At 58.3% G+C, this 57,671-nt stretch carries 48 protein-coding genes and 2 tRNA genes (1 of these 50 running past the window's edge); 34 read left to right on the plus strand and 16 right to left on the minus strand.

What is annotated here, in order from left to right; translation table 11 throughout:
* Positions 1-4: 4 nt before the first annotated feature.
* The 9 genes from AP059_RS04780 to pelG all read left to right on the plus strand — a co-directional run bounded on the left by AP059_RS04780 (position 5) and on the right by pelG (position 12,951).
* Positions 5-81, plus strand: a tRNA-Asp gene (locus tag AP059_RS04780).
* A 100-nt stretch (positions 82-181) separates the two neighbouring features.
* A tRNA-Asp gene (locus tag AP059_RS04785) sits at positions 182-258 on the plus strand.
* Positions 259-779: 521 nt separating this feature from the next.
* Positions 780-3,590, plus strand: coding sequence for a bifunctional glycoside hydrolase 114/ polysaccharide deacetylase family protein (locus AP059_RS04795; RefSeq protein WP_059762128.1), 2,811 nt, complete (start codon positions 780-782; stop codon positions 3,588-3,590).
* Entirely contained in the window at positions 3,568-7,179 is a 3,612-nt protein-coding gene (locus AP059_RS04800; protein ID WP_059762129.1) for a tetratricopeptide repeat protein, read from the plus strand. The genes AP059_RS04795 and AP059_RS04800 overlap by 23 nt, the downstream gene beginning before the upstream one ends.
* Before the next feature lie 34 nt (positions 7,180-7,213).
* Positions 7,214-7,732, plus strand: a complete 519-nt coding sequence (locus AP059_RS04805) for a hypothetical protein (RefSeq protein ID WP_059762130.1) — start codon at positions 7,214-7,216, stop codon at positions 7,730-7,732.
* Between the two features lie 5 nt (positions 7,733-7,737).
* Positions 7,738-9,102 (plus strand): PelD GGDEF domain-containing protein, encoded by a 1,365-nt coding sequence (locus AP059_RS04810; protein WP_059762131.1) that lies wholly within the window; start codon positions 7,738-7,740, stop codon positions 9,100-9,102.
* On the plus strand, positions 9,080-10,066 hold the full coding sequence (locus tag AP059_RS04815) for a HEAT repeat domain-containing protein (RefSeq protein ID WP_059762132.1): 987 nt from the start codon (positions 9,080-9,082) through the stop codon (positions 10,064-10,066). The genes AP059_RS04810 and AP059_RS04815 overlap by 23 nt, the downstream gene beginning before the upstream one ends.
* Complete coding sequence (gene pelF, locus AP059_RS04820; RefSeq protein WP_059762133.1) at positions 10,063-11,580, plus strand: GT4 family glycosyltransferase PelF; 1,518 nt, start codon at positions 10,063-10,065, stop codon at positions 11,578-11,580. The genes AP059_RS04815 and pelF overlap by 4 nt, the downstream gene beginning before the upstream one ends.
* Positions 11,581-12,951, plus strand: coding sequence for an exopolysaccharide Pel transporter PelG (gene pelG, locus AP059_RS04825; RefSeq protein ID WP_059762134.1), 1,371 nt, complete (start codon positions 11,581-11,583; stop codon positions 12,949-12,951).
* A gap of 24 nt (positions 12,952-12,975) precedes the next feature.
* On the opposite strand, the gene AP059_RS04830 is transcribed toward pelG, so the two are convergent.
* The 4 genes from AP059_RS04830 to AP059_RS04845 all read right to left on the minus strand — a co-directional run bounded on the left by AP059_RS04830 (position 12,976) and on the right by AP059_RS04845 (position 16,863).
* Positions 12,976-14,073: a GGDEF domain-containing protein gene (locus AP059_RS04830; protein ID WP_059762135.1), complete on the minus strand. Its 1,098-nt coding sequence runs from the start codon at positions 14,071-14,073 to the stop codon at positions 12,976-12,978.
* A 167-nt stretch (positions 14,074-14,240) separates the two neighbouring features.
* The gene (locus tag AP059_RS04835; RefSeq protein ID WP_059762136.1) at positions 14,241-14,960 is read right to left on the minus strand and encodes an HPP family protein; all 720 of its coding nucleotides are present in this window, start codon (positions 14,958-14,960) and stop codon (positions 14,241-14,243) included.
* A gap of 203 nt (positions 14,961-15,163) precedes the next feature.
* Entirely contained in the window at positions 15,164-15,460 is a 297-nt protein-coding gene (locus tag AP059_RS04840; RefSeq protein WP_053221307.1) for a type VI secretion system contractile sheath small subunit, read from the minus strand.
* Between the two features lie 482 nt (positions 15,461-15,942).
* Complete coding sequence (locus tag AP059_RS04845) at positions 15,943-16,863, minus strand: MurR/RpiR family transcriptional regulator (protein WP_059762137.1); 921 nt, start codon at positions 16,861-16,863, stop codon at positions 15,943-15,945.
* 289 nt (positions 16,864-17,152) lie between these two features.
* Between AP059_RS04845 and AP059_RS04850 the strand changes: the two genes are divergently transcribed.
* The 10 genes from AP059_RS04850 to AP059_RS04895 all read left to right on the plus strand — a co-directional run bounded on the left by AP059_RS04850 (position 17,153) and on the right by AP059_RS04895 (position 30,354).
* On the plus strand, positions 17,153-19,090 hold the full coding sequence (locus tag AP059_RS04850; protein ID WP_059762138.1) for a bifunctional 5-dehydro-2-deoxygluconokinase/5-dehydro-2-deoxyphosphogluconate aldolase: 1,938 nt from the start codon (positions 17,153-17,155) through the stop codon (positions 19,088-19,090).
* Positions 19,091-19,169: 79 nt separating this feature from the next.
* Positions 19,170-20,063, plus strand: a complete 894-nt coding sequence (gene iolE / locus AP059_RS04855; protein ID WP_059762139.1) for a myo-inosose-2 dehydratase — start codon at positions 19,170-19,172, stop codon at positions 20,061-20,063.
* Positions 20,060-20,869: a 5-deoxy-glucuronate isomerase gene (gene iolB, locus AP059_RS04860; protein WP_059762140.1), complete on the plus strand. Its 810-nt coding sequence runs from the start codon at positions 20,060-20,062 to the stop codon at positions 20,867-20,869. Before iolE ends, iolB begins: the two co-directional genes overlap by 4 nt.
* 21 nt (positions 20,870-20,890) lie before the next feature.
* Positions 20,891-22,393, plus strand: a complete 1,503-nt coding sequence (locus AP059_RS04865) for a CoA-acylating methylmalonate-semialdehyde dehydrogenase (protein WP_059762141.1) — start codon at positions 20,891-20,893, stop codon at positions 22,391-22,393.
* A gap of 48 nt (positions 22,394-22,441) precedes the next feature.
* A complete protein-coding gene (iolD, locus tag AP059_RS04870; RefSeq protein WP_059762142.1) occupies positions 22,442-24,379 on the plus strand; it encodes a 3D-(3,5/4)-trihydroxycyclohexane-1,2-dione acylhydrolase (decyclizing) in 1,938 nt (645 codons plus the stop codon).
* Positions 24,380-24,417: 38 nt separating this feature from the next.
* Entirely contained in the window at positions 24,418-25,443 is a 1,026-nt protein-coding gene (locus tag AP059_RS04875) for a Gfo/Idh/MocA family protein (protein WP_059762143.1), read from the plus strand.
* A gap of 81 nt (positions 25,444-25,524) precedes the next feature.
* A complete protein-coding gene (locus tag AP059_RS04880) occupies positions 25,525-26,553 on the plus strand; it encodes a Gfo/Idh/MocA family protein (protein WP_059762144.1) in 1,029 nt (342 codons plus the stop codon).
* Positions 26,554-26,684: 131 nt separating this feature from the next.
* Complete coding sequence (locus AP059_RS04885; protein ID WP_059762145.1) at positions 26,685-27,611, plus strand: sugar ABC transporter substrate-binding protein; 927 nt, start codon at positions 26,685-26,687, stop codon at positions 27,609-27,611.
* Between the two features lie 92 nt (positions 27,612-27,703).
* Complete coding sequence (locus AP059_RS04890; protein ID WP_059762146.1) at positions 27,704-29,269, plus strand: sugar ABC transporter ATP-binding protein; 1,566 nt, start codon at positions 27,704-27,706, stop codon at positions 29,267-29,269.
* Between the two features lie 62 nt (positions 29,270-29,331).
* Positions 29,332-30,354: an ABC transporter permease gene (locus tag AP059_RS04895; RefSeq protein ID WP_059762147.1), complete on the plus strand. Its 1,023-nt coding sequence runs from the start codon at positions 29,332-29,334 to the stop codon at positions 30,352-30,354.
* 54 nt (positions 30,355-30,408) lie between these two features.
* Here AP059_RS04895 and AP059_RS04900 read toward each other — a convergent pair whose 3' ends face one another.
* Positions 30,409-34,122 carry a hypothetical protein gene (locus AP059_RS04900; RefSeq protein WP_131811514.1) on the minus strand — a complete coding sequence of 1,238 codons (3,714 nt, stop codon included), beginning with the start codon at positions 34,120-34,122 and terminating at the stop codon, positions 30,409-30,411.
* A 544-nt stretch (positions 34,123-34,666) separates the two neighbouring features.
* On the opposite strand from AP059_RS04900, the gene AP059_RS04905 reads away from it, so the two are divergent.
* The 3 genes from AP059_RS04905 (at position 34,667) to AP059_RS04915 (ending at position 36,937) form a co-directional block, all read left to right on the plus strand.
* Positions 34,667-35,071, plus strand: coding sequence for a TraR/DksA family transcriptional regulator (locus tag AP059_RS04905; protein WP_047274833.1), 405 nt, complete (start codon positions 34,667-34,669; stop codon positions 35,069-35,071).
* A 183-nt stretch (positions 35,072-35,254) separates the two neighbouring features.
* Complete coding sequence (locus AP059_RS04910; protein WP_059762149.1) at positions 35,255-36,601, plus strand: phospholipase effector Tle1 domain-containing protein; 1,347 nt, start codon at positions 35,255-35,257, stop codon at positions 36,599-36,601.
* 126 nt (positions 36,602-36,727) lie between these two features.
* Positions 36,728-36,937 carry a hypothetical protein gene (locus AP059_RS04915; protein WP_059762150.1) on the plus strand — a complete coding sequence of 70 codons (210 nt, stop codon included), beginning with the start codon at positions 36,728-36,730 and terminating at the stop codon, positions 36,935-36,937.
* On the opposite strand, the gene AP059_RS04920 is transcribed toward AP059_RS04915, so the two are convergent.
* The 4 genes from AP059_RS04920 to AP059_RS22335 form a co-directional block, all read right to left on the minus strand.
* Positions 36,934-37,170, minus strand: coding sequence for a DUF2789 domain-containing protein (locus AP059_RS04920; protein ID WP_059762151.1), 237 nt, complete (start codon positions 37,168-37,170; stop codon positions 36,934-36,936). The two genes, AP059_RS04915 and AP059_RS04920, sit on opposite strands and share 4 nt — an antisense overlap.
* A 95-nt stretch (positions 37,171-37,265) precedes the next feature.
* Complete coding sequence (locus AP059_RS04925; protein WP_059762152.1) at positions 37,266-37,655, minus strand: hypothetical protein; 390 nt, start codon at positions 37,653-37,655, stop codon at positions 37,266-37,268.
* Positions 37,656-37,735: 80 nt separating this feature from the next.
* Complete coding sequence (locus AP059_RS04930; RefSeq protein WP_059762153.1) at positions 37,736-37,966, minus strand: hypothetical protein; 231 nt, start codon at positions 37,964-37,966, stop codon at positions 37,736-37,738.
* A gap of 133 nt (positions 37,967-38,099) precedes the next feature.
* Positions 38,100-38,375, minus strand: a complete 276-nt coding sequence (locus AP059_RS22335; RefSeq protein WP_131811515.1) for a hypothetical protein — start codon at positions 38,373-38,375, stop codon at positions 38,100-38,102.
* 397 nt (positions 38,376-38,772) lie between these two features.
* Here AP059_RS22335 and AP059_RS04940 point away from each other — a divergent pair, with 397 nt between their 5' ends.
* Positions 38,773-39,243: a hypothetical protein gene (locus tag AP059_RS04940; protein WP_059762201.1), complete on the plus strand. Its 471-nt coding sequence runs from the start codon at positions 38,773-38,775 to the stop codon at positions 39,241-39,243.
* Entirely contained in the window at positions 39,240-39,461 is a 222-nt protein-coding gene (locus AP059_RS04945) for a hypothetical protein (RefSeq protein ID WP_082706749.1), read from the plus strand. The genes AP059_RS04940 and AP059_RS04945 overlap by 4 nt, the downstream gene beginning before the upstream one ends.
* A gap of 30 nt (positions 39,462-39,491) precedes the next feature.
* Here the strand turns inward: AP059_RS04945 and AP059_RS04950 are convergent, their stop codons facing one another.
* From AP059_RS04950 to AP059_RS04980, 7 genes are all read right to left on the minus strand, one after another.
* Entirely contained in the window at positions 39,492-40,676 is a 1,185-nt protein-coding gene (locus AP059_RS04950; RefSeq protein ID WP_059762156.1) for an acyl-CoA dehydrogenase family protein, read from the minus strand.
* Positions 40,673-41,845 carry an acyl-CoA dehydrogenase family protein gene (locus AP059_RS04955; protein ID WP_059762157.1) on the minus strand — a complete coding sequence of 391 codons (1,173 nt, stop codon included), beginning with the start codon at positions 41,843-41,845 and terminating at the stop codon, positions 40,673-40,675. The genes AP059_RS04950 and AP059_RS04955 overlap by 4 nt, the downstream gene beginning before the upstream one ends.
* 101 nt (positions 41,846-41,946) lie before the next feature.
* Entirely contained in the window at positions 41,947-42,438 is a 492-nt protein-coding gene (locus AP059_RS04960; RefSeq protein ID WP_059762158.1) for a CS1 type fimbrial major subunit, read from the minus strand.
* Positions 42,438-43,178, minus strand: coding sequence for a hypothetical protein (locus AP059_RS04965; protein ID WP_059762159.1), 741 nt, complete (start codon positions 43,176-43,178; stop codon positions 42,438-42,440). The genes AP059_RS04960 and AP059_RS04965 overlap by 1 nt, the downstream gene beginning before the upstream one ends.
* Before the next feature lie 35 nt (positions 43,179-43,213).
* Positions 43,214-44,530 carry a hypothetical protein gene (locus tag AP059_RS04970; protein ID WP_256209716.1) on the minus strand — a complete coding sequence of 439 codons (1,317 nt, stop codon included), beginning with the start codon at positions 44,528-44,530 and terminating at the stop codon, positions 43,214-43,216.
* Between the two features lie 5 nt (positions 44,531-44,535).
* Positions 44,536-47,061, minus strand: coding sequence for a TcfC E-set like domain-containing protein (locus AP059_RS04975; protein WP_059762160.1), 2,526 nt, complete (start codon positions 47,059-47,061; stop codon positions 44,536-44,538).
* Between the two features lie 92 nt (positions 47,062-47,153).
* Positions 47,154-47,654: a CS1 type fimbrial major subunit gene (locus AP059_RS04980; protein WP_059762161.1), complete on the minus strand. Its 501-nt coding sequence runs from the start codon at positions 47,652-47,654 to the stop codon at positions 47,154-47,156.
* 555 nt (positions 47,655-48,209) lie between these two features.
* On the opposite strand from AP059_RS04980, the gene AP059_RS04985 reads away from it, so the two are divergent.
* The 10 genes from AP059_RS04985 to AP059_RS05030 form a co-directional block, all read left to right on the plus strand.
* Positions 48,210-48,743, plus strand: coding sequence for a PadR family transcriptional regulator (locus AP059_RS04985; protein WP_059762162.1), 534 nt, complete (start codon positions 48,210-48,212; stop codon positions 48,741-48,743).
* 201 nt (positions 48,744-48,944) lie between these two features.
* Positions 48,945-49,697 (plus strand): enoyl-CoA hydratase family protein, encoded by a 753-nt coding sequence (locus AP059_RS04990; RefSeq protein ID WP_120752321.1) that lies wholly within the window; start codon positions 48,945-48,947, stop codon positions 49,695-49,697.
* Between the two features lie 10 nt (positions 49,698-49,707).
* Entirely contained in the window at positions 49,708-50,862 is a 1,155-nt protein-coding gene (locus tag AP059_RS04995) for an acyl-CoA dehydrogenase family protein (protein ID WP_059762164.1), read from the plus strand.
* A gap of 8 nt (positions 50,863-50,870) precedes the next feature.
* The gene (locus tag AP059_RS05000) at positions 50,871-51,926 is read left to right on the plus strand and encodes an acyl-CoA dehydrogenase family protein (RefSeq protein ID WP_059762165.1); all 1,056 of its coding nucleotides are present in this window, start codon (positions 50,871-50,873) and stop codon (positions 51,924-51,926) included.
* A gap of 3 nt (positions 51,927-51,929) precedes the next feature.
* Entirely contained in the window at positions 51,930-53,081 is a 1,152-nt protein-coding gene (locus AP059_RS05005) for an acetyl-CoA C-acetyltransferase (protein ID WP_059762166.1), read from the plus strand.
* 10 nt (positions 53,082-53,091) lie between these two features.
* Entirely contained in the window at positions 53,092-53,970 is an 879-nt protein-coding gene (locus AP059_RS05010) for an SDR family oxidoreductase (RefSeq protein ID WP_059762167.1), read from the plus strand.
* 50 nt (positions 53,971-54,020) lie between these two features.
* Positions 54,021-54,806: an SDR family oxidoreductase gene (locus AP059_RS05015; protein ID WP_059762168.1), complete on the plus strand. Its 786-nt coding sequence runs from the start codon at positions 54,021-54,023 to the stop codon at positions 54,804-54,806.
* A 10-nt stretch (positions 54,807-54,816) separates the two neighbouring features.
* On the plus strand, positions 54,817-55,287 hold the full coding sequence (locus tag AP059_RS05020) for a MaoC family dehydratase (protein WP_059762169.1): 471 nt from the start codon (positions 54,817-54,819) through the stop codon (positions 55,285-55,287).
* An 8-nt stretch (positions 55,288-55,295) separates the two neighbouring features.
* Complete coding sequence (locus AP059_RS05025) at positions 55,296-56,504, plus strand: acetyl-CoA C-acyltransferase (protein WP_059762170.1); 1,209 nt, start codon at positions 55,296-55,298, stop codon at positions 56,502-56,504.
* A 101-nt stretch (positions 56,505-56,605) separates the two neighbouring features.
* A protein-coding gene (locus AP059_RS05030) for an MATE family efflux transporter (protein ID WP_059762171.1) crosses the window boundary here: on the plus strand, positions 56,606-57,671 show its 5' portion. It continues 290 nt past the right edge of the window; the window shows 1,066 of its 1,356 coding nt (coding positions 1-1,066); its start codon is at positions 56,606-56,608; the stop codon falls past the right edge of the window.

Raw genomic sequence — 57,671 nt, forward strand, 5'->3', positions numbered from 1 at the left:
ACGCGCAGCGGTAGTTCAGTCGGTTAGAATACCGGCCTGTCACGCCGGGGGTCGCGGGTTCGAGTCCCGTCCGCTGCGCCATATTTTTACAAATCAGGCTTGCCTGGTTTGCGATTGAAAAGCACCGAAGCTTTCAGTCAACGGTTTCAAAGTTTCAAACGGACGCAAGTCCGAGCGATACGCAGCGGTAGTTCAGTCGGTTAGAATACCGGCCTGTCACGCCGGGGGTCGCGGGTTCGAGTCCCGTCCGCTGCGCCATATTTGCTACAGAGCCCTTGAACTCTCTGTAGCTACAAAGAAAGCGACCTCAGGGTCGCTTTTTTTGTGCCTGCGATTTGACCCTGCCTCCCGCTCGGCTTTGGTCCACTCGCCAACCTCTGTTGTCGTCTGCATTCAGCGACGCGTGCAGCCAGATTGTTCAAGAAAAGCGTTCCGATGTCCTGCCGATGCTCTAAATCGCGCCTCTTAAAGGTGTGTCATTTTTCCAGCGCTACCGATTCTGTCTTGTAAGTCAGTGTTGAGTCGTCAAAAAACCGCCGCTTATTGCTTGCCGAGATAAAAAATCAAATTGGACGGTGCAGGATTGGATCCATAGGCTTGCCCGCAATTGGTGCGCAGTGCTGTGGCCGATTGAATTGAGCCGCAGGATCAACCAAGGCCACGTGAGGGTGGGTGGCCAGGTCGTTTAACGGCTGATCAAACGCATTCTGCAAGGACTCCAATCGTGTCAGCACTGCAATAACCGCTTTGTACTCGGTCATTAAGGTCAAACATTATTTATGGAGTTCAAGTTTCGCAGGAGGCGTGCGTTGACTGTCGCTTTGCGTCTGTTTGCCGCGTTGTCACTCTCGGTCGGGGCAACGGCCAGCCATGCTGCGCAAGCGGCGCCTGAGAGCGTTGCGTTCTGGTACGCCGATAATCCGCCTCTTCAGGAACTCGCTCAGTTTGATTGGGCGGTGGTTGAATCGGGCCATATGTCCACCGCCGATGTCGCCCGTATTCGACAACTGGGCAGTCAACCGTTTGCGTATCTCTCCGTCGGGGAGTTTGACGGCGACCGTGCCACGCTGATTGAGTTGGGGCTGGATCAAGGCGCCAGTTCAAAGCGCAACAAAGCCTGGAACAGCCAAGTCATGGATTTGACCTCGCCGCAATGGCGCGATCACCTGTTCAAGCGCGCCCATGCGTTACAAGCCCAAGGCTATGCCGGGTTGTTTCTCGACACGCTGGACAGTTTCCAACTGCTGCCGCCCTCCGAGTGGCCGAGCCAACAAACGGCCCTGGCCAGCTTTCTGCGCGAGCTTCACAACCGCGAGCCGAACCTGAAACTGTTTTTCAATCGCGGCTTTGAAGTGCTGCCGCAGTTGGACGGTGTTGCCGCGGCCGTGGCGGTCGAGTCGATCCATGCCGGTTGGGATGCAGGCGCCAAGCGTTATCGTCCGGTGCCCGAAGCTGACCGTGAATGGCTCGACATCCATTTAAAGCCCTTGCGTGAAAAGGGCATCCCGCTGGTCGCCATTGACTATCTACCGCCCAGCCAGCGAGAGCAGGCCAGGAAGCTGGCTCGGCAACTGCGTCAGGAAGGCTTCATCCCCTTTGTCACCACGCCGGACCTCGATTACCTGGGCGTCAGTACGGTCGAGGTGCAGCCGCGGCGCATCGCCCTGTTGTTTGATCCGCGTGAAGGGGACCTGACCACCAACGCCGGACACGTCATGCTCGGCGGTCTGCTCGAATACCTCGGCTACCGGATTGATTATTTTGCGGTGGATCAACCGCTGCCCATGCATTGCTTCAGCGGTTTGTACGCAGGCGTAGTGAGCTGGATGAACACCGGGCCGCCGCAGGATTCGCAGCACTTCAATGCCTGGATCAACCAACGCCTGGATGAGCAAGTGCCGCTGGTGTTTTTGGCCGGTATGCCGATTGAGAACACGGTGCTGCTCAAGCGTCTGGGCTTGCAGCAGGGCACGTTCAGTGGCCCGGGCGCCTTAAAACTGCTGAGCCATGACCCGCATTTGATTGGCAGTTTTGAAGCCCCGCTGGTGCTGCGCTCGCGTGAGCTCACCCCCCTGTCAGTTTTGCCGGACGGCCCTAAGCCTGGCTTGTTACTGGCGGACGAAAAAGGTAACTCATTCGCACCTGTCGCCATCGGCGCGTGGGGCGGTATCGCCCTGGCACCTTACTTGATTGAGACCAACGGTGAGGCCAGCCGCTGGATCATCGACCCGTTCACCTTCGTGCAGCGGGCCTTGCGCTTGCCGCTGCAACCGCACCCGGACACCACCACCGAGAACGGTCGGCGCATCGCCACGGTACACATTGACGGTGATGGTTTTCCGTCCCGGGCGGAGATTCGCGGCACGCCTTACGCGGGTCAGTCGGTGTTGGATCTGTTTATAAAACCGTATCCCTTCCTGACCTCAGTCTCGATCATCGAGGGCGAGATTTCGCCGCGCGGCATGTTCCCGTTTCTGGCCAAGGAGCTGGAGCCTATCGCACGCACGATCTTCGCCGACCCCAAGGTCGAAGTTGCCACTCATACGTTCAGCCACCCGTTCTTCATGCAGCCTGAAAAGTCCATGAAAGAAGAGGGCTTCGATCCGCAATACGGCCTGAACATGAAAATCCCCGGCTACAACACGATCGACTTTCGGCGTGAAGTGTTTGGGTCCCGCGATTACATCAACAATCACCTGACCACGCCGCAAAAGCCGGTAAAGATGATTTTCTGGCCGGGGGATGCGTTGCCAGACGAGGCAACTATTCAGTACGCCTATGACGCGGGTTTGCAGAACGTGAATGGCGGCACCACAGTCATCACGCATGCCAACCCTTCGCTGACGGGCCTGTCGCCGCTGCTGCGCCCCACCTCGGGCGGCTTGCAGATCTACGCGCCGATCATTAACGAAAACATGTACACCAACCTGTGGAAGGGGCCGTTCTATGGCTTTCGCGATGTCATCGACACTTTCGAACTGACCAACAGCCCGCGTCGTTTGCGCGGGCTGCACCTCTACTACCACTTTTATTCCGGCACCAAGCAGGCTTCGATCAAAGTCATGGACGACATCTATGCCTTCATGATCAAGCAGCAGCCAATCTCGTTGTGGATGAGTGATTACCTGCCACGGGTGCGCGGTTTATATGAGTCGAGCCTTGCACGCACGGCCAGCGGTGACTGGCAAGTGCGTGGCCTGAATGCATTGCGCACCTTGCGCATCGACCCGCAGATGGGCTGGCCTGATTTGACCCGCTCGCAAGGGGTGGCCGGTGTGCGCGATCTGCCCGAAGGGCGTTATGTGCATTTGAGCAGCGACCACGCGCTACTCGCCTTGCGCCCTGAGCGCGACCCGCGTCCGGCGCTGGAGGAGGCCAACGTGCCATTGCAACAGTGGCGTTATCTGGATGATCGGCGGGTGAGCTTTTCGTTTGCCGGTGAATTCGACATCCAGTTTTCAGTCCGCGCGGCAGGGCCATGCAGCGTTGATGTCAAAGGGCAGCGTTTTTCCGCTCGTGCGGATAACGGCCTGTGGGTGTTCCAATTGCCAATCAAGCAGGTGAGTGATGCCCAACTCCTCTGCCATTAAGAAAACCCGGCTGCTCAACCCGTGGGCGTTGGGTGTGGTCGCCACCGCCGTGGGTGGCTTGTTGTGGATGACCTTCCAACAGGAAAGCGTGTTCCGTCCCGATGAACGCCAGCCGGATGAGGTCTCGGCCAACTACGCTGAGCTGCTGCTCACCGCGCACCCGCAAGACGACGCGTTGCGCATCAAGCTGCTGGACTTGCTGATGACCCTGGGCGATTACCCCAGGGCACGCAAACACCTCAACCAGTGGCCGCACCCCAATACGACCGTCGCGCAGCTCTATGCATTGCACCTCGATGCGCTGGACTTGCCCCAAGGCGGTGATCAGGCCGCGCGCACGGCGTTGGTCGAGCGCTTGAGTCTGCTGGACCGCCGCCAATTGCCGGTGCCTGCACTGGAGCGCATGGCCGACTTGCTATTAGTGCTGCAAGCCCCGGCGTTGGCGGGCCAGTGTTATGCCGAGCTGGCCAGTCGCGACCCTGAACAACGCCTTAAGTGGCTCAGCGCTGCTGCGCAGTGGTCGATGGCAGGCGAGCAACCTGGGCGGGCGGCGGACCTGTACCTGCAACTGGCAGCGGCCAGCAGCGCGCCCGAGCAGCATAAGCGCTACGTGCGCCAAGCCTTTGATGCCCTGATTGCGGCGGATCGGGGCGGCGAAGCGGCGGTGTTGCTGAGCAAGGCCGTGGCGCTACTCAACGACCCGCAAAGCGACCCGCAATGGCTGGAGCAAGGCGTCGAAACGGCCATCGCCCACGACCAGCTGCACGAGGCAGAAACTCTGATCCAGCAGTGGCGCACCCTGCAACCGGGCAATCGTGAAGCGCTGCGCAAAGAGTTCAAATTACGCCTGGCCTTTGGTGATCAGGAGGGTGCTTGGGCGGTGGGCCAGGAGTTATTGCAGAGCGAAACCGGCGATGCGGCGTTTTTGGCGCAGATGGCCCGGCTGGGCGAGTGGAAGGGTGACACCTACCAGGCGCTGGACTATTGGATGGCCTATCTCGAACTGCAAGACGACCCCACGGCGTATGAGCATGCGTGGCGTTTGTCGATTCAGCTGTTTGATTTCGATCACGGCATTCCATTGCTCACCCGGCTGCTGGAGACGCGCAGCCTCAGCGATGGCGAACTGGATGCGCTGGTGTTCGCTCACGAGCAGCGCGGTACGCCGCAATTGGCCGAAGCGGTGTTGCGGGCGAGTTTGCAAAAATACCCCAAGCAACGTCTGGCCTGGATGCGTCTGAGTCAAAACCTGGAGAACACCGAACAATACCCGGCCAAGACGCGGGTCATGCAAGACATGGCGCGGCACTTTCCAATCACCGTCGCCGAGCGCGTGGACTGGGCCAGTACCCACTTGAGGTTCTTTGACAACCAAGGGGCATGGCAGGTGCTGGACATCGACAATCAACACATCGATGACGCCGAGTATTGGGACCTGCGCGCAGCCTTGGCCTGGGAGCTTGAGCGCGACGATGACTTGCAGCCCGCACTCGAAAGGCTGTTGGCGATCAAAGGCTCGTTGAGCTACGGCGAAGAAGAGCAATTGGCCAACCTGTACCGCAAGCGTGACCCGGTCAAGGCGCTGGCCTTGATGGTTGCCAGTTGGCACACCACCCACAACCCGCAACGACTGGTCGTGGCTTTGCAGGTGGCGCAAGAGCTACAGGATTGGGCGCAAGTCAGTGCGTTACTCGACAGCGCCAAGGCATGGCCCAAGGCTGATGCTCAAGAACAGGTGCTGGCCGCCCGGGCCGGGCTGGCCGTGCATGAAAAACGCTTCGCTGATGCCGAGCGCCTGCTCAAACAAGGGCTGGCGCGCTACAACGATGACAACCTGTTTCGTGAGCGCCTGTTGTGGCTGTACATCGATCAAGGGCGCACGGCTGATATGGCGCCGTTGCTGCAACAGTGGCGGGCCCGGGCGCGCAACGACAACCTGCTGTGGCTGCCGTTTGCCAGTGCCAGCCAGATGGTCGGGCGTACCCGCGAGTCGCTGGCCTGGTACCGCCTGTACCTCAAAGCCAACCCGCAGGACTGGCTGGTGCAGGCCGGGTATGCCGATGCGCTGGAGGCCGCAGGTTCACTGGAAGCGGCTCAGCGGTTGCGCCTGAAGCTGACGCGCACTGCCGACCTGCAACCGGGCGTGGAATCTTCCCAGCGTTATGCGATGTGGCTCCGGCTGTTGGCCAGCAGCTATTCATCACGGCTGGCGCAAAGCCAGGCTTTGCAGTGGCAAGACGGTTCGCCAGCCATGTTGCAGCTGTGGTTCGAACGCCTGCTGGCGCGCCTGGACGAAACCAATCAAGGCGCGCAGAAAAACGACTGGTTGGCCTGGGCCCGTCGCCAAGGTTTGAAGGTCGACCGTTTTGAGTTGATCCAACAAGCGCTGCGTGACCGCAATCGCGACATGCTCAAGCAACTGCTGGCCAGCGGCGAGCTGGACCCGGCGCAGCAGGTCGAAGCCCTCAGCCAATTGGGCCAGGGCGCTCGTGCCTTGGGCGTGAGCTTGTCGGCGCTGGGCGATCAACAACCCGCGATGATTGGCGAGCAGTTGCGCCGTCAGGCCGTTGAAATGCTCGACCGCACGCCGCAGGGCATTCAGTTGGCGTGGGAGGGCAAGGATTTCGGCGGGCTGGACGTGTCGGGCCCGCAACTGACGGTTGCGCGCCACCTCAATGACGACTGGTACGCCAGCCTGGTGCTCGGTCAGGGACGCTACAACAGCGATCAGTTGCGCGACGGTGAATTGGGTCAGGAACGTAATGCGCTGCTGACCTTGCAACGCCAACTCGACAATGGGCGCTACAGCCTGATTGCCGACATCAGCACCCGCAAGGACCACAACCGTAACGGGTTGGGCTTGAGCCGTGCCTGGCAGTTGAGTGCCACCGATGAGATCGAAACCGGCGTCGACTGGCATCGTCAGAGTGACGACACCGGGCTGATGCGCGCACTGGGTCAGCATGATGGCCTTTGGCTCAAAGGCCAGCACGGCTTTTCGGCCCGTGACCAATTGAGCTGGGCACTGTCGCACAACCGCTTCTCGACCCGTGCGGGCGATGCGCTGGGGTCGGGACAGGAAGCCAAGCTTGAGTTCGCCCACACCCTTGAGTTTGAAGGTCCGAACTGGGTAGTGCGCGCGGGCGCTGATTATCAACGTAACGCCCTTAAAAGCGGCGAGCTGAATGACCTCAATGCCTTCCTCAAACCGGTTTACGAGCAAGAGCCGGTCGAGGATGACGATGGCCGGGTGATCGGTGCTCAGGCTGTCGATGTGACAACGCCGCTGAGCGCCAGCGATTTGCTCCAGGCGCGCTACGGCCAGGTGTATGTGGGCAGTTCGTGGCGGCGTGGCATGCCGGGCGCACTGAACCGCACCCAACCGCAATACACCTGGCTGGTGGACGTGACGGCCGGTTGGCAGTGGGTCGACAAAACCTTCAATTACGGCATCGACACCGGGATCGGCATGGTGCTGTTGGGCGATGACGAGTTGGCACTCAAAGTCGGATACCAGTCCTCACCGCAAGGTGGCGCGGGGGCGGGCGGCACGCTGGGCGTGAGCTACGGCTTGCGTTTTGGACGCTGAACAATCAATGACAACGAATACGTGGAGAAACACTATGCAAGCAATCCGTAACCTGACGCTGGTTTTGAGTGTGATGCTCATGGCCGGGTGCAGCAGCTTCACCGGCAAAACCAGCCCGGCACTTTCACGCGATGCGCAGTGGGGCATCGTGCCGTTAGTCAACTATTCGCAAACCCCGCAAGCCGGGGAGCGCAGCGAGCAAATCCTGCTCAGCGTATTGAGCAGCAAAGGCTTGCAGCCTCAGGTGTACCCGGCCAGCGCGCAGGGCGAACAGGCGTTGCTCGATGACAATGAGCGGTTGAACAGTGCGCTGGAATGGGCGCGTCAGCAAAAACTCGATTATGTGGTCGCGGGGAGCGTCGAGGAGTGGCAGTACAAGAACGGTCTGGATGGCGAGCCAGCGGTGGGCATCAGCCTGCGCGTGATCGAACCCGCCACCGGCCGTGTGCTGTGGAGCAAAAGCGGCGCGCGTGCGGGTTGGTCGCGTGAAAGCCTGGCCGGTTCAGCACAGAAAGTGCTGAACAAACTGGTCGGTGGCCTGCGGGTCGAGTAACGGTGATGAATTCCCCTCATATGGATTTCAGCCTTGCGCCCCGGGCCAAGGGTCCGGCCTCGTGGATCGAAACCGTGCTGGTCAGTGCGCTGGCCATTGGCCTTGGCCTGTGGCTGACGCCTGATGACCCGCTGCAATTGCGCGGCGATTTTCCCTGGCCGTTGCTCGCGCCCCTGCTGATCAGTGTGCGCTATGGCTTTGTGCGCGGGCTGGTCAGCGCGTGTTTGGTGGTGATCACGTTTTTTGTCCTGCGCCAACAAGGCTGGCCGGTATACGCCGACATTTCGCCGTCATTCATCGTCGGCATTCTGGTGTGCACGATGGTAGTGGGCGAGGTGCGCGACTTGTGGGACCGACGCCTGCAACGCTTGCAAATGGCCAACAATTACCGGCAATACCGGCTCGACGAGTTCACTCGCCATCATCAGGTGTTGCGCGTGTCCCATGACCGTCTGGAACAGCGCGTGGCGGGTAGCGATCAAAGCCTGCGCAGTTCGCTGTTGGGCCTGCGTGAACGCCTGCGAAGCTTGCAAGGCACGCACGACCCGTTGACGGTCATGGCCGAGCCGATCCTGGCAATCGCGGGGCAGTACGGTTCGTTGCGCGTGGCGGGCCTGTATCGGGTTGACGCGCAACGTTTGGTCATCGACCAGCCGCTGGCGACCCTGGGGGTGATGGGGCACTTGTCGATCCATGACCCGTTGATCACGTTATGCCTGGCGCGCAACGAGTTGGTCAGCGTGCGCAGCAACCTCACCGATAACGGTGAGCAGAGTGAGTTCTCCTCGTTGCAGGTGTGTGTGCCGCTGATGGACACCGAAGGTCGGCTGCTGGCTATTTTGGCGGTGCGGCAAATGCCGTTCTTTGCGTTTCAGGAGCGCACGCTAAGCCTGTTGGCGCTTTTGGCGGGGCACATTGCCGATTTGTTGAGCAGTGATGCGCACAGCTTGAAACTGCCCGATGCCGATGCGCAGCATTTCGCGCAGCAACTCAAACGTTCCTTGATCGATGTGCAACAGCATGACCTGTCGGCCTGTTTGTACTTTTTCGAATGGAGCGACCCCAATCCTGAACTGCTCGGGCTGTTCGAGCGCAGCCAGCGCGGGCTTGACCTGCAACTGAGCGTGCGTAATCAGCGCGATCACGAGGGGTTGCTGGTGTTGCTGCCGTTGACCAGCAGCGAGGGTGCGCAAGGCTATCTGAGCCGCCTGGGCACGTTGGTGCATGAACACTTTGGTCAAGAGCACACCCTGCACAGTCTGGGCGTGCGCGTGTTGCCGTACACCCTGACGCCTGTCAGCGAGCGTGGCGGTTTGCGTAATTTCCTGTTCAACGAGTGTGGTCTGAATGATCAGCAAATGGCTATTTAGCCTTGGCGTAATACTGGAGGCCAGCGGCTGGTCCAGCCTGTGGCTTGACTTGCCGCCGGGGCAGGCGTTTGCGTTGTATACGCTGGTGCACGCAACGGCCAGCGGTCTGCTGTGTGCCGGGGTGTGGATGCTGTTACCGGCGCGCTATCGCAGCCCATTGCCCTGGAGCCCGCTGTTTCTGTTTTCACTGGTGTTTTTTATCCCGGTGATCGGGGCGCTGGGCGTCGCCTGTGTGATATTCCCGGCGCTGTACTTGCCGCGCCCGCGTGATCAGCAAGCGTGGCAGGCGTTGGGTATCCCGAAGCTGCCGTTTCGCTCGCAGCCGCTGCATTCGCCGATTTTTCGCGACGGCGGGCTACAGGATGTACTGCGCCATGCACCGGACCCCGACCTGCGGCTGTCCGCCTTGCTGACTACGCGGCGGATGCCGGGTAAAGAGGCCATTCCAATGCTCAAATTGGCCCTGGCCGATCCCAGCGATGATGTGCGCTTGTTGGCGTATTCGATGCTCGACAAGCAGGAAAATGACATCAACCAGCGGATTCAGGCCGACCTCAAACAGTTAGCTGGCGCCAAACCTCCCGCGACTGGCGCCTTGCACGCCACGCTGGCGCGCTGGTATTGGGAACTGGCGTATCTGGGGCTGGCACAGGGCAGTGTGCTGGAGCACGTATTGCGCCAAGCCTGCGAGCACGCCGAACAGGGCTTGCGCGAAGGTGAGGGGGGCGAGTTGCACCTGCTGGCGGGGCGTATCGCGCTGCAAATGGACTCGCTGACCCATGCGCAGGCCCACCTGGAGGCGGCTGAAAAAGCAGGCATCGATGCCACCTTGTTGATTCCTTTTCACGCCGAAATTGCTTTCAGGGCCGGGCACTACCAACAAATACCCCCGCTGCTGGCCGCGTTGCCCGCCGACGTGTTGCGTCGCCCCCCGTTTGCCGATTTGGCCAGGTGCTGGTTATGAACCCGTCTCAAAACGAAACGCCCATGGCGGATGTCTGCTTGCTGCTTGAAGGCACTTGGCCGTATGTGCGCGGCGGGGTCTCAAGCTGGATTCATCAGATGTTGTTGGGTTTGCCCGATGTGACCTTTTCAGTGCTGTTCATCGGTGGGCAGCGCACGGCGTACAGCCGCCGCAATTACGACATTCCGCCCAACGTGGTGTACATCAAAGAGGTGTTTCTGGAGGAGGCGTGGCAAGGCCGTCCTGCGGGTAAAGCTGACGACCAGAACATCGCCCCCGAGCTGGCCAATCTGTACCGGTTTTTACATCATCCCGACCCACCCACTGTGGCCCAGGGTGAGCAATTGCTCGATGCGTTGGCGCAAGACCGCCTGAGCCTGGCTGACGTGCTGCGCAGTCGCGCCAGTTGGGAGACCTTGAGCGCGGGTTATCTCAAGCACTGTGGCGACCCTTCGTTCGTGAACTACTTCTGGACCTTGCGCTCGATGCAGTCACCGTTGTTGATGCTGGCTGAAGCCGCACGCGACATGCCGCGCGCCAAGGTGTTGCACGCTATCTCAACCGGTTACGCGGGGCTGGTGGGGTGCATCCTCAAACAACGCTGGGGGTGCCGTTATTTGCTCAGCGAGCACGGTATTTACACCAAGGAACGCAAGATTGATCTGGCGCAGGCCAGTTGGATCGCCGAAAGTAGCGAACAGGCGCTCAATGGCAGCCTGGAAGCGGGCACCGGCTATATGCGTACGTTGTGGATTCGGTTTTTCGAACGCATCGGTCGGTTGGTGTATGACCATGCCGACAACATCATCGCGCTGTATGACGGCAACCGTCAGCGCCAGATCAAAGACGGGGCGCAGGCCGTGCGCACGCAAGTGATTCCCAACGGCATCGACCTGCCCAAGTGGACCGCCGCGCTGCAAGCCCGCCCAGAAGGGATGCTGCCGGTGGTGGGGTTAATCGGCCGTGTGGTGCCGATCAAAGACGTGAAAACCTTTATCCGTGCCATGCGCGGCGTGGTCAGCGCGATGCCTGATGTACAGGGCTGGATCGTCGGTCCCGAAGAAGAAGACCCGGCCTACGTCAGTGAATGCCGCAGCCTGGTGGCCAGTTTGGGGCTGGAAGACAACGTTCTTTTTCTGGGTTTTCAAAGCATTCAAAACATCCTGCCGCAGTTGGGGCTGATGGTGCTGACCTCGATCAGTGAAGCGCAGCCGCTGGTGATCCTTGAAGCATGGGCAGCCGGCATTCCGGTGATTTCCAGCGACGTGGGGTCGTGCCGTGAGCTGATCGAAGGCGGTGTGGCGGAGGACCGCGATCTGGGGCTGGGTGGGGAAGTGGTGGCGATTGCCGATCCGCAGGCCACCTCGCAGGCCATTCTGGGCCTGTTGCGCAGCCCCGGGCGTTGGCAGGCGGCGCAGGCCAGCGGCTTGCAGCGGGTGCATCGATATTACGGAGAAAATCTGATGTTCGAACGTTATCGCGCGCTGTATCGCGCAGCTATGGAGGCGGTGTAAATGGCCGGTATCGGTTTTGAACTGCGCAAAATACTGTCGCGCGACTCCTACACCGCGACCTTGCACGCCTATGTCTACGCCGGGTTGATCAGCTCCGGGCCGTGGGTGCTGTCGATTGTCAGCGTGATGTTGGTGGGGGTGTTGAGCCTGGGGTTGCTCATGCCCGAGATGCTGGTCAGGCAGTTTTTGATTACCGTGACCTACCTGATGGCCACCTCATTGATTCTCACGGGCGGCTTGCAGCTGTTTTTCACCCGGTTCGTGTCGGATCGGCTGTTTGAACGCAAGTTTTCACGCATCCTGCCCAATCTGGTCGGGGTGCTTCTGCTGGTGACGGTGAGCGCGGGCCTGCTCGGCACGCTGTTGCTGTGGGTGCTGTTTGACGAGCCGTTGATCTATCGCCTGCTGGTGCTCGCCAACTTCGTAACGCTGTGCAATTTGTGGCTGGTGATCATCTTTTTGTCCGGGATGAAGGCCTACAACCGCATCTTGCTGGTGATGCTGGTGGGCTATTCGCTGATGGTGCTGAGTGCGTACCTGCTGAGCTTCATGGGCATCAACGGTTTGTTGTTGGCGCTGTTGATTGGCCACGGTTCACTGTTGTTTTTGTATCTGTACGACATCTTGCGCGAGTACCGCGCCGACACGCTGGTAGCCTTCGACTTTCTGGACCGGCGCCACGTGTTCCCTAGCCTGTTGCTGACCGGACTTTGCTACAACCTGGGGATCTGGATCGACAAGTTCATCTTCTGGTTTAACCCGGCAACGTCCAGCGCGGTGATTGGGCCGATGCGCTCTTCGGTGCTTTACGATTTGCCGATTTTTCTTGCGTACCTGGCGATCATTCCCGGCATGGCGGTATTTCTGGTGCGTATCGAAACCGATTTTGCACAGTGGTACGACCGCTTGTTCCGGGCCATCCGCGAAGGTGAAACCTTGCAACACATCGGCCAGATAAAAGCCGAAATGACCTTGTCGATTCAGCAGGGCCTGTTGGAAATCTGCAAGGTGCAAGGCTTGACGGCCGTGTTGCTGTTTTTGTTTGCACCGCAGTTGCTGGCATGGCTGGGGATTTCCAGTTATTACCTGCCGCTGTTCTACATTGATCTGGTGGGGGTGAGCATTCAGGTGGTGTTCATGGCGTTACTCAACGTGTTCTTTTACCTCGACAAACGCGCCATTGTGCTCAAGTTGTGCGTGATGTTCGTGTTGCTCAACGGCGCCTTGACCCTACTCAGCCTGTACCTGGGGCCAAGCTTCTTTGGCTACGGGTTTACGTTGTCGTTGCTGGTCTGTGTGCTGGTGGCCCTGCATCAATTGTCCGCGGCACTGGATGACCTGGAGTACCACACGTTCATGCACAGCCATTAAGCACGCATCGCCCGGGTCAAGCCGTCATTCGCGCCCGGTGAGGGTTGAGCGATAGAACGTAAACCGGTCTTTGCCCGCGTGTTTAGAGGCGTACAACGCTTTATCCGCTTTGGCCAGGGCCTGGTTCAGACTGTCCTGATCATCCACTCTGGCCAGGCCGATGCTGACAGTCACAGGGTGGGCAGCCGGGTCGTTGCGCACTTGGCTGCACAGCGTCGCCATCAGGCGTTCGACGTCGGCGCGTCGAACGCCTGACAGGTACACGGCAAACTCTTCGCCCCCCAGCCGCGCACATTCATAACCGTTCATCACCGCCTTGATGCTGGCCGCCGTACGCTTGAGTACCTCATCGCCGATGTCATGCCCGTACTGGTCATTCACCCGTTTGAAATTGTCGATGTCGATCATTGCCAGGTAGTGGTCGTGCATGCGCGGGTTTTGCGCCAACACGCTGGTGGCGCGGGTCATGAATGAGCGGCGATTGGGGATCTCGGTCAATGCGTCGATGTACGCCTGGGTCAGCAACAATTTGGACATGGTGTAGTTGTACAGTTTGACCCTGCGCAGCTTGAAGAAGCTGTAGATGGTCAGGCAACTGAGAAAGGCGAAATAACACAGGATCAAACTGCCGCGCAGGTCAAACAGTTGCACTTCGGTCATCAAGAACGGGTTAAGAACCCCCCAGGTCACCCCGACCACCGCCAAAAACCCCCAGCGGCTCAACGGCAAGACCGAAGCGTTATAGAGGATGCTTGAGGTGGCAAGGATCAGCCAGATGGGCTGTGTGTCGGCGGGCAGGCCAAAAATGATCAAGCGGATGCCCAGGGTAATCGCCAGCACGAAGATCAGATTCAACACGTCAAAATGGCGGGCCTTGCGGATAAAACCCAGAGCAATGGTCAGCGCCGCCATCGCGCAGACAAACACGACCGATAACACCGTGAAGCCTTGACCGCCCTTGAAGCTGACGATCAAGTCAAACAGCAGCCAGATGACAATGCTGGCGGCGTAGGTCAGACGGCAAAAGTTGCGCAGTTTTTCAAAGTCGTGCTGGGCAAACTCAGCTTGAACGGCAGGCGGGGCGGCGTATTTTGAGATTTCATGGTCAATGGTTTTGAGCATTGCAAGCCTTGATCACGGTCGGCGAAGTGGGCACTCAGCGGTCGTGAATCCGGGACATCAATGGCATCAAAACAACGTCCGCGGGCACGTATGGGTAACCCTAGCAGGACTTTGACGGTTAACAGGCCGGATCATTCAAGCGGTCTGTCTCCCCTGTGAACATCTGCTCAATTGGCCTGTGACAAGACCTCGCCAATGCTGCGCCGCCGGGCATAGTGCTCGCTGGTGCGAATCAGCTCTTCGAGGTCTTCAGGGGTGACGTCGATAAAAGCGTCCATCTTGGCCAGTGCGTGTTGCAAGTCCTCAGCGGTAATGCCGGGGTCGCCGGGTGCGGTGGGGGCAACCACGGCGGCGGGGGCCGGATCGGTGTGTTTTTTGGGATAGCGCACACGGGTCAGGTTGTTGTAGGCCAAAGCGGCCAGCAGCATGCACAGCGCACTGAGCATGACGGGGGCCAGTAATTCCCAGCCAAGGCGCGCACTGTCCGGGTCTGCCAGCACCACCAGCAAGGCCAGCGCACCGGCGGGCGGGTGCAGGCAACGCAACAGGCACATGATGATCAATGCGGCTCCGACGGCCAGGCAGGCACTGGCCAGGTCACGTCCCAAAAAGTGAACCACCAGTAATGACACCACGGTGGCACACAGATAACCGCCCAGGATTGACCACGGCTGCGCCAAAGCGCCGGAGGACACGGCGAACAATAAAATCGCCGAAGCGCCGAGTGGGCCGATCAAATGCATGGCAACGGGCAGGCCGAAAAACACGCTGCACAGCCATACGCTGAACAAAGTGCCAAGGGACACCCCAATCGCGGCACGGCTCCACTCAATCGGTCGGGTGTTTGTGGCCGCAGGCAATAGGCGGCGGATCCAGCGGGTTTGCATGGTGGCGAAGGTCCGGTTTTGGTCAGGCTGAGGCCAAAAAAAGGCTTGGCGGGGTAACCGGCAAGCCCTTGAAATGTTCCTTCATGGGGGAGGAACCGCTGCAGTCTGCCTACAGCTTATTAATTCCGCAAATTCATAATAATGATGGTTAACTTCATTATTAATGAACTTTGTGCTGCGGGCCGCCGAGGTCGTGGCAAGGTTTAGCCACTGCTTACAGGGGGTAATGGTTTTGTGACCACCAATTTGCCAAGTATCCGTTCATGGGCATCATTGCTCAGTAATTGCTGCTCGAGGAGATTGCGCCAATCAGAGCTGCTGCTCAGCGGGCTTTTGAGTACCAGCAGTGCATCGCGAAGTCTGACCAGCCTGCTCAACTCGGGGACGCAGTTCATGTCCCGGTTGTGTGGGGGTGATTGCCTGACGCTGGCAGTGGGTGCAAGCAGCAGCGGGCTTTGCTCTGGCGGGTCCTGGTCGTTAGCAATTACGGCATGACTCATCACGTTGTACTCCATCTATGAAGGTGGGTGGGCGGGGGGCGAGCGCATCCTCGAAAACCATTTAACGGTCGCACACCGCACGTGGGCGCCATCAAAACAACAGTTCTGGGGTGACGTGTTTTGCGAGTTGACTGACAGGTGAGTGGTAACAGGTTGTGTGTGGCAGAGGTCGGCAGCGCGTGCGCGATACAAGTGGTGACACAAGCGCTGTTTACTCGGGTCGGGATATTGGATTGGTGGGAACGATTGTAAGGCCGGGGGCAGGGGACATGTTGTCAGGCAGTGAGTAGCTGACGATAAGATTTACGGAGAAACTCGTAAGATTTTTCAAACGGCGGGGAGGAAGTTTTGCCCCAAAAACGCTGACGATTTTTTAGCTAAGGGTTTACGGGAGTCGATGTAAAAGTCTTACAGCGAAAGACACCGATATAACCCCACGCTGCCTTTAAACGCTTGAGGTGCAATTGATTGAGCGACCTGCCTTAGTCATCGAACCCCGCTTGTTCATGTATCTCGTCGACTTTGAGTTCCAGCCGGTAAGCCACTGCAATGAACAGCGCCTGACACAGGCACAACGTGGCACTGAGCGAGCGGAACGCGAAAGAACTGCCTTCATTGACCAGCAACACACTGTTGGCGCGCTTGGCCAGTGGTGACAGGTTGCTGTCAGTGATGATCAGGGTTTTGGCTTGATGCAACTGCGCAATGCGCAGGCAGTGCTGGGTTTCTTTGCCATAGGGCGTAAAGCTGATAGCGATCACCAGGTCATTGGCACGCACGCTGCGCATTTGTTCGCGGTAGCTGCCACCCAGGCCGGAGATCAGATGGATGCGCTTGTTGGTGTGCTGCAAGTTGTACACCAGGTAATCCGCCACGGCGAATGAGCGGCGTACGCCCACGACGTAGATGTTGTCTGCGTTGACCACCAGATCCACGGCTTTTTCGAACGCTTGGTCGTCGAGCTCCAGGCCCAGGCGTTCGATGCCAGACAGCGTGGCGTTGATACATTCGCGGGCCAGATCACCGCCGCTGGCTTTCTGCGATTTGTTGGCAATCATGCTGCGAATGCGTTGCTGGTAGTTCTGAACCGGGGTGGCCTTGTGCGTATAAGCCTCGCGGAACAGCGCCTGCATTTCGCTGAACCCACTGAAACCGAAACGCTGCGAGAAGCGCACGATGGCTGAAGGGTGCACTTCGCATTCGCGGGCAATATCGCTGATACGGTCGACCATGATGCGGTCGCTCTGTTGGCTCATGTAGCTGGCAATGCGCTTGAGCTGTCGGGGCAGGCTCTCGTATTGCTCAGTAATGAGGTGCAGCAGGCGCTCGGCATTCACCGGCGGGCTGGTCAATTCGCTCTCTGGCGCTTGCTCGACGGACGCCGGCTGATCGGTGAAGGGCATAGAGGAATCCTTATAGAGGGCGCTGGGTTGTAACGGGCAGCCCGTTGGTTGCGCAGTTTACAGGGTAGGTGCACATAAAATCCTGACCAGCGACTCAAACGGCGAAGCGCTGAATCGATGCACGCGTAAAAAAACAAGGCAGGACCATTCTGGAACAAAAATTCTACATTAAAATTATATGGAATAAATATTGTTTATTTCGCAGCGACGTTTTAGTCTTCGATTCACGAAGAGCGCTCGGGCCGAGTGAGGTGATGAGCGCAGGCTGATAAAAATAACAGGAGCCACCATGGGACAGACTCGTTTTGCCACAGGGCGTGATTTGGATCTGATCTGCCTTGGACGCCTGGGCGTCGACCTCTACGCGCAACAAGTCGGAGCGCGGCTCGAAGACGTCAGCAGTTTTGCCAAGTACCTGGGTGGCTCTTCAGCCAATATTGCTTTTGGCACGGCGCGCCTGGGGTTGCGTTCAGCGATGTTGAGCCGGGTGGGTGACGACCACATGGGGCGCTTTTTGCTCGAATCGTTGACCCGCGAGGGCTGTGACGTCAGCGCTGTCAAAGTCGATGCGCAACGTCTCACGGCCCTGGTGCTGCTGGGCCTCAAAGACCGCGAAACCTTCCCCCTGGTGTTCTACCGTGAAAACTGTGCCGACATGGCCCTGCGCGCAGATGACATTGACCCGGCCTTTATAGGCACCAGCAAAGCGTTACTGATTACCGGTACTCATTTTTCTACTGAAGGCGTGTATCAGGCCAGTCTCAAGGCGCTCGAATACGCCGAACAACACAACGTCCGGCGTGTCCTCGACATCGACTATCGCCCGGTGCTGTGGGGCTTGGCCGGCAAGGCGGATGGCGAAACCCGTTTTGTCGCGAATGAGACTGTCAGCGCCCATGTACAGTCGATTCTGCCGCGCTTTGACTTGATCGTCGGCACCGAAGAAGAGTTTCTGATTGCAGGTGGTGGTACAGACTTGCTGGCGGCCCTGCGTAAAGTACGTTCGCTGACGGACGCGGCACTGGTGGTCAAGTTGGGGCCGCAAGGTTGCACGGTGATTCACGGCCCGATCCCGGCCCGTCTGGAAGACGGCGCCATTTACCCCGGCGTACGTGTCGAAGTGCTCAATGTGCTGGGGGCAGGCGATGCTTTCATGTCGGGCTTCCTGAGTGGCTGGCTGGAAGATGCCACCGACGAGCGCTGCTGCCAGCTTGCCAATGCCTGCGGTGCACTGGTGGTATCGCGCCATGCGTGCGCCCCCGCCATGCCGACCCGCGCCGAACTCGATTACCTGTTTAATAGCCCGGTGCCCATTACCCGGCCAGACCAAGACCAAGCCTTGCAGCGTTTGCATCAAGTCAGCGTGCCGCGCAAACAGTGGCAACAGCTGTTTGTGTTCGCGTTCGACCATCGCTGGCAGTTGCTGGAAATGGCGCAGCAATATGGCCGGGATCACGCCAGCATTTGCGCGTTGAAGCAGTTGTTCATCAAAGCCGTGGAGCAGGTTGAAACCGACGTGCGCCAACGTGGCATCGACGCCGATGTCGGCTTGCTGGCTGACCAGCGTTTCGGTCAGGACTCGCTCAATGCAGCCACCGGTCGAGGCTGGTGGATCGCCCGCCCGGTTGAAGTGCAAGGCTCCAGGCCGTTGGCGTTTGAGCACGGGCGCTCGATTGGCAGCAACCTGATTGCCTGGCCGCAAGAACACATCATCAAATGCCTGGTGCAGTTCCATCCCGACGATGAGCCAATGCTGCGACTGGAGCAGGAGGCACAAATCAAAGGGCTGTATCAGGCGTCATTGGCCAGCGGTCACGAACTGCTGCTGGAAATCATTCCGCCCAAAGACCACCCCTCGACCTTCCCCGATGTGATGTACCGCGCCATCAAGCGCTTGTACAACCTGGGGATCTACCCGGCGTGGTGGAAAATCGAGGCGCAAACCCCTGCGGTCTGGCAACAACTCGATGCGCTGATTCAAGCGCGAGATCCGTATTGCCGTGGCGTGCTGCTGCTGGGCTTGAATGCTCCGGCGGCGGCGCTGGCTGAAGGTTTTGGCCACGCTCGCAACAGTACCACCTGCCGGGGCTTTGCCGTGGGACGCACGATTTTTCAGGAACCCGGTCGCGCCTGGCTGGCCGGTGAAATCGACGATGCGACGCTGATTGAGCACGTGCAGCGCACCTTTGTGCAGTTGATTGACGCCTGGCAAGCCGCTCGCCGCTGAGCCTGCGTCGCAAGGCCCGCACGTGCTGGCGGGCGGTCACTGCCAGAGACTTACTTAGACAACAATAATAGGTGCAGCCATGCCCGCTATCCGTATTGGCATCAACCCGATTTCCTGGAGTAACGATGACTTGCCGTCGCTGGGCGGCGAGACCCCATTGAGCACCGCCCTCAGTGAGGGTAAGCAAATCGGTTACGAAGGCTTTGAACTCAACGGCAAGTTCCCCAAAGACGCAAAGGGCGTGGGCGACGTGCTGCGCCCCTATGATTTGGCGCTGGTGTCGGGCTGGTACTCCAGCCGTCTGGCCCAACGTTCGGCCGCGCAAGAAATCGACGCCATTGCCAGCCATGTGCAACTGCTGGCGCAAAACGGTGCCACGGTGCTGGTGTATGGCGAAGTCGCCGACTCGATTCAGGGCCAGCGCATTCCCCTGATCGAGCGCCCGCGTTTTCACAGCGAACAGGCCTGGCAGGCATACGCCGACAAGCTCAACGAGTTGGCGCGCTTCACCCTGTCGCAGGGCATTCGTCTGGCGTATCACCATCACATGGGCGCTTACGTTGAATCACCGTCCGATATCGACACTTTGATGCGTCTGACCGGCCCTGAAGTCGGCCTGTTATTCGACGCGGGCCACTGCTACATGGGCGGCGGCGAACCCGTGGAGGTACTGCGCAAGCACATCGGCCGTGTTTGCCATGTGCATTTCAAGGACGTGCGCAAACCGGTGGTGCAACTGGCGCGCAACCACCTGTGGAGCTTTCCGGACTGCATCATCAACGGCACTTTTACGGTGCCGGGCGATGGCGACATTGATTTTGCCGAGCTGCTGGACGTGTTGCTGGCGGCCGATTACCACGGCTGGCTGGTGGTTGAAGCCGAGCAGGACCCGGCCGTCGCGCCGAGTTTTGCCTATGCGCAAAAAGGCTATCAAACCCTGCGCGCGTTGCTGGACGCGAGGGTCAGTTCATGAGTTTGCTGATCAAAAGCCAGGCCGCTGGTCAAACGGTGGTGCAACTGCCGCCGGGTGCTTTGCAATACGTGGGGTTCAGCGCTTACCGGCTCAAGGCAGGTGAAACCTTGCCGGTGGCGGCCGGGGACCAGGAGCTGTGCCTGGTGCTGCTCAGCGGTCGGGTCAGCATCGGTGGCGAAGCACCGGAGCAGGGCGCTTTCAACTGGCCGGACATTGGCGATCGCCTGTCGGTGTTCGACGATAAGTCCCCGTTTGCCGCGTATTTACCGCCCGGCAGTCAAGCCAGCGTGCAGGCCCTGAGCGACGTGCAAATCGCGGTGTGCGCAGCCCCTGGCTCGGCCACTGCGGGCCTTGGTCCGCGACTGATCAGCCCCCAGAGCATGAAGCGCAGCGTGCGCGGCAAAGGCGCCAATACCCGTTATGTGTGCGACATCTTGCCGGACACCGAACCGGCGCACTCGCTGCTGGTGGTCGAGGTGCGTACCCCGTCCGGGCATTCGTCCAGCTACCCGCCGCACAAGCACGACACTGACGACCTGCCACACCAAAGCTTTCTCGAAGAAACCTATTACCACCAGATCAACCCCGCGCAAGGCTTTGTGTTCCAGCGGGTGTACACCGACGATCGCAGCCTTGACCAGGCAATGGCGGTGGAAAACAGCGACCTGGTGGTCGTGCCCAAGGGCTATCACCCGGTGAGCGTGCCTTACGGTTACGAGTCCTATTACTTAAACGTGATGGCAGGGCCCAAGCGGGTCTGGCAATTTCACAACGACCCGCAGCACAGCTGGCTGATGGATCTTTGACCTTTTGGGAGCACAACAACAATGAGCACGACCCCGATTATTGGCCATTACCTTGACGGCCACGTTCAAGACGCAGGCAGCGAGCGTTTGCGCGAGGTGTTCAACCCGGCCACCGGTAGCGTGCAAGCGCACGTGGCGCTGGCCAGCCAGCAAACCGTGGATGCCGCCGTGGCCAGCGCACTCAAGGCATTTCCGGCCTGGGCCGAGCAGTCGTCGCTGCGGCGTGCGCGGGTCATGTTCAAATTCAAGCAACTGCTGGACGAGCATCACGACGCGTTGGCGCAGATCATTTGCCGCGAACACGGCAAGGTGTTTTCCGATGCCAAGGGTGAAGTGACCCGTGGTATTGAAATCGTTGAGTACGCGTGCGGTGCGCCGACGCTGCTCAAAACTGATTTCAGCGACAACATTGGCGGCGATATCGACAATTGGAACCTGCGCCAGCCATTGGGTGTATGCGCAGGCGTCACGCCCTTCAACTTCCCGGTGATGGTGCCGCTGTGGATGATTCCGCTGGCACTGGTGACGGGCAATTGCTTCATTCTCAAACCGTCCGAGCGAGACCCGTCTGCCAGCCTGTTGATGGCGCGCCTGTTAACCGAGGCAGGTTTGCCCGATGGCGTGTTCAATGTGGTGCAAGGCGATAAAAGCGCGGTCGACGCGCTGCTACAGCACCCGGACATTGAAGCCATTTCCTTTGTGGGTTCGACCCCGATTGCCGAGTACATCTACCAGCAGGGCACTGCACGCGGCAAACGGGTTCAGGCACTGGGCGGGGCTAAAAACCACATGATCGTGATGCCCGATGCCGACCTCGATCAGGCCGCCGACGCGCTCATGGGCGCCGCCTACGGTTCTGCCGGGGAACGCTGCATGGCGATATCAATTGCCGTGGCCGTGGGCGAGGTGGCTGATCAACTGATCGAGAAGCTGCTGCCGCGCATTGACCGGCTCAAAGTGGGCAACGGCCTGCACCCTGAGAGTGAAATGGGGCCGTTGGTAACGGCCGAACACAAAGCCAAGGTCATTGGCTTTATCGATCAGGGCGTGGCCCAGGGCGCACACCTGGTGGTGGATGGACGCGGGCTTGAAGTACCGGGCGCCGAGCGAGGTTTTTTTGTGGGAGCCACGCTGTTTGACCGGGTCACCCCGGCAATGAGCATCTACCAGCAGGAAATATTCGGCCCGGTGCTGGGGATCGTCCGGGTCCCTGACTTTGCCAGCGCCGTGGCGCTGATCAATGCTCACGAATTTGGCAATGGCGTGTCCTGTTTCACCCGTGATGGCGGTGTGGCCCGGGCGTTTGCGCGCACGATCAAGGTCGGGATGGTGGGGATTAACGTACCGATTCCGGTGCCGATGGCCTGGCACTCATTTGGTGGCTGGAAGCGCTCACTGTTTGGCGACCACCACGCCTACGGCGAAGAGGGCCTGCGCTTTTACAGCCGTTACAAAAGCGTGATGCAGCGCTGGCCGGACAGCATCGCCAAAGGCCCCGAGTTCAGCATGCCCACTGCCAAATAATTCCAGCCACAGCGCGTGTAGCGGCTGTGCATGTTCAAGGGTGCAGACATGAGTACGACACGACTGACCATGGCCCAGGCTCTGGTGAAATTTCTCGACAACCAATACGTGGAGGTCGATGGGGTCCAGAGCAAATTTGTGGCCGGGGTGTTTACGATTTTTGGTCACGGCAATGTGCTGGGGCTGGGCCAGGCGCTGGAACAGGACAGCGGTGATCTGCAGGTGCATCAGGGCCGTAACGAACAAGGCATGGCTCACGCCGCCATCGGGTTTGCCAAGCAACACCTGCGGCGCAAGATCTACGCTTGCACCGCCTCCGTCGGGCCGGGGGCGGCCAACCTGATCACCGCGGCTGCCACGGCCACCGCTAACCGGATTCCGCTGCTATTGCTGCCGGGCGATGTGTACGCCAGCCGTCAGCCTGACCCGGTGTTGCAACAGATCGAGCAGTTCCACGACCTGAGCATCAGTACCAACGATGCGTTCAAGGCGGTGAGTAAGTACTGGGACCGGATCAACCGTCCCGAGCAATTGATGAGCGCCGCGATTCACGCCATGCGCGTATTGACCGACCCAGCGGAAACCGGCGCTGTGACCTTGGCCTTGCCCCAAGACGTGCAGGCTGAGGCTTACGATTACCCCGATTACTTCCTGCAAAAACGCGTGCACCGTATCGACCGGCGTTTGCCGACACCCGCGATGCTGGGAGATGCGCAGGCACTGATGCAGCGCAAGCGCACGCCGTTGATCATCTGCGGCGGCGGGGTCAAATACGCGGGCGCCAACGCGGCCTTGCAGGCGTTTGCTGAACGTTTTGCTATCCCGTTCGCCGAAACCCAGGCCGGCAAGAGTGCCATCGTCTCGGCGCACCCGCTGAACATGGGCGGAATCGGGGAAACCGGCTGTCTGGCGGCCAACCTGCTGGCGCCCCAGGCGGACCTGATCATTGGCATCGGCACCCGTTACACCGACTTCACCACGTCATCCAAGTCGCTGTTCCAGCACCCCGATGTGGAATTTCTCAACCTCAACGTCAGCCCCTGCGACGCACTCAAACTCGATGGCGTGCAACTGATTGCCGATGCGCTGGCGGGGCTTGAAGCGCTGGGCCAGGCGTTGTCCGCGAGCGGCTATCGGTCGGGCTGGGGCGACGCGCCGCAACAGGCCAGGGCGCAATTGCAGGCCGAAGTCGACCGGGTGTATCAGGTCGACTATCAGCAACCGGACTTCACCCCTGAAATCAGTGACCACATGGACCCGGCCGTGCTGCGCGAGTTTATCGAGCTGACCGGTTCCTGCCTGACCCAGAGCCAGGTGCTGGGCGTGCTCAACCGCACGCTGGCAGACGACGCAATTATTGTGGCGGCCGCTGGCAGCTTGCCCGGTGACTTGCAGCGGGCATGGCGCAGCAAAGGGGTGAATACCTATCACGTGGAATATGGATACTCGTGCATGGGCTATGAAGTGAACGCGGCGCTGGGGGTCAAGCTGGCCGAGCCTAAGCGCGAGGTGTACGCCTTTGTCGGCGATGGCTCTTACATGATGCTGCACTCCGAGTTGGCAACGTCGATTCAGGAACGGCAAAAAATCAACGTGGTGCTGCTCGATAACATGGCCTTCGGCTGTATCAACAACCTGCAAATGGGTAACGGCATGGACAGCTTCGGCACCGAGTTCCGGTTCCGTAACCCTGAAACCGGCAAGCTCGATGGTGCCCTGGTGCCCGTGGACTTCGCCATGAGCGCGGCCGCGTATGGCTGCAAGACCTACAAGGTCAGCACCCTTGAACAACTGGATGCGGCGCTGGCCGATGCGCGCGTGCAAACGGTATCGACGCTGATCGACATCAAAGTGCTGCCCAAAACCATGATCCACGGCTATCTCTCGTGGTGGCGCGTGGGCGTTGCGCAAGTGTCCACCAGCGCCCGTACGGCCCAGGCCGCTGAGCACCTCAACCGTCAGCTCGCCAACGCGCGGCAGTATTGATTGCAACGCGCGCTCATCCATCCAACAGGAGTCTGCACATGTCTTTGAACACCCAAGCGTTGAAGTTAGGCGTCATTGGTACGGGCGCAATCGGTCGCGATCACATCCGCCGTTGCAGCCGGACCTTGCTCAATAGCCAGGTAGTTGCGGTCACGGATATCAACCTGCAACAGGCCGCCGACGTGGTGGCTGAGCTGGGGCTGACCGCCGAGGTGTACCCGGATGGTCACGCGCTGATCAATGCCGCCGAAGTGGACGCGGTGTTAGTGACGTCCTGGGGGCCGAGCCACGAAGAGTTTGTGCTGGCCGCGATCAAGGCCGGCAAGCCGGTGTTTTGCGAAAAACCCCTGGCGGTCACCGCAGCAGGTTGCCGCAACATCGTCGACGCTGAAATCGCGCAGGGCAGGCGTTTGGTGCAAGTGGGCTTCATGCGCCCGTACGACGCCGGTTATCAGGCACTCAAAGCCGTGATCGACAGCGGGCAGATTGGCGAACCGCTGATGCTGCACTGCGCGCACCGCAACCCGCGCGTGGGTGAAAACTACAAAACCGACATGGTCATCACGGACACGCTGATCCATGAACTGGATGTGTTGCGCTGGCTGCTCGACGACGACTTTGTGTCGGTGCAAGTGGTCTTCCCGCGTAAAACCAGCAAAGCCCTGGCCCATTTGCGCGACCCGCAAATCGTGTTGCTTGAAACCGCCAAAGGCACGCGCATTGATGTGGAAGTGTTCGTCAATTGTCAGTACGGCTACGACATTCAATGCGAAGTGGTGGGCGAGACCGGTATCGCCAAATTGCCAGAGCCTTCGCAGGTGCAATTGCGCAGCGGCGCCAAGCTGTCGAATGCGATTTTGATGGACTGGAAAGACCGCTTTATCGCGGCCTACGACGTCGAGTTGCAAGCCTTTATTGATGGCGTGCGAGCAGGCCGGGTGGGTGGGCCATCGGCCTGGGACGGCTTTGCGGCTGCCGTTGCCGCGGATGCGTGCATTGAAGCGCAGGGCAGCGGGGCGATTGTGAACGTTGAACTGGCGCCACGCCCGCATTTTTACGGCTAACAAACCATCCCCCGCAGGAGCTGGTGCAGATTGCGCCAGCGCCTGCGGGTGGCATGTTCGGTTTTTTAAGGAGAGGTTGCCATGCGCATAGGACTTGTCGGTTTTGGCCACGGCGGCCGTTTTTTTCATGCCCCTTTGATCGCCAGCCTGGCGGGTGTGACGTTTGCTGGCGTGGTCACGCGTTCTGCCGAGCGACGCCAACGGCTGGCCAGCGATTACCCGGGCGTCAAGGCGTTCGACACACTGGCGCAGTTAGTCGAGGCGGGGGTTGATCTGTTAGTCATATCCACGCCGTTGCAAGGGCGACCCGAGCTGGTCATGCAAGCCATCGAGCTGGGCATCGCGGTGGTCAGTGACAAGCCTTTTGCCGCCGACACCCGGCACGCTCAACTGATGATAGACGCCGCCTTGCGCCAGGGTGTGCTGTTGAGCGTGTATCAAAACCGGCGCTGGGACTCGGACTTTCTCACGGTGCGCAAATTGCTTGAGGCGGGTGCATTGGGCGTCGTCACACGCTTTGAGTCGTTCATCGAGCGCTTCTCGCCAGAGTCGGTGGGCAATGCCAGTGGCGGTGGTGTGCTGCGCGATCTGGGCAGTCACCAAGTTGATCAGGCGCTGCAACTGTTTGGCCCGGTGACCTCGGTGTATGCCGAGCTGGCATACAGCGCTGAGCATCCAGAGGTCGATCACAGCTTTTTTATGGCGTTGACCCATGACAATGGCGTGATCTCCCACCTTGGCGCCAGTGTGCTGCAAAACAGCCCGCGCCCGCGTTTTCGCGTCAGCGGCTCTTTGGGTAGCTATAGCGTTGAAGGGCTGGATGGTCAGGAGGCGGCGGTGCTTGCCGGGCGTACCCCCAAAACCGAAGGCGAACGCTGGGGCGCCGAAGAGCATCGCCGCTGGGGGTGGTTCGAGCACGGTGATGAACGCGAGCGCGTGCCCACCGAGCACGGTGGCTGGCAGCGCTTTTACCAACGCATGATCGGCGCCGTACAAGGCGCGGGCCAGGTGCCGGTCGCGCCACAGCAGGTGTTGCAGGCTTTGCGTGTGCTGGACGCGGCGCGAACCAGCGCACGCACCTGCAAAGTGATCACGTTGGGCGCGGAATAAAAATAGAAATGTTGCGCTTTAAAATTCTAAAATAGGTTGATATGGAAATTATTTTCCAATAGAGTCGATTTCAGTGAATCGACACCAAGTACCGCATCTATAAAACCAACAAGAATGTGGAGACTGCCGCAATGAAACACAGCCTACGTATCGCATCCCTTGCCCTGTCTGTGCTGTTTGCCAGCGGCGCTGCCCTGGCGGACATCAAGATCGGCGTGAGCATGTCGCAGTTTGATGACACCTACCTCACGTACTTGCGTGAATCGATGAACGAAAAAGCCAAAACCTACCCCGAAAGCGTGCAGTTGCAGTTTGAAGACGCGCGCGCTGACGTGGTCAAGCAACTGAGCCAGGTTGAAAGCTTCATCGGTCAAAAAGTCGATGCCATTGTGGTTAACCCGGTCGACACCGCTGCCACCAAACGCATCACCGAGGCGGCCGTTAAAGCCGGTATCCCGCTGGTATACGTCAACCGTCGCCCGGACGATCAGAACTTGCCCCAAGGCGTTGCCACTGTCGCCTCCGATGATTTTGAAGCCGGGAGAATGCAGATGCAGTACCTGGCCGACAAACTGGGCGGTAAGGGCGATATCGTGATTCTGCTCGGGGATCTGGCCAATAACTCCACCATCAACCGCACCAAAGGTGTGAAAGAAGTACTGGCCAAGTACCCGGAGATCAAAGTCGATCAAGAGCAAACCGGTATCTGGTTGCGCGACAAGGCCATGACCCTGACCAATGACTGGATCACCCAGGGCCGTCAGTTTGACGCGGTGGTTTCCAACAATGACGAAATGGCCATCGGTGCCGCCATGGCACTCAAACAGGCGGGTGTCGCTAAAGGCAGTGTGCTGATCGCGGGCGTCGATGGCACACCGGACGGCGTACGCGCGGTGGAGAAGGGCGAGCTGGTGCTGTCGGTGTTTCAGGACGCTAAAAAGCAAGCCTACCGCTCAGTCGAGACGGCGATGAAAATGATCAACAAAGAACCGGTTGAACAAGCCGTCTGGGTGCCGTTCCAGCTCATCACCCAAGACAACGTCAAAGACTTCAAGTAGTCGCCAACTCATCCATAACAACAATAAGTGGCGAGGCATGCGCCTTGCCCACTGTCTCGGCCACTGACCGGGGCATCTGAGGAGTATTGACTATGCTCGCGTCAGCGACTGTATCAAGCACCCGGGCTGTGGCACCTGCTCCCACCGCCTTCACGGCCGCTGCGCCGTATCTGTTGGAAGTGGTCAATGTCAGCAAGGGGTTTCCCGGTGTCATTGCGCTGGATGACGTGCAACTGCGCGTGCGTCCAGGCTCCGTGCTGGCACTGATGGGTGAAAACGGCGCGGGTAAATCCACGCTGATGAAAATCATTGCAGGCATTTATCAGCCTGATGCGGGCGAGTTAAGGTTGCGCGGCAAGCCTGTGACCTTCAACGGCCCGCTGGCCGCGTTGCAAGCGGGTATTGCAATGATCCATCAGGAACTCAACCTGATGCCGCACATGAACATTGCCGAGAACATCTGGATCGGTCGCGAGCAGCTCAATGGCCTGCGCATGATTGACCACAAGCAAATGTTCCGCTGTACCGCGCAATTGCTCGAACGCTTGCGCATCAACCTCGACCCGCAAGAGCTGGTGGGCAACCTGAGCATCGCCGAACGTCAGATGGTCGAGATTGCCAAGGCGGTGTCGTACGACTCGGACATCCTGATCATGGACGAGCCGACATCGGCCATTACCGACAAAGAAGTCACTCACCTGTTTTCGATCATTGCCGACCTCAAGGCGCAGGGCAAAGGCATCATTTACATCACCCACAAAATGAACGAAGTGTTTGCCATCGCCGATGAAGTCGCGGTGTTTCGGGACGGCACCTACATCGGCCTGCAACGCGCCGATAGCATGGACAGCGACAGCCTGATCTCGATGATGGTCGGCCGTGAGCTGACCCAGTTGTTTCCGGTGCGTGAAAACCCGGTGGGCGAGTTGCTGCTGTCGGTGCGTGATTTGCGTCTGGAGGGTGTGTTCAAAGGCGTTTCATTCGACTTGCATGCGGGTGAGATCCTGGGCATCGCCGGGCTTATGGGGTCGGGGCGCACCAATGTGGCTGAAACGCTTTTTGGCATCACCCCCAGTGATGGCGGTGACATTCAACTCGACGGTCAGCCAGTGCGGGTCTCCAGCCCCCAAATGGCGATTGAAAAGGGCTTTGCGCTGCTCACTGAAGACCGCAAGTTGACCGGACTGTTCCCGTGCCTGTCGGTGCTGGAGAACATGGAAATGGCGATCCTGCCGCATTACGTCGGCAAGGGCTTCATCCAGCAGAAAGCCCTGCGTGCCCTGTGCGAAGACATGTGCAAAAAGCTGCGGGTCAAAACCCCTTCACTCGAACAATGCATCGACACACTCTCGGGCGGCAACCAGCAAAAAGCCCTGCTTGCGCGGTGGCTGATGACCCACCCGCGTTTGCTGATTCTCGATGAGCCGACCCGGGGTATCGACGTCGGCGCCAAGGTCGAGATTTACCGCCTGATCTCCTTTCTCGCCAGCGAAGGCATGGCCGTGATCATGATTTCCTCGGAACTGCCTGAGGTGTTGGGCATGAGTGACCGGGTCATGGTCATGCATGAAGGTGAGCAGATGGGCACGCTGGACCGCAGCGAGGCGACTCAGGAGCGGGTGATGCAACTGGCGTCCGGCATTGGCGCAAACCATTAACCATTTCGGCGCGCTGGCTGTAACCGGGCCGGTAGCACAGCAGAGTGAGAGGGTACCTGTCCATGAACGCAATAACCGAAAACAAACCCGCCATGGCTTCGACCAAGTCCCGTCGACGGTTTCCAACCGAGCTGAGCATTTTTCTGGTGCTGATCGGCATTGGTCTGGTGTTTGAAGTGTTTGGCTGGATCGTGCGCGATCAGAGCTTTTTGATGAACTCTCAGCGTCTGGTGCTGATGATTTTGCAAGTGTCGGTGATCGGGCTGCTGGCGATTGGTGTGACTCAGGTCATTATTACCACCGGCATTGACCTGTCATCCGGCTCGGTGCTGGCACTCTCGGCGATGGTGGCCGCGAGCCTGGCGCAGACTTCGGACTTCAGCCGTGCGGTGTTCCCGTCATTGACCGACTTGCCGGTGTGGATACCCGTCGTCGCGGGGCTGGGGGTGGGGCTACTGGCGGGCGCGATCAACGGCAGCATCATTGCCATCACCGGCATTCCGCCGTTTATTGCTACCCTCGGCATGATGGTGTCGGCCCGTGGTCTGGCGCGTTACTACACCGAAGGCCAGCCGGTGAGCATGCTTTCAGACTCCTACACGGCCATCGGCCACGGCGCGATGCCGGTGATTATTTTCCTGGTGGTGGCGCTGATCTTCCACATCGCCCTGCGCTACACCAAATACGGCAAATACACCTACGCCATCGGCGGCAACATGCAGGCGGCGCGCACCTCGGGGATCAATGTCAAACGGCACTTGATCATCGTCTACAGCATTGCGGGTTTGTTGGCAGGGCTGGCGGGCGTTGTCGCCTCCGCCCGGGCTGCCACCGGGCAGGCGGGCATGGGCATGTCTTATGAACTGGACGCAATCGCCGCAGCCGTGATCGGCGGCACCAGTCTGGCGGGTGGGGTCGGGCGGATCACCGGCACGGTGATCGGCGCACTGATCCTGGGCGTTATGGCCAGCGGGTTCACCTTTGTCGGCGTCGACGCTTACATTCAGGACATCATCAAAGGCCTGATTATTGTGGTGGCGGTGGTGATCGATCAGTACCGTAACAAGCGCAAACTCAAGCGCTGAAGGGGTGCAGAGTTTGGGGTCTTCATCAAACGATGGCGACCCCAGCGGTGGGTATTAATGATAACGATTGAAATGGCGGGGGAGGTAAGTGACCACCCTGTTTTCAGATCTGGAAGGCTGCCCGAGAGTCGCCACTTCCATGGAGACGATGTCCCCGTTGCGTTTGTCGACGCCGGGATAAACGAAATTAGAGACAAAACTCTTCTTCAGTGTTTTTTCAGCCTCTGATTCTGCTTTTTCCAGACTGTTGTATGGATGGGAATGTAAGTATTCTTTGACCAATCTATTTTTCTCTTCTGTGATGTGTGTTGACCCGTATTTCAGTGCAACGGGTCCTTCGAACGCTTTGACGGGTTTTCTGATGACTTTCTGGAAGCGATCTGCAAATGCGAAACCTTTATAACCTTCTCCCGCGTGGCATATCAGCAGTCGGACATTGTCGAAACTCGCGGGGTCAACGCCTTTGCTTTTCAGCAGTTGTATAAAACTATCTACGCCGTGAGGTTTGCCATCGACCCACACCTTGGTCCCTTCGCCCAAGAATCTATCGAGTGTAGACGCGCCGTTACCATGCGCCACGATATTAAGTCGTTGCGTCCCTTTGTAAGTGTCCGTGAAGGTATGCACCTCACTAGCGACGAGTTGTAGATCTTTCATCCTGCCGCCCATAAAAATCACGTTGTCTTGGGACAAACCTGCATCCAGTAAGGTGGGCGTTGACCCAGGCACTTGGCTTACCGAGGAAGTTTGTGGCTGAAAGTTCTCGAGCGGGGGGCCATAGGATTTTTGGTTGGGCACATCATAAGCGTGCCATTTGCCAGTCGTGGGTTCGAATTTTGCGGTTATAGGAATAACCTCGTCGGACCTGTTTGCTAATTTGATACTGCCGTGTGCGATATCGTTGTTCTTTGCCAGTTTGAATAAGTCTGTGATGTGCTCACCTCTCTTCAGGAGATTGATGGCAAGGGTTCCAACATGTTTGATTGCTTTGCCTGTGGCGATCACCGACCTTCCCAAACCGGTTGCCAGGTCTGTTGGTGAGGCGCTTATCAACACAGCCTTGGCTACTTTACTGGCGATTCTGAGAGTGCGCGCAGCCGTAGAGAGGCCTTTCGCCAAGGCGCTTGCTGCTTTGCCGGCTGGGAGTCCAGGGACAATAAAGCCAAAGACATCCATGACGAGATCCCTAATTCCCCCCGCGTTATCACCCTTGATGAAATTCTCGATGCTGCTTACAAACGGGATGGTTCGGGCGAAAAATTTCAAGGCCTCTCGTGTGGCCGGCCTTTCAGTGTCGAACGTCGTTGTGCCACCTTCCACATCTTTGATGGCCTCTTTAATGTCAGCGTGTTTTAACACGGCGTTGGCAATAAATTGAGTTCGATCACTGTCAAAACTATTTAACCGGCTTTCATTATTTTGTTCCTGAAGGGGGTTCAGGCCGAGTGTGTTTGGCACCGGTATGATCTGTTCAATATCGGTTGCTTTTGCATCAACTGAGGTGAACCCCCCCGGCGTCACTAGCGTTACAGGCTTCACTTTTCCCTGCTCAGGTCGTTTTACAATACTGCCTGTCTGACCGTCTATTTCATAAGTGCTATAGGCACCTTTGTAATTGACGTTAAGCAGTAGCGGTTTAGTTGTATCGGGCTCGCGCGCGATTATTCTGTGAGTGTTCGTGGTGACGTCCATATGACGAAACAGGCTGATTTCACCGTGCTCTATTATTTTTCGATCTTCAAGTGGCAGGTTTGAAATGAGCAGTTTTATTTGTGTTTCAATACTCCGATTGAGGGCTGTCGCGTGTTCAGAGAGTTTGTTTTCATACACGGTAGCGTTGGTGGGTTGAGTGGAGGCGATCATAGGGTTTACGCTAATGCTGCTGTCCGTAGACTGCCAGGTTTTAAAACGCGAGGCGTACTCGCCGGACACCCATAAATCGAGCAGTGAATAAGGACCCGCGTCTGCAATGTCATTTTTCCCCCCGCCGCCATCTATGGACGGATTTATGTGATTCTGGTAAAAAACTTTTTTGTCAAAGTTCGTGCTGCTGCCGTATATGTTTCTCAGCTGCTCAAGGGCCATTATTTTTCTGTTCGGTAGTGCCTGGTTGCGGGTGTCGGATGCGTCCATCAACAGATTTAAGCGTGCGTTGTAAGCGCGTTTGATAGTCACCACTTCGTCAGGCATATACAGGTCTTTTTTTCCGACCATTCCATTGCAAACCCCCCAGGTGATGATCGCTTCTTCTTTAGCGATATCCTCAATCCGCTCACCTGCTTCGGTGATCGGCGGTTTATCAGCATGCAACATGACTTGTGCAAAATTCATCATCGACGTTTTGCCCGGCGCCTGAGCTTCGATGCGGTCGACGGCTGTTTTGAAGGCAACCCAGGTATGCGAGCCGTAGGTCACGCCGTCAGGAATTTCTTTGACCAATACCTCGGGCGCTTTGCGTGACAAAAGCATGAATGCTGCGACGGGGGCCATGTTTGCGAAATGCACACTTTGCGTGTCAATCAGGTGTTGCGTCAGGCCTTCTTTTATTGAAGAAAGGGGTTTGCCCCAATGACTCGACTGGCTTAGATCGTATCCCGCGATCTTATGCTTGCCCGGTGAAGGATCATTGACTTTTTCCTCAATGGCCAAGGCCATTGAGGTCAAGAGCCAATCATCGATACTCGTGGCGCTCGGGGCCGCCTCAAATTTGTTTTGTAGAAGGAGCCCACGGGCTCGGGCTTCAGGTGTATTGATTATTTGTGCTAGCACACTGCGAGGATCACTCACATCGGCTTGTCTCCAGTGCTCATCTTCCGTCAAACAATCAAATATGTTTGTGTTCACAAGCACCCTTTCAAAACCCGGTAGATGTTTTTTTAAGAGGTTTTTTGTCTCCAACCTAACTTCTTCTTGTTGTTGCGTGTTTAGCGCGATAGGCCAGCTCAGGCCACCGCCAAAATTGCCATGGGGAGGGCTTTGTAGCGGTGGTTCTTTAAGCGTGGAGGTCAGGTTGGCCAACTCTTCCTGGGTTGTAGGCAGTTTCCAGCCATGGGCGGTTATGAACTGGGCAACGCTCACGGTCTCATCCTCTGCGAATTTACCTGTGAGGGTGAACTGGGAGCTGGGCGCAATGTCCATGGTTTTGTTCAGGTCGAGTGTCTTGGTATTCACCATACGGGTTAATTCAGTAAGCAAAGTACGCTGGTTGAGCATCTCTCCTAACTGAATATTCTGAGGACTTGGCATTTGCTCCGCTTTGTCATCCTGACGATGAAGGGCCGGGGTGTTGTCCTGCGATTCTTGAAAACCTAGATTCCTGGCAATCGTTTCAGCGCGTTGTTTGTTAACGTCTAAGTCGCTGCTAATGGTTTCACCGTAAAACTGGGCAATTTCATTCAATGAGGCTGAATCGGGATCGTAGTGCAGTGGGCTGAATCCACCTGGGATCGTGGGGTGGGTTTTCAATGCATTCACGACAGGCTGCGCCTGAACCACGTTGGTGAGCAGCACGCTTTTGAGTGCTTCACCTCCCTTCCAATCCTGGATCACTACAGAGCCGTCAGACCTCATGCTGACTTTTGGATTGTCGGTAAAGTTGTTTTCCTTAAGCCATTTAGAGAACGCAGGGCTTTTGAATCCACTGGAGAGCTGATGACGTAACTGACCAAACGTTGACATTGACGGTACATCGATCTTGATGGATCGACCGTTGGAGGCCCGGGCTGAACCATTCCATTGCAGAGCGTTGCTGTACGTGAGTGCCAGCATTGAATCGGGGACACTGTCACGTTGGGATGATCCACTTTGTGTGGAGGTCGGTTGTTGGACAGACTGTCCTGCGGCGCCCGAAGGTTCAGTGTCCATCGAACGGGTGGGGTGAATCGCGCCTGTCTGGCTTTGTACAAAGGTCATTGTGGGTTACTCACTGGATGATTAACTCGCCAGTCTCAGTAAAAAATCTCTACCTGACGGTTGAATCCTGTGTAGTGCTGGTCAGGAAAATCGTTCCCAGAAAATCGTTGAGGAGTTATGTCCACCGTGCCCGGCTCTTTTTGAAGCGGCATTGAATTTCTTGCTATAAACGCACTCCATTAGCCCCTGCGTGACATGTTTTTCGTCTTTTTCCAGGTTTTGCTGGACAAATAGCTGTCATTTCAGTTGCTGAGTCGATAAGTCGGCCGTAGACTGCCGCCCCTCGTAAATTGAGTGCCGGGTGGCGCTTGAAATAGATGGCACCTAACTGGTTGGGATGAAGATCGGTCAGGACGCTCCCTAATTCGCCTTAATGCACGTATTTTTTATAGAGAAATCAATGACAAAGGATAAGTTGCTGGCCATGCCGGCGGATGACTACATGAATGCCGAGCAACATGCTTTTTTCACTGAGCTGTTGCAAAACATGAAGGTCGAAACCCACGAGCGTATTGAGCAGAATCGCATCGCAATCGAGAGCCTGGACACCCCGGCCGACCCTGCGGATGCGGCGTCGGTTGAAGAGGAGCGTACCTGGCTGGTTAACGCGATTGATCGCGACCAACGCATGCTGCCGCAATTGGAGCAAGCGCTGGAACGTATCAAGGACGACAGCTTTGGCTGGTGTGATGACAGTGGCGATGCGATTGGCCTCAAGCGTCTGCTGATCAGCCCCACTACCAAGTACTGCATCGAAGCTCAAGAGCGTCACGAGCAAATCGACAAGCATCAGCGTCAGGCCTAACCCTGACCTTGCCGGGCCGCGCAAAGCGGTCCCGGTAGCTTTTCACACGCAGGTTTACCCCTGATTCCTGACGTGCTTACCCCTGAATATTCCTGACCGACGTTGCGCTGGTTTCAGCATTTGCACGCCCTTATATTGGTGCGTGGATTTGGCATGAGGCCGAATTTTTTGAGGGCAGGATGAATGAACAATTTCAGCAACACGGGACGTGTGTTGCGTGTCGGTGTGTTTTTTGATGGAACAGCCAATAACCAGTTCAACAGCCTGACAGGTCAGGCACGACAGGCTCAGGGCTTGCCGGTTGACCCCGCCAGCAGTTATGCCGGTGTCCCGACCAACATCGCCAGGCTTTACCAGCTTTACCCGGTACAACCGGTTTTTAATGCCCAGGGCCACGCGGTCACTGCGCTCTATATCAGCGGGATAGGGACAACGACAGGGCAGGCGGATACGCGTTTTCCGGCTCAAACTTATGGCCGTGGCCGAACCGGAGTGATAGGTAAAGCGCAAGAAGCGCATGCGCGGTTGCTCCAATGCTTGCACAGTGCGCTGCTGAATGTGCCACCCCGTTCCCTGAGTGGTGTGCAGTTGGATATTTTCGGCTTTAGCCGTGGCGCAGCAGCGGCGCGACATTTTGCCAACCTCGTCAATGCCACACGCTTGGATACGTTGTTGGAGCTGGCGGCGGACTTTACCTGCGAAATCCGTTTTATCGGGTTGTTTGACACGGTAGCGGCCATGGGCGGGCTGAAGGACTTGGGTGACATCAGTGATGACATCAACCCTGGACTTAATCTTTATCTGGGGCCGGACAGCGCCAAACAGGTGGTGCAACTCAGCGCTCGGGATGAGCAACGGCGCAATTTTGCCCTGAGCCGCATTGCTCCGCAGTGGCCCTTGGACATTGCGGTACCCGGTGTGCATGCCGATGTGGGGGGTGGTTACCCGATTGAGATGCAGGAACAGGTTTACCTGACGCGCTGGGAGACTAATCGGGTTAATCCCAGCACGCCGCTGACGCTCACCCACGCATGGAAGAGCACCGCCGCTCAACTGCCGGTCTGGCAAGCGCGCGACCTGTTGGACCACTCAGACCCCCAGGCGCTACTGGAGATCCATACGGCCTCGGGTCAGGCAGGCAGTCGCGATGACCCGATCACACGCGTACAGGCGGCGGTTTATATGCAACGCCGGGTGTATGGGCATCTGTCACGGGTGTATTTGCATCTCATGCACCAGTTGGCGTGCGAACAGGGCGTGCCTTTCAACCCGCTTTCAAGTATCGCCGACACGCAACTGCCTGAAGAGCTTTTGCCCATCGCGACAAAGATCCGTGCTCAGGCACTGGCCGGACACATCGAGTTGAGGAGCGATGAAGAGCGTTTGCTGCGCCAACGCTACATCCACCAGTCAGCTAACTGGAATGCGGCGATTGGCGAGGGGTTGGGAGTGGTAGACAAGGTTTTTTTCAACCTGCCACAAGAAGGCGGGCGACCGGTTTACGATCAGCAGGCACCTGTTTTGGTGTGACCATGCGTTGATATTGTTACCGCTCATGCAATTGAGCTATGCATGGCATAGCTTTTTCCTGCGGCATTTAGTCACTATGATGGCCGGCATCGTTAGCAGGCTAACTAAGTGCCAGGAGTGATCCTCATGAGTTATCAAGTCGATGTTGCAGTGATGATCGGTAGCAGCGTGCCACAGGGTATGCGCGAAGCCGGGCAGAAAGTGTGCTGGGTGGTATTGGTTAACGGAGAACAGCGCGGTACGGCGTTTGACACTCGTCTGCAAGCACAAGAATGTCAGGCGGCCTGGTTGGCGCAATTAAGCGCCAACCCTTTGGCAATGCGGCGTCGGGCTTAGCGCGACGTGTGCAGGCGTGCATTCAGTTCGTCGACAACCAGCGCCCAAGGGCCGTCTTCAAGAAGTTTCTCTTTCAAGAAGCTGGCTTGGGAGGGTGACCAGAAAGGCGCTTCGACCAATTTCACACCTTCGGCCAGCGGATGGTCTGCGATGAAGGTCTCAATTGATTGTTCGTCACTCTTCAGGCCAAGTTGACTGAACAGGTTTTCCAGCGTCTTGGGTGTCTCGTCCATGCTCATCTCCAAAGGTAAATACGGGTTACAGGCTATCTGAGGCTACAGAACCTCAAGAGTTCGCTCCGATAAGCGTTATCACTGTAGACCACAGATCAAATTGAGAGGTTGATACTGCCAATCAGTGCCTTTTCGGCTTGAAAGAGCGAGCTCAGTGCGATGGAAACTGCGCTGTTGAGGGCGACCACCTGACCTTTTGCACTCATGATGGCCGACATTCTGGCCTCTTCACTGCGGTAGCGCACGGCTTTGACCGCCGCCATGCGTGCATTGGCTTGGCGCAGCTGCTGCTGGAGTTGATCGAGGCGTTTTTTAAGTTGCTTGATGCGTTTTTTGAGGGCTTCAACCGGGTCGTCGCTGGAGCGTGGGGCGGGCTCGGTTTCGTTTTGCGACATCAGTTGCACCAGGCTTGAGTCGCTGGCGGGTTTACCGGTCGTCAGCGAGGGGCTGACCGCAAGGCGAGTGTCAATATTCAAGGTAATCATCAGTGATGCTCTTAAAACCGTTACTCACCTTGCTATCGGCCTGGCGCTCTGATCCTTGAGGCGCGCAAACCGACAAGGGCTCAAGCGTTAAGGGCGCCTGCGTCTACGGCCGCTTTGAGGGCGAGTGCGGCCTCTTTGCCTGCGGTGGCTGCAACATCGGCAGTCTTGAACCAGCGATCCTTTTCGACCTGATGGTAAGTGACGGTTTTGAGGGGCGGTTTGGCCCGCATCACAATCACTGCCTGAAACTCGCCATCGATTTCTCTGGCCTCACCGCGGATAAAAAACTCGCCAATATCAAATTCCGTCACGTGTCACTTTCCCTTGGAGGTAATGGAGCCGAGACAACCCGGCGGCATGGGCCGGGTCGATTTTTGCGCGAGTATGGCAGTTGTTGGGAGGCAGTGGCGCAGTTAAGTCATCAACCTGACGAAAGCCCTCAATTCAAGGTTGTGCGGTGCGAGTACAGCCGAGCTGTTTGTTTTCGAGATGGATGGCCAGTTTGCATGCATCGTTATGACTGCATCTGAAGCCTTTTATCTGACCCGTACCGGCTTCGCGTACATGAAAAAAGCCATGACTGATTGCAATCACTTGATAGAGAGGTTGATCTGTATACCCAAGATCAGGCTTGAGCCGGTAGAATGGCCCCCCAGCAGTGACCTCAGGCAGGTTATCGGTGTGGCGGGTAGCTATTGGACGTTCATCTGATATGTCCATGCAGAGTCTTCCTCATACGATTCTGTTGCGCAGATGGTTGTTTGAGTCAGGTCAAGGCGGTGAGTGCTGTCGCATTCAATGCGTTTTCGTTTATGTATTTGTAAGGTTTATTTTAAAAACGCTGCGCAGGGCTTTTCGTCTTTACGTGTAGGCTTTCCCTTTAGTTGTATGGGTCCGTTGCGCGCTATGTAATAAAAGGCCAGTGTTCTTCACACATTGAGCCTGCAACGTTGTGCCTGAGGCACAAGCATCCAAATCTGTATGCAGCGACTGTTCCTGGCCCAAGCGCTGCGGGACTGAGTTGAACGCAGATTTTAAAACTTTGGTGGTCAGGGCTTCTTTTGTGCTGCCGGTCTTTTGTGTGGCAGTTTTACTTCATGTTTTCGAGGGTTTTTCGTTGGCAGTCAGCAATTTGGAGATGCATGCGTTGTTCGTGTTGGGTGACCTGCGGGCGCGTTTGGTCAAACTGTTTCAATCACATTTTGTGTACGTCACCGAGCAAACGTCTGAAGGTATCTACATCGCCGAGATCGACACCGCCGCCGCGTTAGTGGTGGATGACAAACCGGGACTTCAGCTGAAGGTCGGGGATCACTTTCGCGCGGCGGTGCTTCCCAGTCGTGAAGGTGGCAAGTTAGAGATCAAGTTTCGGGAAATCAAAATGACGGTGTACGGCATTGGCGACTATGCCTATGTCAGTTCGCCCCAAGGTGAAGGCATCGTGTTTAAAGAAGGGCAGACAGTGGTGTTGGTTTTTGCCGCCAATGAGCAATTGGCCACGGGCTTGAGCAAAACCCTGAAAGCCGTCACTGCCAAAGCAGCCAAGTGGCCCAAAGGCGAACTGACCTTCAAGGCCAGTAAAGAGTGACAGTGTCGCGCAGCACGTTTCATCAGCAATACGCTGTGCAAGCCAGAGCCAAGGCGCTTGAGTTGTTTGCCCAAAAGCCCGCGTTGAAGGGCGCCTGGCTGAGTTGGGTGGCAGGGCAGTTGTATGCTTCAGGCCCCGCAGAATACGCAAGCATGGTGCGCCGCGAGCTCGAGCAGCTTCAGGCGCAGGCGCAAACAGGCAGCCGGACGCCTGAATAAGTCCTGCTATTACCACTTTGATCGTGTGGTCTAACGCGCTTCGCGAGGCATGCCCAATGCGCGTTCAGCAATGATGTTGCGCTGGATCTCGCTGCTGCCTCCGTACAGGGTATCGGCACGGGTGAACAGAAACAGGGCCTGCATCCGGGTGAGTGCGTAAGGCGCCCCAGCCAGCCATTCGGCTTCAGGGCCCATGACATCCATGGCCAACTTGCCCAGTTCAAGGTGCCAGGTGGACCACGCCAATTTGTAGAGGGTCGCTTCGGGTCGCAGGCTACCGTCCTGTGCCCCTGACAACATGCGCAGCGAGTTGTAACGCAACACCCGCAAACCACTCCAGGCCTGCGCAATGCGCTGACGCAAGACCGGGTCCAGGGCTGCGCCGTTGGTTTTGGCGATACGCACGACGTCGTCCAGTTCATTTTGGAACTGCATCTGTTGACCCAGCGTTGACACACCACGTTCGAAGCCGAGCAAGGCCATGGCAATCTTCCACCCTTGCCCGGGCTGACCGATCAAGTTGTCCGAACCGGTGTGCGCCTGGTCAAAAAACACTTCGTTGAACTCACTGGTGCCCGTCAGTTGTTTGATGGGTTGCACCCTAATACCCGGCTGAGCCATGGGCACCAATAGAAAAGACAACCCGTGGTGGCCTCTGCTGCCTGGCTCAGTGCGGGCTAAAACAAAGCACCAATCGGACTCGTGGGCCAGCGATGTCCAGACTTTTTGCCCGCTGATAAGCCACTGACTGCTATCGGCGTTGAGGCTGGCCCGGGTTTTGATATTGGCCAGGTCTGAACCTGCGCCCGGTTCTGAATAGCCTTGGCACCAAAAGTGTTGCCCGGCCAAAATCGCGGGTAAAAACCGTTGTTGTTGCTCAGGGGTGCCGAATGCGGCGATCGTCGGCCCTACCAAGCCCTCACCGATGTGGCCCATGCGGCCCGGGCCACCGGCGCGGGCGTACTCTTCATAGAAGATCACTTGTTGGTTGATGCTCAAGCCGCGGCCGCCCTGTTCGCGCGCCCAGCCTGCGCCAACCCAGCGGCCTTTGGCCAATACCTGCTCCCATCGCTTGCGCAGTTCAGGGGCGAAGTCCTCATCGCCCGGTCCACCCCGAAAGCGCAAGGCATGAAACTCCCCACTCAGATGCTGCTGCATCCAGTGCGCAACGTGCTGACGGAACTGTTCATCTGCTGCGCTAAAGCCGATATTCATGGCCTGTCTCCGAAAATCTGTTTCGCCAGCTGTTCGCGATGAAAGGCCGGTGGCCCGAACAGTTGCTCACTGGCACGTGCCCGTTTGAAGTACAAATGCGGGTCATATTCCCATGTGAAGCCTACGCCGCCGTGTAACTGGATCGACTGCGCCGCGCATTCGAAAAAACCTTCGCTGGCGTGGATTTTTGCAGTGGCACAGGCTTCGGCCAATTGTTGTTGTGCAACCGGGTCACCGTCGATCTTCAGACATTCACAGGCGATGCACGCCGCGTAGTAACTGGCCGAACGCGCGCATTCAACGGCCATCATCAGGTCGGCGCAGCGATGTTTGATGGCCTGAAAACTGGCAATGCTTCGACCAAATTGTTGACGCTCGCCAATGTAGGCCAGCGTCAGGTCCAGAGATTGTTGCGCGCCGCCGGTTTGCTCGGCGGCCAGACCAATGCAGGCGATCCGCACGACATCCCGTAACAGCGGCCAGCCTTGACCCGGCTCACTGAGCAATTGCGCGTCGCTGACGATCACGTTTTCGAGGCTCAGGTGGGCCAGACGGCGTGTTTGATCCAGGGTTGGCTGGTGTGTACGGGTGAGCCCTGGCGTAGTTGCGGGCAGGGCGAACACGCGTATGCCTGCTTCACCCACACTGCCCGGCGTACGCGCCGCGACGATCAACAAATCACAGTCAGCGCCATCAATCACGTTGAGGTACTGGCCGTTGAGGCAATAGCCGCCAGCGCCAGGCTGCGCGTCAATCTGCACGCTGCTGTCGTCCCAGCGTGGTGCGCTGGTGTACGCCAGGCTTGCGGTGATATCCCCGGCTGCAATCAACGGCAACCATTGATCTTTAAGCGCTTGATTGCCGCTGAGTAGCAAGGCGGGCGTCGCCAGGCAGCAGGTGGCAAAGAAAGGCGAGGGCAACAAGCGCCGCCCGAGCTGTTCTTGCAACAGGCATACCTCGACAAACCCCAGGCCCAGCCCGCCGTAGGTCTGCGGGATGGCCAGAGCAGGCCAATACAGTTCGCGAGCGATGCGCGCCCAGGTCGCACGGTCATGTCCGCACTCACTGGCCATTGCCGTGCGCACCGCTGCGCTATCGGCCACTTGCGCCAAAAAACGCTCGGCAGACTGTTGAATCAGGTGCTGCTCGTCAGTCAGGGCAAGCTCCATAGGGTAGCTCTCGTCAATGGAATAGGGACCAAAGCAGGAGCATGCAAGGGTCTGGAGCGAGCGCAAACCTTGTGCCGGACTAGTCCGTTTGGTCCAGAGGGTCAGGGCGCTGCGGCATCGAAGGTGATTTGTACGCTGCCGTAATATTCGCCAGCGCGAAAACCTTCTTCAGGCTTGAGCGCGTCGATGCGCAAGGGCACCCGTTTACCCGGCCATGCTTGATCGGCCCGTACGATCACAGTGTCTTGCAGGGTTAACGGTTGCTGATTGAACGTTACGTTCAACGCGATCGTATCGCGGCCGTTGAACAGCACCGGTTCGTACCCAAGCCGCGCGGTCACAGCACCGGCGGCGCTGGCCACATCAAACTCGGCGCGCAGTGGCTGCAGGGTTTCGTTGACCAGGTTCCAGTGCATCTGCTGCTCCTGCTCCAGAAAGCCGGGGTCGACGGGTATCACAAACAGCGCGTAAGTCGGGATGCTGACCGAGACCTCAAACGTGTGCTCTTCACGCGCCGCGGGTGCCTGCGAAGCCCACGCCAGCAACGCCAGCATTGCGCTCAGTTGCGAAGGTTTACTGCGCCAAGCCCGCATCAGCCTTTAACCTCGATAGTCTTTTGCTCATGGCCTTCTACCAGCGTCAGGCGATACAGCCGGCCAGCGAGCTTGTCAAAACCGTATGCCTTGCCCGGTAATACGTGGGTCTTGGTGGTGGGTTTACAGTCCAGTGGCGCATCGCTTGCACAGTCCTTGAATTCGTCGACCACCACCACGGTGTTGCCGTCATTGCGCAAGGTGTAGCGATTACCCGTGTTCTCAATTCGGGTATCGAAGCGCGCCTGCCTGGGCCGTACAAAAAAAACCGTGCCGTAACCCGCCAGCACATTGATACCGGCCGAGAGGGTTTTTTTGTAGGCGTCGCTGTCTTCTTCGCTCTGTGCGAACTCATCTTCTTTTTCGGGCACCACCGGGACAAACCTGACCCGAAAGTAGCGCTCTGTGTCGCGTTCGCCCATAAACAACAGGCGCGTTCCCTGGGTGCCGTTTGCCGGTACGATCAGGCGTGCCGGGCTGGCCATCAAACCGTCACGGGTTGAGTGGTTGGCTTGGGTTTTAAGCGGCGTCTCCTCAAAGGTGCCATCGGTTTTTAAGCGCATTTCCATGACTTGAACCCGGACAAAGGCTGTGCTGGTTCCGCCATTGAATACCCGCTTCAAGTACGTGCGTTTATCGCTGTCCAAATAGTCATAGACCAGGCCGACATTAATATTGGGTCCTGCCATTGCGCCCAACGACAAACCCCACAAAGCTACTGCTGTATACACCGCTTTCATGTTGACACCTCACTCACCAGAGACCGCTGGTGCGGCTAGACTTCTGAATCCCAAATAACCACGACATTCCCGCTATATGTGCCTTCTTGAAAGAGCATGTCCTTGACGTGTTGTTTCTGTATTTCGAAGTGCAGGGTTGCCTGGCGCCTGTCCACGTAATGGTTGGGCTGGAACAACTGCGTGCCCGCACCGCTTAATAACAGGGGTTGGCGATTGACAGCGGAACCGTCTTCGCGGCCCAGGCCGTTGGGCAACGTGACCAATATGTCGAGGGGCACCCGGTGGCTCTGTTTGTTATCCAGCGCGCAGGTATCGCCTATGACGTATTGGCATTGCAGGCTCATCTGGAAGCGCGAGCTGGCGGAGATAAGAAAGGTTTGGTCGCGGTATAGCTTTTCAGGGGCGCGGCCTTGAAACATCCATTGATGCCAGCCACCTTTTGGCACCAGCTCAACGAAATTACCGCCGGGCGGGACGTCAACTTTCAGGGTGTGTGACACGCCCAGTGAGAAATTAAGCGTCAGTAGCGTGTCACTGGGAATCAAGACGTCCCCCATATCAAAGTCTTGATAAGGGCCGATCGTGTAAGTCATGCGCCCCGTGTATTCGCCTGACGACATGTGCAGCGGGTTCGGCGTTTGCAGCTCATATGAAAAATCCAGCGTCCTGAACGTCATGTAGGGAATGTCGTAGAGCGCTTGTTTGCCACAAGCCGTGGTGGACACCGGTGTTTCCCAAAAAAAAATAAACTGGGTGGCGTCATACAGCGCAGTGGACTTTCCGATGCAGGGAGCAGGGGCCAGAGACCAGCGCTGGCCGCTCCATAACCGGTTGTAGGCGTTGAACCAACTACTGGCATTTGGCACAAGATCATGGATAGTGCGCGGCGAGGTATCCATGGTCGTACCAAAGCCAATTATGCGGACTCTGACTTCTTCTGTTTCTTGAGTTTGGGCATGGGTCACGGTCAGCGTTCGCCATTCGCCAGGCACGGTGATCATGGCGCCCTGGCGCGGATCGGCATGGTGAGCCAGGATGGGCGCCACATTGTTGAAATGCACGGGGGCACTGATGCTGTAGATGCCTCTGTATTCGCAGTTAGCCGGGTAGTAACGACAATAACCGCCGTTATTGGGGGTTTTGTTAACGAACGCGTTGTGATGCGGCCGTGCGGAGTCCGGTTGAAACTCTGCCCGTATGTCCATCTCGATGGCGAATAGGTCGGGCGAGAGGCTGATTGCCAATGCACCGCTCAATGCAACCCGCCCGCACCTTGTCACCTGTAGATCGCGCGCGACGCAACCGAGCCACTTGAGGCCACGCAAGGCCTTATTGACGACGTGAGCATTCATCCGTTTCATCCTGCTACCTCTGCATCATTACCCGACTCCGCCAGCGTGTCGGGGTGGCAACGCAAGTCACCGATTTCCAACACATGGTTTTGCAGCCGGGCCTTGCCCATATCAATTCGGAACTGGCACAGCAGCGCCTCTCCCTTGCGTACTTGCAAGGTGGGTGCATTGGCATTCATTTCCATGGAGAAAAAGCCGTCGACTTCACTGATCCCACGGCTGGCGTGATTAATGATGTGATGGCCCTTGAGCGGGTTGCCCTGCGGGTCGACCAAGCGAGCGAGCACGGTGACGGTCTGCACCACATTGATTTTGCGATAGTCCACGCCGCCCTTGTTGAGGTGGTAACGGCTGCGTGCTGGCTGGATCGCAGCGGCCGGTACGTGATTGCCTTCAAAGTCAAAACTCACCACGCTGTTTTTGTACGCAGTCACGGGAATAAAGTTGCGGCCCGCATGCAGCATCGTGCTGCTGCCACTCAGGTCGTCAGCGCGTAATACGATGTCGTTCACATCAGACTCAACGTCAATGATCATGCCGGCGCCGCGACCCTGGTGTTGGCTGGTCAGTACGAGGTTGTTGCCACCTACGGCCAGGGTGCTGTCCAGATTCAACCCGCCGCTCAGGTTGCCGTTAAAGGAGGAACGCTGAACAAAGCTGTCGCCGTTTATGTGCTGCGTGGCAAAGGTGCTACGGGCACTCAAGCCCACGCCATAGGTGTCGGTGGTGGCGCTGGCCGAGACGTTTTGCAGTACATGACCCTCCAGGTCGCGGCTGTACGTCAGCGAGGCGTTGTTGTCGCGTCCGCCATCACGGTCGGTGCGTGAACCGAGGCTGGCAGACCAGCTTTCGCCGGGGCCGCCGAGTGCCAGGCTGATGGTCACATCAATCCCGCGATTGCGTGTGTAGGCCGAACTCAGGCTGCCCGGACGATCAAACAGCGATAAACGCCAATTGCCATCACTGCCGAACAGGTTGGTGCGCCGGGTCCAGCCCAGATCAATGCCATAGCCTTGGGTATAGCCATCGCTGTGCGACAGGCGCGCACTGAGGCTGCTCACAGGATTGAGGCGGTGAGTGATCGACAGGGATGAATTGCGCGTTTGTCCGATAAACAGCGAGCGTTGGCGCACGCGTGTCCCGTCCGGCAACGTGTCGTAGGTATTGCGCGTATCCAGCCAGCTGCGCGTGTGGTTGAACACCAGGCTGCCATGCCCGTAGTTGTACAGGCCGTTCAGGTCTATCCCGGTGCCATAGTTTTCGGTTTCATACACGTTGGCGTAAACGCTGGCGTTGTGGGCTAGCGTCCAGTCGATTGACGTGCCGTATTGCATGTCGCCTTTGACCTGTCTGCCCGACACGCCCACCACGACCCGCGGGTGCAGCAGGTAATTAATCGACGCACCGCCCGTCATGTCGCCACTGGCCTGCTCCTCCCAGTTGCTCCACAACGTGCTTTCTCGCCCCGCAAATACGTTGTAACGCCAGCGTTCATCGTGGTTGCGCCAGTTGTTGGGCTTGTAGATCAGTTCAGGGGAGGTACTGCTGATTTGACCGTCTTCGATCAGCCTCACCTCCACGTCATAAATCCCGCCGGGTAGCGGGCGGGTGTCGAGGCTCTGCAAGCCTGCGTTGACCATTTGGGTATTGATCAGCAAGCCGTTGCGATAGATTTCGACCGTGGCCTGACGGTTAGCGGTGACATAAACAGGGTAAACGCTGGGCCGGGATTGGTTGATTGCCAAGCTGTCGGAGCTGGCGTACATCACCCCCAGCACGGTGTCGGGGTTTGCACCAAAGGTGCGCACTTGCCGGCTCAAACCTTCGGCGTTGGGGGTGAAATACCCCAGGCGCCAAAAATTGCCTGCCCATTCGCGCTGGGTGTAGGCGTCATAAATGGCGTGATACAGCGCCGTGTCATCCGGCCCTCCCATACGGGACAGTTGCAGATTAAGGCTCTGGCTCCAGTTACCCAGACTGCTGCTGGCCTCAAGGCCAAAGCGCCCGGCCAATGCCTCATCCTGCCCGCCGCTGAGATTGAGCTGATTGCGCACCATCAGACCGCGACTGCCTTGCTCCGGCAACGTGTAGTACTGAGGGGCCTGCTGCTCACGCTCGGCATGTTCGGTAAGCAAAGAGAGCAGTGAGTTTTGCAGGTTGTAATGCACGGCCAGCAACTGTTCCGGGCATTGGCTGTGACAGCTGCCCAGTGGCACGCCTTGTTTCAGATAGTCGGCCCATGATTCGCGTTCGCTGATGGGCAGCGCGCGGGTGTCATGGTCGGTGAATTCAAGCAGGGTCAAGCGATCATCGCGTGAAAGCACAATCATCGCTTCACCGATCAGTTGTTGATTGAGTTCTACTTGCACGGCCAAAGGCACGTCAAAAAAGTGCTCTTCGAAGTCCGAAGGCAGCCCCTTGGCTTGTGCGAGCAAGCTCCGCGGCGTCGTGCCAACTGCCGTGGCGGCGGCGAGGGCACTTGCACTGAATATCAAGGCGAGCGCTGCCGCGATGGGCGTCATCGGTAACATTCACGAAATACTCTGATAGCGGGTATTAAAGTGCGCAGGTAGCGCCCGGACGTAGTCGTACAGGCCGGGCGCCTGGCATTACGCGTGTGGCGTTACGGGGTGACGCGCGGCACGTTGTCGAACACCACGGTGTAGGACGCGGTATAGAGCCCCGAGGCGCTATCGGCAGGTTTGGCGGCTGTAATCACCATGTCGGCCTGAGTACCCGGCGTTGAGCTTGCATCGTTCACCACCTCCAGGGGGGTGCCGGTCAAGGTGGTGCCGTTGAACGTGGTGGTCAGGGCGATGTTTTGGTCCAGGTTGCCGTTGAACAGGCTGGTGGGGCCGCCCTCGATATAAGCATGGATAGAACCGTCGGTATTCTTCACGTTGTACACCTGGTGCAGGCTGCTCAGCGTGCCGTTGACCGGGTCATAATTCATGGTTTCGTCTTTACCGAACTCCGGATCTTGCGGCATGACATGGAACACTTTGGTGGGAATGGACGCCTTGATATTGATCAGGCTGCTGGCCTCTCCGGCAGCCAAAGCGTGGGTAGACACGAGCGACAGGACCAGCAGTGAACCCGTAATAACAACCGTTTGTTTAAACATGATAGATACCCTGAAAGTAAGGAATGTGAAGTGCATGAAACCCCTCGCGTCATAAACGCATGCGGCCAGTCTGACAGTGGCCGTATAACAAATGAGCACGGACTAATTAAGTATGTGCAGGAGGTGGTGAACTTTCGATGCCGGGAAAGTATTAACTAAGTTGTTTGAAGTGCCTATAAAACTTTGCGTAGTTCTGATCCTTTCGTTCTGTAGTACATATCCTTCAATGATCGAAGGAATATTCCGAAGCCTGCTTTTTTGACTGATAAATTGAAAATAAAACCTATTTATATCAATCACATGGCTTTTGAATATCACTCGGTATTTTTCACGACGCTGAAGGCGTGCATTTGTAGGGGTTTGAGCGGTTAGTTGGGCGGTTTTTTTACGTTATGTCGCAGTGTTGCGCGCAAGTAATAAAGCGGCCTGTGCGTGCGTTATATCATGCTGAGGGCAGTAAGTTATGTCGTGGAGTTGGACGATAATAGTGGCTTGAGTTGTGTTTTAAGTTGTGCTTTAAGTTGTGTTTTATTAAGGCATGAGGAGTAAGCGTGAATGGTCATTCAACACACCTTTGAACGGGGGCAAGAACGCCATGACGGGTTTGAAAAGCGGGCAGCACGTATACGCAGTCCACGGGTCTTCGCGCCCGGCGATTTAAAACTGTTGTTATTAGCCTTGATCGCTGAACAACCGTGCCATGGCTATGACCTGATTTTGCAAATTGAAGGGTTATTCGACGGGGCTTACAGCCCCAGCCCTGGGGTGATTTACCCCACGCTGGCGTTTCTTGAAGCGGGGTTGCTGGTTGAAGTGAGCGTGCAGGGTGACAAAAAAAGCTATGCGATCACGGAGGCGGGACGCTTGTCCCTGAGTCAACAGGCGGTTGCGCTCAATGGCGTGCGCATGCGCATCGAAGTCAGTCGCTCTTCGTTACGCGGGCAGAATCGGCCAGCCGAAATTCATGAGGCCGTGCACAACTTGCGCCACGCCTTGCAATTGCATCATGGCCATTGGAGCCCGCAAGAAATCCAGCGCGTGCATAACTTGCTCAATAACACGGCCAAAGCCATTGTCGACGGGCAATAACCGTCATGGCGGGGGCAGGCTTACAGGGCGCGGGTTGGCGCCGAACTCAGGCTGGCCCCGCGATGAAAAGCCCCATCTTGCGCCGTAGCGGGCCTGCACCCGCTCCAGTGTTTTAGTCCCAACGGACGATGATCCGGCCCTTGCGCCTTCCCATACTGCTCACATGCCTTTGCCCATTCAGGAGCACATGTGAACAGCGCAATCCCTACTGCATTTCACACCCGCATCGAGGCGGGTGTCGCTGAACTGGTCATCGACCGTGCGCCGGTCAATGCGCTGAACAGCCAGCAATGGTCAGACTTGGCGCTCACCCTTGAGGGCTTGGGGCTAAACCCCCAGGTGCGGGTGATCGTGATCCGGGCCGAGGGCCGGGGGTTTTGCGCCGGTGTCGATATCAAGGAGCTGGATGCCCATCCCGAGCTGATCGTGCAGGTCAACGCAGGCAACTACGCGACCTTCAAAGCGATACATCGCAACCCGGTGCCGGTGATTGTCGCCGTGCATGGCTTTGTGTTGGGTGGCGGGATTGGCATTACCGGCGCCGCTGACATCGTAATCGCCTCCGAGTGCGCCACCTTTGCCTTGCCAGAAGTAGACCGCGGCGCGATGGGCGGGGGGGCGCATTTGCAGCGCCTGTTTGCGGTGCAAAAGGTGCGCTATCTGTTTTTTACCGGCGACAGCATCAGCGCCGTCGAGGCGCAACAGTACGGCTTTATTGAACGCGTTGTACCGCGTGAACAGTTGCGCGACACCGCCCTGACTATCGCCCACAAAATTGCCCGCAAAAGCCCGGCGATGATCCGCATTGCCAAAGAAGCCTTGAACGGTATCGAAGACGGCAACCTGGAAGATAAATATCGCTGGGAGCAGGGGTTTACGTTGCAGGCTTACACCTGTGCCGACTCCGCCGAGACACGCCGCGCATTCGTCGAGAAGCGCGACGCCACGTTCTGAGGAGCTGACGATGGACCTGACTTACTCCCCCAAGCAAAAGGCCTTTCGCCAGGAAGTCCGGCAGTGGTTGGCGGCCAACCTGCCAAGCGCGCCCCTGGCCAGTTACGACACCCGCGAAGGCTTTGAACAGCATCGACAGTGGGAGGCCAAATTGTTCGACAGCCGCCTGTCGATGGTCATGTGGCCGACCGAGTTGGGCGGGCGGGGTTGCGACCTGATCGAGTGGCTGATTTTTGAAGAAGAATATTACGGCGCCGGCGCACCGATGCGCGTCAATCAAAATGGCCAACTGCTGCTTGGCCCTACGCTGATGGAGTTTGGCACTGAGGCGCAAAAAAAACGCTTTCTGCCGCGTATGGCGGCCAGTGCCGATATGTGGGCGCAGGGCTGGTCGGAACCCAACGCCGGTTCTGATATGGCCGCCATCACCAGCAAAGCCACCTGCGACGGCGACAGCTATGTGCTTAACGGTCAGAAAACCTGGTCCACGCGCGCCATTTTTGCCGACTGGTTATTTGGCCTGTTTCGCAGCGACCCGGCGTCCAGCCGCCATCACGGCTTGTCGTTTGTACTGGTGCCGCTCAATGCGCCGGGGGTGACCGTACGCCCGATCAAAGCGCTCAACGGCAAGGACGCGTTTGCCGAAGTGTTCTTTGATGAGGTGCGCATCCCGCTGGACAACCGGATTGGCGAAGAAGGCCAGGGTTGGCAGGTGGCAATGGCCACCGCCGGTTTTGAACGCGGGTTGTTGTTGCGCTCCCCGGCGCGGTTTCAATACACCGCCGCCAAGCTAGTGGCGCTGTATCAAGCCAACCGCGCGAGTGCTGACCGTGACCCGACGTTGGGCGAGGCGGTGTGCAACGCCTGGATGGACGCCCAGGCGTACGCCTTGTCGGCGTATCACACAGTGGGGCGCTTGAGCCGGGGCGCGCAGATTGGCGCCGAGTCCAGCACCAACAAAATCATCTGGTCAGAACTGGATTTGCACCTGCACGAAACTGCCATGCGCATTCTGGGTGCCAGCGGTGAATTGACCGGTAAAGCGGGCGATGGCCATGACTGGCTGGAGGGCTTTCTATTTGCCCAGGCCGGGCCGATCTACGCCGGTACTAATGAGATTCAGCGCAACATCATTGCCGAGCGCATGCTCGGTCTGCCGAAGTGAGGGCGGGTATGGACTTTACCTTTAGCGATGACCAGCTCACGTTTCGTGAAGCCATCAGCCGTTTTTTGATGACTGAAGCCGCGCCCGAAATGCTCCGTGAAATCTGGGAAACCGATGTCGGACGCTCACCGGATTTACGCAACAAAATCGCCGCACAGGGCCTGACCGCACTTTCAGTGCCCGACGCGTTTGGCGGCTTGGGCATGGACGATGTGGCGTGGTCGTTGATGACCCAGGAGCTGGGTTACTACGCCATCCCCGATTCACTGGCCGACACCGCTTACCTCGCCTGTGGCCTGATTGCCGGCCTGGACGGGCGCGTGGCTGAACGCGGCGAATGGTTGCGGGGCATTGCCGATGGCAGCTTGCGCGTCGCCATCGGTCACCCGGTCAACCCGTGGGTGGCCGACGCCGCTCATGCCGACTTGCTGCTGTTGGCCAACGGCGATGACGTGCATGCGGTGGCGCGTGCCCAGGTCGATGTTCAGGTACACCGCAGCATTGATGCCTCCCGCCGCCTGGCTCAAGTCAGTTGGCAGCCGCATGCCGCCACGCGCGTCGCCCAAGGCGAGGCAGGGCGCCTGTTATGGGCGCAGACCGTCAGCCGTGGGGCGTTATCGGTGGCGGGTCAATTGCTGGGGCTGGCGCAACGCATGCTCGACCTGTCAGTGGACTACGCCGCCCAGCGCAAGCAATTTGGCAAACCCATTGGCAGTTTTCAGGCGGTCAAACACCACCTGGCCGATGTGGCGACGCAACTCGAATTCGCCAAGCCCGTGCTGTACCGCGCGGCGTATGCACTGGCCCAAGGCGAACAAAATGCGCACGTCTGGGTGTCGCAGGCACGGCTGGCGTGTTGTGAAGCCAGTTGGCTGGCGGCACGGCATGCCATTCAGGTGCACGGCGCCATGGGCTACACGTGGGAAGTCGATCTGCAAATGTTCATGAAACGCGCCTGGGCACTGGACAACGCGTGGGGTGATCGTGCCCTGCACAAAACCCGGGTGGCGGCGCATGTATTGAGTGGTGCGCCATTAGGCCCCGGCCATACTTTCGAGGACTGAATCATGCCCCAAGCCTATCTTGTGGACGCACTGCGCAGCCCGACCGGCAAACGCAAAGGTGCGCTGGCCCATGTGCATGCCATCGACCTGGGCGCGCATGTGCTCAAGGCGCTGGTGGAACGCAACCCGATCCCGGCCGATGAATACGATGACGTGATCTTTGGCTGCGTCGACACCATTGGCTCGCAAGCGGGCGATATTGCCCGTACCAGTTGGCTGGCGGCGGGTTTGCCGCTTAATGTGCCCGGCACCACGATTGATCGTCAGTGCGGGTCGTCGCAACAGGCGCTGCACTTTGCTGCGCAAGCGGTGATGAGCGGTACTCAGGACGTGATTGCCGTGGGTGGCGTGCAGACCATGACGCAAATTCCGATTGCCTCGGCAATGCTGGCCGGGCAGCCCTTGGGCTTTGCCGACCCGTTTTCGGGCAGCAAGGGCTGGCAGGCGCGCTTTGGCAATCAGCCGGTGAACCAGTTCTATGCCGCACAGCGGATTGCCGATCACTGGGGCATCAGCCGTGAGCAGATGGAAATCTATGCGCTGCACAGTCATCGCCGCGCGCTGGACGCCATCGCCGAGCGGCGCTTTGCTTCACAGATCGTGCCCTGCGAAGGGCTGTGCGACGACCAGACGCCGCGCCACACCAGCCTGGCCCAAATGGCTGAACTGGCGCCGCTCGCCCCTGAGTTCCCGTCGATCACCGCTGCGGTGTCCAGCCAAACCTGCGATGCCTCGGCTGCCTTGCTGGTGGTCAGCGAGGCGGCACTCAAACGCTACAACCTCACCCCGCGGGCGCGCATTCATCACTTGTCCGTCTTGGGGGATGACCCGATCTGGCACCTGACTGCCCCCATCGCGGCCACCCGTGCCGCGCTGAAAAAAGCCGGTATGCGCCTCAACGACATCGATCTGGTGGAAATCAACGAAGCGTTTGCCTCGGTGGTCATGGCCTGGGCCAAAGAACTGGACTACGACCCGGCCAAAACCAACGTCAACGGCGGCGCCATTGCCCTCGGCCACCCGCTGGGCGCCAGTGGGGCGCGGTTGATGACCGGTTTGCTTTACCAACTGGAACGCAGCGGTGGGCGCTATGGCTTGCAAACCATGTGCGAAGGCGGCGGGCAAGCCAACGTGACGATTATTGAACGCCTTTAGGAGCAGTGAGATGGCTATGTGTGAAGGACGTACCGTGATCATCACCGGCGCCGGTGGCGGTTTGGGCCGCGCATATGCGCTGGCCTTCGCCCGTGAAGGCGCGAATGTGGTGGTCAACGACATCCGCAGTGATGCCGCGCAACAGGTCGCGGATGAAATCCGTGAGCAAGGCGGGCAGGCGCTGGCCAATGGCGATGACATCACCACGGTGGCCACCGCGCAGCACATTGTCGATGCGGCGCTGGCCGCCTTTGGTGAGGTTCACGTACTGGTCAATAACGCCGGGATCTTGCGCGACCGTATGTTTATCAGCCTCAGTGAAGAGGAGTGGGACGCCGTCATGCGCGTGCACCTGAAGGGGCATTTTTGCCTGGCCAATATTTTGGGCAAACGCTGGCGCGATCAGGCCAAGGCCGGTCAGCCGGTGGCGGCGCGCATTATCAACACCAGTTCGGGTGCGGGGTTGCAAGGCTCGGTGGGGCAGTCCAATTACAGTGCGGCAAAGGGCGCGATTGCCGCCTTGACGCTGGTGCAAGCGGCCGAACTGGCGCGCTATGGCGTCACGGCCAACGCCTTGGCACCGGCTGCGCGCACCGCCATGACCGAAAGCGCGATGCCCGATGTGGTGAAAAAACCGCAACACGGCGGTTTCGATGCCTGGGCACCGGAAAACGTCGCGCCGTTGGTGGTGTGGCTGGGCAGCGCGTTGTCTGGTCATGTGAGCGGGCAAGTCATTGAAAGCCAGGGCGGGCGCCTGTCATTGGGCGATGGTTGGCGTACCGGCGTGACCTGCGATAAAGGCGCGCAATGGCGACCTGAAGAAATCGGCGAGGCGCTGGACCGGATCCTCGCCCAAGCGCCTGAGCCGCAGCGGGTGTGGGGCAGCTGACGTCGCCAGCGTTCACACAATGCAGTGTTTTTTGAGAAGGGCCTCCAACCATGAAACCAGCTCCCCCCTACGTTCCCGGCCATCAACTGCTGGCCGGCAAGTCAGTGTTGATTACCGCCGCCGCAGGCGCAGGCATCGGCTTTGCTGCCGCCAAACGCTGCGCCGAAGAAGGCTGCCGTGCCTTGATGATTTCAGACATTCACCCGCGTCGTCTGGAGGAGGCGGTAGAACGCCTCAAGGCCCAAACCGGCTTGCAGGCGGTGTTCGGGCAACTGTGCAACGTGACCGTCGAAGCCCAGGTGCAAGCCTTGGTCGCGGCGGCTGAAGACGCATTGGGCGGTGTCGATGTGCTGATCAACAATGCAGGCTTGGGCGGGCAGGTGCGGCTCACTGACATGAGCGACCAGCAGTGGTCGTCGGTGCTCGACATTACCCTGACCGGCACCATGCGCATGACCCGGGCCATGCTCCCGCACATGGAAAAACGCGGCGCCGGGGCCATCGTCAACAACGCGTCGGTATTGGGTTGGCGCGCACAGAAGGAGCAGGCGCATTACGCTGCCGCCAAGGCCGGGGTCATGGCACTGACCCGTTGCAGCGCACTGGAAGCCGCCGAGAGCGGGGTGCGGATCAACGCGGTCGCCCCGTCGATTGCCCTGCATGATTTTTTGAAAAAAGCCTCCAGCCACGAACTGCTGGAACAACTGGCCAGCGGTGAAGCTTTTGGCCGTGCCGCCGAAGTGTGGGAGGTGGCCAATGTGATGGTGTTTTTGGCCAGTGACTACGCCTCGTACATGGTCGGCGAAGTATTGCCGGTCAGTTCGCAACAGGCGTGAGGGGCCGTCCATGAGTACGCTTTTCAGCAGTGCCAAGCAGTTGCAGGACGCACAGGGGATGGACCTGGGCCACACCGACTGGCTGCGGGTGACACAACAACGCATCAACCTGTTTGCTGAGGCCACCGGCGATCATCAATGGATTCATGTCGACCCTGAGCGCGCCGCGCACGGCCCGTTTGGTGCGTGCATCGCTCACGGTTACCTGACCCTGGCGCTGGCGAACCTGTTTATGCCCCAGCTCATGCAGTTCGCCAACCTGGCGATGGGGGTGAACTACGGCACTGACCGCTTGCGCTTCCCGGCAGCGGTCAAAGTTGGTTCGCGGGTGCGTGGCCATGGCGAAGTGCTGAGCGTCGAGGCGCTGGGTGACACGCTGCAAGCCGTGGTGCGCATCAGCATCGAAATCGAGGGCAGCCAACGCCCCGGTTGTGTGGTGGACACCATCAGCCGTTACACCTTCAACCCTCTTGAACAGTGAGCTTGAACATGAATGCACAGGATGTGGTGATCGTCTCCACCGCCCGAACGGCGTTGAGCAAGTCTTTTCGTGGCGCTTTCAACGACACCGAAGCCCCTGTGCTGGGCGGCCATGTAGTGCGCGCGGTGGTGGCGCGTGCCGGGATCGAACCGGGCGCCGTTGACGACGTGATCATGGGCGCGGCGGCGCAGCAGGGCACTCAGGGTTACAACATCGGCCGTCTGTGCGCGTACACCGCAGGCTTGCCGGACACCGTGCCGGGCATGGCGGTTGACCGCATGTGCGCCTCGGGGTTGATGAGCATTGGCATTGCGGCCCAAGGCATCCTGGCGGGCGACCTGTCGATTGCCGTGGCCGGTGGCGTCGAGTCGTTGTCGCTGACGCAAAACGCCCACAAAAACACCTACCGCGCCCAGTCCCAAGCCGTCATTGAGTGCATGCCAAGCGCCTACATCCCGATGCTGGAAACCGCCGAAATCGTGTCACGCCGGTACGGCATCAGCCGCGAGGTGCAAGACGCCTACTCGCTGCAAAGTCAGCAGCGCACGGCGACGGCGCAGGCGGCGGGTTTATTTGCAGAAGAAATCGTGCCGCTGGCAGCGCGCAAACTGCTGTTTGACAAAGAAGGCAAGGCAGGCGGCCATCAAGACGTGATTGCCGAGCGTGACGAGTGCAATCGTGCGTCCACCACGCTGGACGATTTGACTGCCCTCAAGCCGGTCTGGAAAGAGGGCAAGTGGGTGCAGCAGGGCGAATTCATCACCGCGGGCAACGCCTCGCAGTTCTCTGACGGCGCGGCGGCGGTGTTGTTAATGAGTCGCGCCCAAGCCAAGCAGCGCGCACTTGAACCGCTCGGTGTGTATCGCGGGCTGGCCGTGAGTGGCTGCGCGCCTGAAGAAATGGGCATAGGCCCGGTGTTGGCGATCCCCAAATTACTCAAGCGCTTTGGCCTGACCGTATCGGACATCGACCTGTGGGAAATCAACGAGGCGTTTGCCTGCCAAGTGGTCCACTGCCGCGACTTTTTACACATTCCCAACGAGCGCTTGAACGTCAATGGCGGAGCCATCGCCATCGGGCATCCGTTTGGCATGTCGGGCACACGCATGGTGGGCCATGCCTTGTTGGAAGGCCGTCGGCGTGGTGCGCGTTTTGTGGTGGTAGCGATGTGCATTGGCGGCGGCATGGGTGCGGCCGGGTTGTTTGAACTCAACTAACCGCCAATCCCTGGCAGGCGCGTTGGATTGGGTCACTGGCAGCCCTTTTGGATCCAGATACGGTATAACCCTTCACTGCTCTGTTTTGAGGTGTTCAGGTTATGCAAAACCCGTCGCAACGGCCGCTGTGGCAGATCTATCTGATCTTTCTGGCGCCGATGGTGCTGTCCAACTTTTTGCAAAGCTTCTCCGGCACGCTGAATGGCATTTACATCGGGCAGATGCTGGGTACGCAGGCACTGGCGGCAGTGTCGGGCATGTTTCCCATTGTGTTTTTCTTTATCGCGCTGGTGATCGGCCTTGGCGCGGGTGCATCGGTGCTGATCGGGCAAGCGTGGGGCGCCCGTGAAACCACAATGGTCAAGCAAATTACCGGCGCCACCCTGACCTTGGGCCTGTTGATCGGGTTGATTGCCGCCGTGGTGGGCAGCGTGTTCGCCCGTGCGGCGTTGCAAGGGTTGGGCACGCCCGTCGATGTGCTGGACGATGCGGTGGCCTACGCGCGGATCATGATGCTGATCATGCCGCTGCTGCTGGTGTTCATCTTGTTCACGCAGTTGCTGCGCGGCGTCAGTGACACGGTTTCGCCGTTGTTGGCACTGATGGTGTCCACCGTTGTGGGTTTGTTACTGACACCGGCGCTGATTCTGGGTTGGGTGGGGTTGCCGCCGCTGGGGATTCAAAGCGCCGCCTATGCCGGGCTGGTGGGCAATGTGTTGGCCATGCTGTTTCTGGGCCTGCGTTTGCGCCACAAAAAAAGCGTCATGGCGCCGGACCGTGAACTCTGGGCGGCGCTGCGCCTGGACCGTGCCATTTTGGCCAAAGTGCTGCGCATCGGCTTGCCGACCGGGGTGCAGATGGTGGTGTTGTCGTTGTCGGAGCTAGTGATTCTGGCATTGGTCAACAGCCACGGCTCGCAAGCCACGGCGGCCTATGGCGCGGTGACGCAAATCGTCAATTACGTGCAGTTCCCGGCGCTGTCGATTGCCATCACCGCATCGATTCTCGGTGCCCAGGCCATCGGCGCCGGGCACATCGAGCGCATTGGCCCGATTCTGCGCACCGGCCTGATGATCAACCTGTGGCTGACCGGCGCTCTGGTGCTATTGGGCTATGTGCTGTCGCATTGGTTGCTGGGCTTGTTTATCACCGACGTCGAAGCGCGGG

Source organism: Pseudomonas sp. TAA207, from assembly GCF_001529285.1.
Lineage (GTDB): Bacteria > Pseudomonadota > Gammaproteobacteria > Pseudomonadales > Pseudomonadaceae > Aquipseudomonas > Aquipseudomonas weihenstephanensis.

What these genes read in the sequence shown, in the direction of transcription:
- AP059_RS04850 (WP_059762138.1), top strand. Translation starts at nt 17,153, where the DNA reads ATGGGACAGACTCGTTTTGCCACAGGGCGTGATTTGGATCTGATCTGC.
- AP059_RS04835 (WP_059762136.1), bottom strand. Translation starts at nt 14,960, where the DNA reads ATGCAAACCCGCTGGATCCGCCGCCTATTGCCTGCGGCCACAAACACC.
- AP059_RS04980 (WP_059762161.1), bottom strand. Translation starts at nt 47,654, where the DNA reads ATGTTTAAACAAACGGTTGTTATTACGGGTTCACTGCTGGTCCTGTCG.
- AP059_RS04810 (WP_059762131.1), top strand. Translation starts at nt 7,738, where the DNA reads ATGAATTCCCCTCATATGGATTTCAGCCTTGCGCCCCGGGCCAAGGGT.
- AP059_RS05005 (WP_059762166.1), top strand. Translation starts at nt 51,930, where the DNA reads ATGCCCCAAGCCTATCTTGTGGACGCACTGCGCAGCCCGACCGGCAAA.
- iolD (WP_059762142.1), top strand. Translation starts at nt 22,442, where the DNA reads ATGAGTACGACACGACTGACCATGGCCCAGGCTCTGGTGAAATTTCTC.
- AP059_RS04955 (WP_059762157.1), bottom strand. Translation starts at nt 41,845, where the DNA reads ATGGAGCTTGCCCTGACTGACGAGCAGCACCTGATTCAACAGTCTGCC.
- AP059_RS04905 (WP_047274833.1), top strand. Translation starts at nt 34,667, where the DNA reads ATGACAAAGGATAAGTTGCTGGCCATGCCGGCGGATGACTACATGAAT.
- AP059_RS04880 (WP_059762144.1), top strand. Translation starts at nt 25,525, where the DNA reads ATGCGCATAGGACTTGTCGGTTTTGGCCACGGCGGCCGTTTTTTTCAT.
- AP059_RS04950 (WP_059762156.1), bottom strand. Translation starts at nt 40,676, where the DNA reads ATGAATATCGGCTTTAGCGCAGCAGATGAACAGTTCCGTCAGCACGTT.
- AP059_RS04800 (WP_059762129.1), top strand. Translation starts at nt 3,568, where the DNA reads ATGCCCAACTCCTCTGCCATTAAGAAAACCCGGCTGCTCAACCCGTGG.
- pelG (WP_059762134.1), top strand. Translation starts at nt 11,581, where the DNA reads ATGGCCGGTATCGGTTTTGAACTGCGCAAAATACTGTCGCGCGACTCC.
- AP059_RS05010 (WP_059762167.1), top strand. Translation starts at nt 53,092, where the DNA reads ATGGCTATGTGTGAAGGACGTACCGTGATCATCACCGGCGCCGGTGGC.
- AP059_RS04885 (WP_059762145.1), top strand. Translation starts at nt 26,685, where the DNA reads ATGAAACACAGCCTACGTATCGCATCCCTTGCCCTGTCTGTGCTGTTT.
- AP059_RS04975 (WP_059762160.1), bottom strand. Translation starts at nt 47,061, where the DNA reads ATGTTACCGATGACGCCCATCGCGGCAGCGCTCGCCTTGATATTCAGT.
- pelF (WP_059762133.1), top strand. Translation starts at nt 10,063, where the DNA reads ATGAACCCGTCTCAAAACGAAACGCCCATGGCGGATGTCTGCTTGCTG.
- AP059_RS04845 (WP_059762137.1), bottom strand. Translation starts at nt 16,863, where the DNA reads ATGCCCTTCACCGATCAGCCGGCGTCCGTCGAGCAAGCGCCAGAGAGC.
- AP059_RS04830 (WP_059762135.1), bottom strand. Translation starts at nt 14,073, where the DNA reads ATGCTCAAAACCATTGACCATGAAATCTCAAAATACGCCGCCCCGCCT.
- AP059_RS04965 (WP_059762159.1), bottom strand. Translation starts at nt 43,178, where the DNA reads ATGAAAGCGGTGTATACAGCAGTAGCTTTGTGGGGTTTGTCGTTGGGC.
- AP059_RS04920 (WP_059762151.1), bottom strand. Translation starts at nt 37,170, where the DNA reads ATGGACGAGACACCCAAGACGCTGGAAAACCTGTTCAGTCAACTTGGC.
- AP059_RS04915 (WP_059762150.1), top strand. Translation starts at nt 36,728, where the DNA reads ATGAGTTATCAAGTCGATGTTGCAGTGATGATCGGTAGCAGCGTGCCA.
- AP059_RS05020 (WP_059762169.1), top strand. Translation starts at nt 54,817, where the DNA reads ATGAGTACGCTTTTCAGCAGTGCCAAGCAGTTGCAGGACGCACAGGGG.
- AP059_RS05000 (WP_059762165.1), top strand. Translation starts at nt 50,871, where the DNA reads ATGGACTTTACCTTTAGCGATGACCAGCTCACGTTTCGTGAAGCCATC.
- AP059_RS04925 (WP_059762152.1), bottom strand. Translation starts at nt 37,655, where the DNA reads ATGATTACCTTGAATATTGACACTCGCCTTGCGGTCAGCCCCTCGCTG.
- AP059_RS22335 (WP_131811515.1), bottom strand. Translation starts at nt 38,375, where the DNA reads ATGGACATATCAGATGAACGTCCAATAGCTACCCGCCACACCGATAAC.
- AP059_RS05025 (WP_059762170.1), top strand. Translation starts at nt 55,296, where the DNA reads ATGAATGCACAGGATGTGGTGATCGTCTCCACCGCCCGAACGGCGTTG.
- AP059_RS04890 (WP_059762146.1), top strand. Translation starts at nt 27,704, where the DNA reads ATGCTCGCGTCAGCGACTGTATCAAGCACCCGGGCTGTGGCACCTGCT.
- AP059_RS04995 (WP_059762164.1), top strand. Translation starts at nt 49,708, where the DNA reads ATGGACCTGACTTACTCCCCCAAGCAAAAGGCCTTTCGCCAGGAAGTC.
- AP059_RS05015 (WP_059762168.1), top strand. Translation starts at nt 54,021, where the DNA reads ATGAAACCAGCTCCCCCCTACGTTCCCGGCCATCAACTGCTGGCCGGC.
- iolE (WP_059762139.1), top strand. Translation starts at nt 19,170, where the DNA reads ATGCCCGCTATCCGTATTGGCATCAACCCGATTTCCTGGAGTAACGAT.
- AP059_RS04900 (WP_131811514.1), bottom strand. Translation starts at nt 34,122, where the DNA reads ATGCTGGCACTCACGTACAGCAACGCTCTGCAATGGAATGGTTCAGCC.
- AP059_RS04840 (WP_053221307.1), bottom strand. Translation starts at nt 15,460, where the DNA reads ATGAGTCATGCCGTAATTGCTAACGACCAGGACCCGCCAGAGCAAAGC.
- AP059_RS04805 (WP_059762130.1), top strand. Translation starts at nt 7,214, where the DNA reads ATGCAAGCAATCCGTAACCTGACGCTGGTTTTGAGTGTGATGCTCATG.
- iolB (WP_059762140.1), top strand. Translation starts at nt 20,060, where the DNA reads ATGAGTTTGCTGATCAAAAGCCAGGCCGCTGGTCAAACGGTGGTGCAA.
- AP059_RS04910 (WP_059762149.1), top strand. Translation starts at nt 35,255, where the DNA reads ATGAACAATTTCAGCAACACGGGACGTGTGTTGCGTGTCGGTGTGTTT.
- AP059_RS04815 (WP_059762132.1), top strand. Translation starts at nt 9,080, where the DNA reads ATGATCAGCAAATGGCTATTTAGCCTTGGCGTAATACTGGAGGCCAGC.
- AP059_RS04985 (WP_059762162.1), top strand. Translation starts at nt 48,210, where the DNA reads ATGGTCATTCAACACACCTTTGAACGGGGGCAAGAACGCCATGACGGG.
- AP059_RS04895 (WP_059762147.1), top strand. Translation starts at nt 29,332, where the DNA reads ATGAACGCAATAACCGAAAACAAACCCGCCATGGCTTCGACCAAGTCC.
- AP059_RS04960 (WP_059762158.1), bottom strand. Translation starts at nt 42,438, where the DNA reads ATGCGGGCTTGGCGCAGTAAACCTTCGCAACTGAGCGCAATGCTGGCG.
- AP059_RS04970 (WP_256209716.1), bottom strand. Translation starts at nt 44,530, where the DNA reads ATGAATGCTCACGTCGTCAATAAGGCCTTGCGTGGCCTCAAGTGGCTC.
- AP059_RS04865 (WP_059762141.1), top strand. Translation starts at nt 20,891, where the DNA reads ATGAGCACGACCCCGATTATTGGCCATTACCTTGACGGCCACGTTCAA.
- AP059_RS04795 (WP_059762128.1), top strand. Translation starts at nt 780, where the DNA reads ATGGAGTTCAAGTTTCGCAGGAGGCGTGCGTTGACTGTCGCTTTGCGT.
- AP059_RS04875 (WP_059762143.1), top strand. Translation starts at nt 24,418, where the DNA reads ATGTCTTTGAACACCCAAGCGTTGAAGTTAGGCGTCATTGGTACGGGC.